Origin of the sequence: Erwinia sp. INIA01 (assembly GCF_025947915.1) — a bacterium.
Classification (GTDB): Bacteria; Pseudomonadota; Gammaproteobacteria; order Enterobacterales; family Enterobacteriaceae; genus Erwinia; species Erwinia coffeiphila.
Genome location: NZ_JAPDNC010000009.1, coordinates 1 through 56010, shown reverse-complemented (window position 1 = coordinate 56010; position 56010 = coordinate 1). Strand labels below are relative to the sequence as shown.

Genomic DNA, 56010 nt, shown 5'->3' with positions numbered 1-56010 from the left:
TCGGTGCTGTCGGCGGAGGCGGTAACCTTACCGTCAATCACATAAACGAAGGTTTCAACGTTTTCTCCGCCAAATCCCTGCTGGTTGCGCCCGCCGTCGTGCAGGGTGACCAGATAATCCACGAAGGTCGCACCGAGCTTTGGCGTGGCCAGAATAGTAACATCGCAGTTTTCAAAACCGGGAATGACGTTTCTTACCAGCCCTTCCGGTGGGATCAGCGCATAGTTTTTACGTTTAATAATGGAGCGCGATGCCAGAAGGTCCTGCGGATAGCCGATCTGATTCGTAAAGTATCCCACAATAATTCTCCTTAAAAATTTAGCGGCCACCACGCCGGTGGCCGGATACAGCGTTATGCCTGTGCCGCAGTCTGACGTTTACTTTTCTGCTTCATCAGCACGTTCACGATGAAGAAGATCAGCGTACCTACCACCAGAATGCCGGCCGAAATATAGAAGCCCATCACCTTGGAACCGGTGTTGTCGGAAATCACCCCGGTCAGGAAGGGGGCAATCACCGAAGAGGACATGCCGAAGAAGTTAAAGACGCCAAAGCTGGTGCCGTAGCCTTTCTTCGGTGCGTTATCGGCAACGAATGAGATCATGATCGGGTCAACGGCCAGCTTGCCCAGCAGTCCGTACAGGATCAGGCTGATCAGCAGCGTGGTGGAATCCGGGGAGATGACCGTACAGACCAGCATCACCGCCGCACACAGCTCAAGGAAGATGATCAGCTGGACTTTTTTGTTGCGGAAGCGATCCGACATACGGCTGAAGAACAGCGCCCCGGGAACGGAAGCAAAGGCCACCAGCGCGGAGGAGAAGCCAATCGCGACACCTTCAAATCCACGTTCCTGTTGCAGGAACGACGGCAGCCAGGTGACGATCATGTAGTAGCCGTAGCAGGTAGCGAAATACATCACATACGCTGAAATCATGCGCATGCTGAACAGTCCGCTGGACTCATTGGTTTCTTCCGGTGCGGCAGCAGCAGTGGTGCTGGTCGGCTGGCTGGCCAGATGACTGCTGTAGGAACCGCCTTTAATCACTACGGCAAAGACGAGGGTCATGATCACCAGCAGGGCGGTGATCATAAAGATCGTCAGCTGCCAGTCCATCCCCACACTTTTCACCAGCAGGCTGGAGGCAATCAGGCCGATAGCCATCCCCAGCGCTGAACCGCTGTTAATAATTGCCGTTGCAAGGCCACGACGCTCCAAAGGAATGTTTTCTGATGACAACGAATAGGCCGAGCCGTAGTAAGAGCCGCAGCCCATACCTGCCAGCAGGCTGCCTGCATAAACCATGGTCAGGCTGGTGGCGTTACCGATCAGCAGTGTAGCGATGATAAACAGGCAGAAGCCCGGTATCAGCACCACTTTTTTGCCAAACTTATCGACCAGAATCCCTGAAGGGATCTGCATACCGGTGTAGGCAAAGAAATAGAAGCTGGCGATCAGCCCCATTTCCGCGTTGGAATGCGCGCCGATGGTGGCCTGAATTTCAGGGAAGATAGGCGTCAGAATGGTGCGATAAATCCAGATCACCGCCCAGCCAAGACAGAGGACAACAACGATTTTCTTCCAGTACAGTGGATCGAACCCACTGTTGGATGCCACTTTGCTATTACTCACAGGCTGCCTCCCTCTTCGGTCCAGGCGAGTTGATAAAGCGTATGGGCCAGCACTTTCACCCCTTCCGCCAGGTCGTCAAGATGGGTTTTTTCCGCCGGGTTGTGGCTGATGCCGTCGATACTTGGCACGAAGATCATCACCGTTGGTACATGCGGAGAGAAAATTTGTGAATCGTGGCCTGCGCCACTGTGGATCAGGCGGTAATTGACTTTGTATTTTTCACACAGATGGCTGACGCACTCAACCAGCTGCTTATTCATTGGAATGGGCTTCTCGTCCATCCAGCGGTCGATCTCAATTTCAATGCCCATTTCAGCAGCGATGCGGCGCATATCTGCTTCAATTTCCAGCGTAAATCGATCCAGCGCCACCGCATCGGTATGGCGGCAGTCCATGGTGAAATGCGTAAAACCGGGAACGACGTTAACCGTATTGGGTTTCGGTTCCACCTTGCCGAAGGTCAGCACCAGCGGATCGCCTTCTGCACGGGCTTTGGCAATAGATTCGGTACAGATGCGGCTGAAGGCATAGACCGTATCGCGGCGATAGCCCATTGGCGTAGTACCGGCGTGATTTGATTCACCTTTCAGGCGGATATCGTAGCGGCGCTGGCCAACGATACTGGTCACCACACCGATGGTTTTTCCTTCGGTTTCCAGCACTTTGCCCTGCTCAATATGGATTTCAACGAAGGCGGCGATATCTTTGCGTACAGGCTGATCTTCGGGGCGGAAATCGAAGCCTGCACTGTGCATCGCATCGACAAAGTTAACGCCTTTGGCATCGGCAATATTTTCCACGTCCTGGCGCCGCGCCTGGCCGAAAATGTTTTTACTGCCCCAGAAGACGTATGGGAAGCGGCTGCCTTCCTCTTCGGCCAGCGCAATCACTTCCAGTGAACGCAGCGGCGGGCCATAGGTGTCTTTCAGGTAGTTTGCAGCAAGGAATGAGGCTTCAATACCAAACTGGCCGTCGAGGTTACCGCCGTTGACTACGGTATCAATATGAGAGCCGGTAAGAATGGTCTGCTCGGGATATTTCGAGCCGGTTAGCCGGGCTGACAGGTTGCCGGTGGCATCGTGCGAGGCAGCAAATCCAGCGGTTTCGAAAATCTGCTTCAGGGCTTTCTGCGCCTCTACCCACTCTTTGGTATACAGCAGGCGCGTCATGCCGCCGGTTGGATCGGCACCGATTTTAGATATTTTGCTAGAAATATCGGTAATGTCTTGTCGGAAATCTTTCATCTTTATCTTCCCGCTTGCAATTCCCTGAGTAAAGTAAAGGGCGTTAAACGTACATTTAATCAGCAGCCCTGCTTTGCCCGGATTATTTATAAGACGTTACGGCGGTGGCGTTAATTTAAACGATGCCAGCGCCGCGCTGTTTTATTGCCAGGATGTTAGCTGGCAAACGGATCTTTATGATCGTACGATTTTTGATAAATATCGTCAGAAATCAGGTACTGATATATTTCATCTACAATGTCGATGCCGTCACGATCGCTTTCAATTTCGCGAAGATGACTACCCTGACCGGGATAAAGCACTTTTTCCACGCCCGGTGCCGGTTTCACTTCATTCAGTTCTTTCATCACCTGGCTGATATTTTTACGGAAGCTGCTTTCATTGGTGAAATAGCTCGGATTTAACACAATATGCAGCTGCCCCAGTTCGCGACCTGCGCTGAGATCGTGATACATCGAACTCACATGTTTGCCGAAAGGCAGGCCCAGCAGAATGCCGGAAAGGATATCGACCATCATCATCAGGCCATAGCCTTTAGGCCCGGCGATCGGCAGCAGACCGCTGACGGCAAATGGATCGGTGGTGTTTTTGCCTTCAGCATCGACGGCCCAGGTATCCGGGATAGGCACGTTGCGTGAACGGGCGTCCAGTACTTTGCCCCACGCCTGCACGGTGGTGGCCATATCAAAGGTGATATTTTCGTCGCCTTCCGCCGGTGCGGAGAAAGCAATCGGGTTGGTGCCGTAGTAAACATCCGCACCGCCGTAGGGAACAACCATCGGATCGGACTGGCAGACGGAGATCCCAATCATACCGGCTTTCGATGCCTGCTGGACAAAGTAGGAAAGTGCGCCGCTGTGGCCGATGCGGCGAACGCCGACCACCGCCACGCCGTTTTCTTTCGCCATGTCGATGGCGCGATCCATGGCCAGCTTCGCGGCTACGTGACCGGCACCGTTGTCGCCGTCAAAAATGGCGCTGCAAGGGCCGGTTTTTTCAAAGGTGAAGTGGGGATGATTGTTGGTGCCTCCCTTGCTGATGCGCTCTGAGTAGTATTCAACCCTTACCGCTCCGTGAGAATGGATGCCGCGTGCATCAGCATGAACCAGAACATCCGCGACGATACCGGCATGTTCCTGGCTTAATCCTGCGGAATGAATTTTATTCCGAATAAGTTGATATAATTCTTGTTTAGAGACTTTCATAAATAGTCCTTTGGTTACTGCGGTTTAATTAATCCACCTCTGCGGCCTAATGTATAAAGCTGGGAGTTAAATAATGTGATCCAGACAGGCATTATTCCATTGGCTCAAATTTTCTTTGAATGCCCAGGGGATTATTAGAATATTTCTAACAAATAAGCCCTTCCTTTCTCAGTGAATTTATTAATCAGGCGGGTATTCGACGATTTTTTCTAACAATGGGTAAAGTGTGATAGCACTCACCTTTATCAACCCTTTTTATTTGTAGTTTTTCGGGCAGCAATAATGGCTCGGAAATATACAGGTTATGAAAATATTTAGCCGCCGTTAATGATTGTGATGTTCACAAGATGTTTAAGGATATTACTATGGTCCATGCTTTTCTTAAAAAAGGGAGTTTTCAGGACTCAGTCAGCCTGATGCTAATTTCCCGCAAGCTCAGCGATTCCCCACGCGTTGATGAAATATCGGTGATGATGGGGACACCTGCGAATAAATCCCTGCTGGAGGCCACCGGTTTCTGGCACCCGGAATTCAATGAGGCAACCCCTAACGACATCTGCGTGGCGATCAAAGCCGAATCCGCCGACGAATCAATCACGGCAGAGATTGCCGATGAGCTGGATGCCGCGCTGAAGGCGATTGCTCAGGGCCAGCAGGGCGGCAAACGCCTGCTCAAGGCCCGCAGCTGGCGTACCGCACGGCAGAAACTGCCGGATGCCAACCTGGTACTGATTTCGATTGCCGGTGAATATGCCGGGCAGCTGGCCGATCAGGCGCTGGACGACGACTGCAACGTGATGATGTTTTCCGACAACGTCAGCGTGGAACAGGAACGCGCACTGAAGACCAAAGCCAGCGAAAAAGGACTGATCGTGATGGGGCCGGACTGCGGCACGGCCAATATCGCCGGTGCACCGCTGGCCTTTGCCAACGTGGCCCCGAAAGGCTGCATCGGGATTATCGGCGCATCGGGCACCGGTATTCAGGAACTGACCTCGCAAATTACCCTCGCAGGGCAGGGTGTTTCTCACGCTATCGGCCTGGGCGGCCGTGACTTAACCGCCGACGTGGGCGGCATCAGCGCCCTCAGCGCGCTGCGTATGCTGGCCGCCGATCCGCAGAGCAAAGTGTTGGCATTCGTTTCCAAACCTCCTGCGGAAGCGGTGCGTACCCGGGTGATTGCCGAAATGAAAACCCTCGGCAAACCGGTGGTGGCACTGTTCCTCGGGGCGAAAGCCGCGCAGAAGCAAGATGGCAATATTACCTTCGCCGCCACGCTGGATGAGGCCGCGCGCCTTGCCGCGATGCTGGGCCACGTGCAGCAGATGGCCGAACAGCAGCCTGCTGTCTGCGGGGGAAAAATCTCCGGTCTGTACGCAGGCGGCACGCTGGCCGCAGAGTGCGCGATGCTGCTGGCGGACCGCCTTGGCGTTGAGGCCGACAGCAGCCATCACCACGGCTCAATGCTGAACGCCGACGGTCATCGCATCATTGATATGGGTGACGACTTCTACACCCAGGGCAAACCGCACCCGATGATTGACCCGTCAACCCGCAATCAGGAAATCGCCCGGCTGAGCCAGCAGACGCAGGTTGGCGTACTGCTGCTGGATGTGGTCATCGGCTACGGCGCGCAGGAGGACCCGGCAACCTCGCTGGCGACCGAAGTAAAACGCCTGCGTGAAAAACGTGGTACGGCCCATCCGCTGGCAGTGATCGCCACCGTCACCGGTACCGAACAGGACCCGCAGCAGCGCTCAGCGCAGATCGCCATCTTAAATGAGGCGGGGATCGCGGTGATGAATTCACTGCCGGAAGCGGTCGCGCTGGCCGGTTATCTGACCGATCCGCAACCTGCCCAGTCAACCGAACCGGTTCCGGCGCTGCTGAACGGTGTGTCGGTCATTAATGCAGGCCTGCGCAGCTTTGCCGAGGATCTGCAAGCCAACGAAATTTCAGTGGTTCACTACCAGTGGGCTCCGGTTGCCGGCGGCAACCAACGTTTAGCTAACATACTGAAAAAATTAAAGTAAGGGATTGATATGTACGATTCTATTGAACAAGCCAACGCCGCGGTTATCGCCCGCATTCGTGAAGCCCGTCCACACTGGATTGACGTCGATTTAGCAAAAAAACTGGTTCCTGAACTGAACCAGGGCAGAAAGCTGCTGCATGCGGGTCCTCCCGTTACCTGGCAGGAAATGAGCGGCCCGGTTCGCGGTGCCTGTATCGGTGCCTGCCTGTTTGAAGAGTGGGCCAGCGATGAACAGCAGGCGCTGGCGCTGCTGGAAAAGGGTGAAATCGAGTTTATCCCTTGCCATAACGTCAGTGCCGTGGGTCCGATGGGCGGCATCACTTCCGCGCATATGCCGATGGTGGTGGTGAAAAACCATACCCACGGTAACTTCGCCTACTGCAACCTGAACGAAGGCATCGGTAAAGTGATGCGTTTCGGTGCCTACGGCCCGGACGTGCAGGAACGCCATCGCTGGATGCGCGACTCGCTGACCCCGATTCTGAAAGACGTGCTGGCGACCTTTGCTGACGGTATCGACCTGACCGCCCTGATGGCGCAGGCCATTACCATGGGTGACGAATTCCACCAGCGTAATATCGCCGCTTCCGCGCTGCTGATGCGCCAGCTGGCACCAAAAATCACTCTGCTGGATCGTGATAAGGCCGAGCTTGGCCGCGCGATGCACTTCCTCAGCATCACCGATCAGTTCTTCCTCAACCTGGCGATGGCCTACTGCAAGGCGGCGATGGACGCCGGTGCGGAGATCAAACAGGGAACGATCGTGACGGTGATGACCCGTAACGGCAAAAACTTCGGCGTTAAAATTAGCGGCATGGGCGATCGCTGGTTCACCGCGCCGGTGAATACCCCGGAAGGGCTGTTCTTCTCCGGCTACAGCCAGGCCGATGCGAACCCGGATATCGGCGACAGTGCGATCACCGAAACCTTCGGTATCGGCGGTGCGGCGATGGTTGCAGCACCTGGCGTAACCCGCTTTGTCGGTGCGGCAGGCGGTATGACGGCGGCCACTGAAATTTCGGAAGAAATGGCGGAAATCTTCCTTGAGCGCAACATGATGCTGCAAATCCCAACCTGGGATTTCCAGGGCGCCTGCCTGGGCCTGGACGCGCGCCGCGTAGTGGAAACCGGCATCACCCCATTGATCAACACCGGTATCGCCCACCGCGAAGCGGGCGTCGGCCAGATTGGTGCGGGTACAGTGCGTGCGCCGCTGGGCTGCTTTGAGAAAGCCATCGAAGCGCTGGCCGAAGAGCTGGGCATCACCGGTTAAGTCGGTACTAGCCGGGTCATCCGGGGGAGGAGAGATGGAAAGTATTGCGCTGGCCGTCAGCCGTCATGCCACAGAGGACTTCGGTCCACTGCGCTGCGTCGGGCATTTTCGCAACGCGATCAATCTTCTTACCCCGGGCCAGCATTTGCTGACGCTGCACCGTGAAGGGCGTGGGCTAAGTCCGATGGGATGGGAAATCGCCGATGAAGACTTTGACGATTTCTCCGACGAACTGGCCGAGTCCCCGGCGTGCGAACTGCTACCAGAGGGGATCGTGCTGGCGGATATCTGCCTCTGCCCGTCGGAACATCGTACCGATCTGTCTCTGTCACGAACCGGGCAGATCGCCGTCGATCCGCTGGAGGCGGTGCTGGCTGCCACAACGGCTGAAACCGGGCTGTTCGGCCGCCTCGATCGCATTGTTAGCCAGCTTTTAAATGCGGAAATTCTGCAGATGCAGCAGCAGTTCCGCGCCTGGCTGCTGGGCGAAATCGTGGACTGGAGCAGCGTGCTGGGAAAAGGCCCGGGTCTGACGCCGGGCAACGATGACACGGTGCTGGGGATGCTGTTTTGTGCCTGGTTCGATCGGCGTATTGATGTTACCCGGCTACCCGCATTTTTTGCCGCCAGCCGCCCGCTGGATGAGCTGACGACGCTTGTCAGCGTCAACTATCTACGGTTTGCCGCGCAGGGGGTTTTCTCCTCGCCGATGCAGCAGTTTGCAGCGGCGCTGTCCGGTGACCGTTCGCTGCCCGCCGCCGTTGGCGAGCTGCTGGAAATCGGGCACTCCTCCGGCGTGGATACGCTACTGGGCATCTGGTCCGGGGCCAGACTGATCAACAGTCTTTATTAAATTTGCAGGAAAAATCGCTGCCGGGCTCGATCCGGCAGGGGTTCCTGTTACCTGAATTCAGAGAAAACAGAGGTTCGAATGGAAACGTTAGTGATTGCTCTGGGGGGCAACGCCCTGTTGCAGCGTGGTGAAGTGCTGTCCGCTGAGAACCAGTACCGCAGTATTTCTCTTATCGCCGATGCGGTTGGCAAGCTGGCGAAAAAATACCGCATCGCTATTGTGCACGGCAACGGTCCACAGGTCGGGCTGCTGGCCTTGCAGAACCTGGCCTACCGCGACGTACCGCCTTACCCGCTGGATATTCTGGTGGCGGAAAGCCAGGGGATGATCGGTTACATGCTGGCGCAGCAGCTGTCGGCGTATCATCCGTCGCAGCCGGTTTCCACGCTGCTGACCCGCGTGCTGGTGGACAGCAACGACCCTGCCTACCAGCAGCCGAGCAAATTTATTGGCCCGGTTTACCAGCCTTCGCAGCAGCAGGAGCTGGAACAGAAATACGGCTGGAATATGAAGCTGGACGGCAGCTATCTGCGCCGCGTGGTTCCTTCGCCGGAGCCAAAGAAAATTATTGATATTGAAGCGATTAATTTACTGATGTCGAAAAATCATATCGTCATCTGCAACGGCGGTGGCGGTGTACCGATGGTCGCTGAGGGCGACAGTCTGGTGGGCAGCGAAGCGGTGATCGATAAAGATCTGGCCTCGGCTCTGCTGGCGGAAGCGCTGGATGCCGATCATCTGGTGATCCTCACCGATGCGGATGCGGTCTACGAACACTGGGGAACGCCTAAGCAGCGCGCGATCCGCTCTGCCACCACGGGCGAACTCGCACCGCTGGCGATCAACGACGGTGCGATGGGGCCAAAAATCATGGCGGTTAGCCGCTTCGTACAGCGCAGTGGCAAAGTCGCACATATCGGCGCACTGAAGGACATTGATGCCGTGCTGGCCGGTACGGCGGGAACACTAGTGACACCGTAAAGTAGTATCAGGAATCACGATGGGCCTTCGTGCCCGTCATACCAGGGAGTATGGCTTTATGCAAACAACAAAAAATGAACGGGTCCCGTACTGGATTAAAACCGTTATTATCTTTTTCCTCGGCTGGGTGGTGATTTACGCCGCACGTTCGGTACTCAGCCCGGTAATGCCGCAGATCGAAACCGAATTCGGCCTGTCTAAAAGTCAGCTGGGTTTGATCAGCAGTCTGTTCTTTCTGGCCTATACCCTGCTACAGGTTCCGGCCGGACTGCTCGGCGACCGCTTAGGCAGAAAGCGCATTCTGGTCAGCGGCTTTATGCTGTTTACGCTGTTTATGGCCGCTATCAGCATTTCACCCACCTTCCTGATTTTTATGCTGTTGTGGATGCTGACCGGTGCATCGCAGGGCGTCTACTACGGCCCGCAGTACGCACTCTCATCAGAAGCTATTCCCAAAAAGTGGATCACCCTTGGTAGCGCGGTAATCGGCAGCGGCATGTCGTTTGGTATCGCGCTGGGTTATTACCTCTCCAGTTTTATGATTGAGCACTACCACACAACGTGGAAGATGCCGTTCCTGGCGATGGCGCTGCCGGTATTGATCGTAGCGCTGTTGATGCTGGTATTTATCCGTGAAAAAGCGCCGTCTACGGATGCTAACCCTGCTGCCGGGACAGAAACCAAAGGCGACTTCAAATTCGGCGATCTGTTTAAAAACCGCAATCTGCTGATGGCCTACATCACCATCTTCTGCTCGATTTACGGCTTCTTTGTCATCATCACCTGGCTGCCGTACTACCTGCAAAAAGAGCGCGGGATGGACATTGTGCACGCGGCGGGCATCGCCTCGATCGTACCGTGGATATCGGTGCTGGGTACGCTGATTTGCAGCTATATTTCCGACAAGCTGGGCCGTCGGAAACCCGTTGTGCTGTGCATGCTGCCGTTCTCGCTGCTGGCGATTTTCGGCATCGTTTACTCCTCAAGCGAAGCGGCGCTGATTGGCGTGCTGGTGCTGTACGGTTTTATCGGCAAAATCAGCCTTAACCCTGTACTGATTGCGCTGGTGGCGGATAACGCACCGCGCGCCGCGCTGAGTACCGCCTTCGGCCTGTACAACTTCTTTGGCATGGCGGCATCAATCTTTGCCCCATATGTGACCGGATTTATCGCCGACAGTACCGGCTCGCTGAACGCGGGCTTCTACTTTGCCGCATTGATCACCGTGGTGGGATTTGTGGCGATGCTGTTTGTGAAGGAAGGTAAGCGGGTTTAGCCCGTTGTGGAGAGGCTCATCGCCGGATGAGCCTCTTAGTGCAGGAGATCTGTCTGGTATGACTCTCAGGCAATAATCAGCGTTATTTCTTAATTAAGATAATGTTTTTCGTAACCGCTCGCATAATCATCCACAGGCCGTGTTCTTTCCCCTCCGTTTTTTATAGTGTTGCCGACAGGTCTTTCTGGCAGATTTAAGACATCGCTGAACCTGGCTGCGGCTTTGTCTGAACGGTCGCAAGGGTTATACTGGTCAAAATGCCAGCAGAAAAAGGAGTAAATTATCGTGACGTTAAAACAAACCGATATCTTGTCACAACATCAGGTACATCAGCAGGCAGAGGATTACGACCGCTGGTTTAGTGAACAGGTGCAGCAGGCACTGAACGACCCGCGTCCGGCACTTCCGCACGATGAGGCAATGGCAAAGCTGGAAGCGATGCTGAAAGAGAAAAGGACGTTGAGGGCGAGGCGTGCAGCGGGTTAAATGGAATGAGACAGCGTTAAGTGATTTAGCTAATATCATTGATTATCTTGAACAATTCAGTTCTACAGCCGGAACCAGGCTGCTTGAAAAAGTCGTCACTATCACCGAAAGTCTGTCCCAGTTCCCTTTAGCCCACCGCTCTGGCAGAGTAAAAGGCACACGGGAGATCATCGTTCATTCGAACTATGTTGTTATTTACCGGGTTAATCATCAGCATGCGGAGATACTGCGTATTCTTCATGCTCGCCAGAAGTATCCGCCTTTAGAAGAAGAGGAACCCCGGACGAACTGAGCAGCGTGAAAAGCGACCCACCATGCAGGCCGCTCCACCGCCAAACTACACTTTTTTCTTCGATTTCCCCGACTGGCGATATTGATCCACGATCACTGCCATCACGATAATCGAGCCTTTAATAATATCCTGGTAGTAAGCATCCACCCGCAGGAAGGTAAAGCCGGACATCATCACCCCGAGGATCAGCGCGCCGATAACCGTTCCCAGAATGCGGCCGCGGCCGCCCGCCAGTGAAACCCCGCCGATCACCGCAGCGGCAATCGCGTCCAGCTCATACATCATCCCCATCCCGGCCTGCGCGGTTTTAATGCGGGCAATCGCCACCATTGCCGCCAGCCCGGCCAGCAGCCCGGCAATCACGTAAATCTTGATCAGATGGCGTTCGATATTAATGCCGGAAGCGCGCGCTGCCGCCGGATTCGCACCGATAGCGTAGGTAAATTTCCCAAAGCGGGTGTAGCGCATCACCAGATGGAATATCAGCGCCACCAGCAGGAAGATGGCTACCGGTGCCCAGCGGCCCAGACCGTTCCCCAGCCAGGCAAACCCCTCGGTAAAGCCCGACACCGGGCTGCCTTCGGTATACCAGTTGGCGATGCCGCGTGCGGCGACCATCATGCCGAGGGTAGCAATAAACGGCGGGATTTTCGTCAGGCCGATCAGCAGGCCGTTGACCAGTCCGGCGAGAGCGCCGATTGCCAGCCCCACCAGCAGCGGCACAAAGAACGGCAGATCGCTTAAGTGGGGATAGAACAGTTTAGGCCACACCGAGGACTGCGCGAAGGTGGCCGCCACCATGGCACTCATCGCCACCACGGAACCGGATGAGAGGTCGATCCCGCCGGTGACGATCACCAGCGTGACGCCAACGGCAATAATGCCAATGACCGCCACCTGCAGGATGATGATTTGCAGGCGCTGCATATTAAACAAAAAGCTCTGTCCGACAATCAGCCAGCCGGCAACTTCAAACAGTGCGGCAATGCCCAGAAACACCAGGAAAATACTGGCTTCGGTCGGCAGGCGTTTTTTACGCCGTGCCGATACTGACGGCACACGATCGGTGGTAGACATCGTCATAATTTCCTCACGTCTTTTAATGAGCGGCCAGGCTCATAATGGTTGTCTGATCCGCCGTTGCGGCATTTACAATTCCGGTGACTTTGCCTTCGTGCATCACCACGATCCGATCGCTCATTCCCAGCACCTCCGGCAGTTCAGAGGAGATCATGATGATCGCCACCCCCTGGCGGGCCAGCTCCACAATCAACCGGTGGATCTCAGCCTTGGCCCCCACATCGATCCCTCGGGTGGGTTCATCCAGGATCAGAATGCGCGGTTTGGTCAGCAGCCAGCGGCAGATCAGTACCTTCTGCTGATTGCCGCCGGAGAGGTTCTCAATGCACTCATGCATATCCGGCGTTTTGACCCGCAGCTTCTGGCAGATTGCGTGGCAGTCGGCTTCCAGCTGCGCTGCATCAACAATGCCATTGCGGCAGTAGCCTTCATGGATGGCGGCGATCTGCATATTTTCCTGAATATCCAGCGGCAGGAAGCAGCCGGTCTCCTTACGATCTTCGGTCAGCATCGCCATGCCGTGGCGAATGGCTTTATATGCGGAGGAGATAACCCGTTCATGGCCGTCGAGCGTGATGGTGCCGCCGGTCGCCGGGGTGACGCCGAACAGCGTTTCCGCCACGTTTGAGCGCCCGGAACCGACCAGTCCGGCAAAACCCAGGATCTCCCCGGCACGCAGCTCGAAGGAGACATCGCGGAAGACGCCGTCCAGCGTCAGGCCGTCGGCCTTCAGCACCACCTCGCCAATTTCCACGCTCTCCTTGGGAAACATCTGGGTGATCTCGCGGCCCACCATCATCTGGATCACCCGGTCACGGCTGATATCGCTGGCGGCATGCGTGCCCACGTATTTCCCGTCGCGAAACACGGTAAATTCATCAGCGATTTCGTACAGCTCGTTCATCTTGTGGGTGATATAGACAATGCCGATACCGCTGGCGCGCAGGTCGCGGATAATCGCAAACAGATGTTCCACTTCGGTTTCGGTAATTGACGAGGTGGATTCATCCATAATCAGCACGTCGGCATTCAGTGATACCGCCTTGGCGATCTCCACCATCTGCCGGCTGGCCATCGACAGGTCGCTAATTTCAGCATCGGGGTCCAGATTGATCTTCAGGCGCTTCAGCAGTGCTTCGGTTTGCTGGTACATCGCCGTATGATCGATGAAGCCAAAACGATTGCGCGGCTCACGACGTATCCAGATATTCTCGGCTACCGTCATCGGATTCATCAGCAGCAGTTCCTGATGGATCATGGCGATCCCTGCCTGCTGTGCCACCAGCGGGCTGGAGAGGGAAACCGTTTCTCCGCGAAGCCGGACCTCGCCGCTGTCAGGCTGGTACAGGCCGGAGATGATTTTCATCAGCGTCGATTTTCCCGCGCCGTTTTCGCCCATCAGCGCGTGGACGCTGCCGGGACGGATACGCAGGCTGACGTTATCCAGCGCGACCACGCCGGGAAACGCCTTGCGGACGTTATCCACTTCCAGCACATATTCGTAATCGCGCGAGGGAGAAGGGCCGCCCCGAGGGGCGGCGGCGGTTAAAGTTGCAGTTATCATGGTCTGCCCGCTTATTTAACAAACTGGTTCATATTGGCTGGCGTCACCAGCTGATAGGGGATCAGTACGCGATTTGGCAGTTTCTCACCCCTGGCCAGTTTTACGGCCGCAATCACCGCTTCCTTACCCTGGGCGACTGCGTCCTGGAACACGGTGACGTCAAAATCGCCCGCTTTCATCGCCGCCAGTGCGTCAACGGTGGCATCGATCCCGGCGACGACCACCGAGTCCATCGGGCGGCCCGATGCTTTCAGCGCCTGTATCGCGCCCAGCGCCATTTCATCGTTGTTAGCCAGTACGGCATCGAAGGTCAGGCTGGTGGAAAGCCAGTTGGTCATCAGGTTATTGCCGCCGGTACGGGTCCATTTACCCACCTGCTTATCGACCACTTTGATCCCCCTGGCACGGCGCTTTACTGAAGACGTCGACTACCGCTGCCGTGCGCTGTACCGCCGACTGCTGGGCCAGATCGCCCATCATAATCAGTACATTGCCTTTGCCGTTCAGCAGGCGGCAGACCTCTTTCGCCTGTAGCGTGCCGCCTTCTTTTTCACTGGAGCCGACGAACGCCTGGCTGGCCGGTAGTGAGTTGATATTGGCCGGCTCGCGGTTGACGTAAACCAGCGGAATATTGGCCGCCGCAGCATCGTCACTGATGGACTGTACGGCGTCGCTGTCTACCGGGTTCACGATGATCGCCGTCGGGCTGGAAGCGGTGAAGTTCTGGATCTGATTCAGCTGGGTGCCTATCTCATTTTTTCCATCTTCGATCTGGGTCTGAACGCCTTCGGTTTTTGCCTGCTGAATAATGGCGGTACGCAGGATGGTCAGCCAGTTATCGTCAAAGGCGGACATCGCCACGCCAATACGCGGCGTGGCGGCAGTAACGGCACCGGAGAGGGGCAACATGCAGAGCAGGGTGATAATATTTTTTTTAAGGGTACGCATGATGTTCTCTTTCTTTTCATGAGGGAGGAAAAGGGCCGCCTGAACGGCCCGGTATCATCTGTCCGCTGACTTAACCGATATCCGGCAGACGGTAGTCCGACGGCGCATCGGCAAGGCAACGTTCCAGTAACGCGACGGATTTACGCATCCCTTCATCGCGTGCCAGCACTACGTCTTCGTGCTCGATACTCAGCACGTCGTCGTAGCCTACCTGGCGCAGGTGGTAGCAGAACTGCTTCCACCACTGTTCGTCCTGTCCATATCCCAGCGTGACGTAGTTCCACGCCCGCTCGCGGCTGCTGACCGGATGCAGGGTTTCCAGCCGGCTGCTGAGTGCGGTCTGGCGGGCGTTAACAAAGGTGTCTTTGGCGTGTACGTGGTAGATCGCCTCACCCAGCTCATGAATGCAGGCCAGCGGATCGGCCCCCATCCACAGCAGATGGCTGGGATCGAAGTTAACACCCACCGTTTCACCGACCGCTTCGCGCAGCCGCCAGAATGACGGCACGTTGTAAACCAGCTGCCCGCCGTGAAACTCGATGCACAGGCGGCTGACGCCGTGTTCGCGGGCGTTTTTTACCCGCTGCTTCCACCACGGGATCGCCACTTCATTCCACTGATATTCCAGAATCTGCGAGCAGAACGGCGGCCAGGCCACGGTGATCCAGTTCGGCCAGCTGTCACCCGGTCCGCCCGGCAGGCCGGACATCATCACCACGCGATCGATATTCAGCAGACCGGCCAGCTCCAGCGTTGCATCGGCACAGGCCTGATGGTCGGCACCGCTCTGGCCGGGATGCAGCGGGTTGCCGCTGGCGTTCAGCGCGGAGATAGCCAGGCCATGATCGGCGACTTTCGCCAGGAAATTCCGCCGCGCGTCGCCGCTGGCCAGCAGCCCCTTCAGGTCGATATGCGGTGCCGAAGACCAGTTGCCGCAGCCGAATTCAACATGGCTGAGGCCCAGTTCGGCGGCGGCGCGCAGCATCTCGTCCTGGCTGAGATGGCCGAGGCTGTCGGTAACCATGCCGATTTTCATACGCGGTTCCCCGGCTGCACGGCTTTACCGGTGCGCAGAGATTCCAGCGCCGCATCCGCCAGCAGCAGTGCCTGCAAACCGTCTTCGCCGGATGGATGAATAGCAGTGCCGTTTTTCAGGTGTTCGATCAGCCCACCCAGCTCCAGACGATAGGCATCGCCGTAGCGCTGCAGGAAGAAGTGCATCGGTTTCTGCGCCACCACGCCTTCCGCGACCGATTTAATCAGGCTGCTTTCCGGATGGTTTGCCACCGCCAGCATCCCTTTGCTGCCGTGGACTTCAATACGCTGGTCGTAGCCGTAGCTGGCGCGGCGGCTGTTGGTGATCACCGCGATTTTGCCGCTGGCGCAGGTCAGCGTAATCACCGCCGTATCCACATCGCCCGCCGCTTTAATCTCCGGATCGACCAGCGATGAGGCGCTGGCGAAGACCGATACCGGCTCTTCCTGCAGCAGCCAGCGGGCCATATCCAGGTCGTGAATGGTCATATCGCGGAACAGGCCGCCGGAGGTTTTCACATAGTCGGCGGAAGGGGCGGCAGGATCGCGCGAGCTGATGGTGACCAGTTCGGTATTGCCGATCTCGCCGTTAACCAGGCTTTGCTGTAGCCCAGCCATGCTTGGGTCGAAGCGACGGTTAAAGCCAATCATCAGCGGAACATCCGCTTCGCGCACCGTGGCGAGGCAGCGTTCCACCCGCTCCAGGCTGAGATCCACCGGTTTTTCGCAGAAGATCGCTTTGCCAGCGCGGGCGGCGGCTTCAATCAGATCGGCATGGGTATCGGTCGCACTGCAGATGGCGACAATATCAACATTATCGTCATTCAAAACCTGATCCAGCGTGCTGACCTGTGCGCCATATTTTGCCGCCAGCGCTTGCGCCGCCGGGGCATAGACATCCATCACGCGAACCAGACGGCAGTCCGGGTGGGCGGCAATATTACCCGCGTGAATTTGCCCGATGCGGCCTGCACCCAGTAATGCAACATTAAACATGGTTTTCCCCTTGGTTAAATTCCGCGATAGCAACCGGACGGCGCTCGCGCGATGAGAGTTGAATGGCTTCCAGAACCTGCGCGACGGCCAGACCATCGCTAAAGGCACCTTTCTGCCACGGTTTGCCTTCGGCCACCGCCTGCATAAATTCGGCCATCATAAAACCGAACCCTTCGGCGTAGCCGACCGCAACGCCGTCGTGCGGCACCGGGATCAGATCGCTGAGGAACGGGAACGACGGCTGGTTAGCCAGGGTGATAAAAGCACCGCCTTCGCGTTCAGCGCGGGCAATATGCAGTTCGCCGGGGCGTTCGGAATTAAACAGAATGGTGCCCCGGCTGCCGGTCAGCGTGAACGACAGGGTATTACCCATGCCGACGGTGACGCGGCTGGCGGAGAACAGCCCCTGGCAGCCGTTGCGAAAGCGCATCACGCAGGAGCTGATGTCGTCGGTATCGACTTTTTCACTGCGATCGCTGAGCGCCACGTGGTTGTGGCCCGCGTTAGCGGCCAGCGGCAGATAACGGTGGGTAATCAGCGTATCGGTGGCGGCACCGACTATTTCGCTGATATCGCCGCAGAAGAAGTGGGCAATATCGATCGCATGCGCACCGATATCATGCAGCGCACCGCCGCCCGCTTTGCTTTCGGTATAGCGCCAGCTGTGCGGCAGCAGCGGATCGGCCGCGTAGCCGCACTGGTACTGGATAAGCAGATGGCTCAGGGTACCGATTTCACCGTTCTCCACCAGCTGTTTGATCATCGCCACGGCGGGAATGCGGCGGTAGTTAAAGACGCTGCCGCTGACGCCTTTGCTCGCTTTTGCCAGCGCGGTCATCTCTGCCGCCTGCGCTGCGGTCAGCGCCAGCGGTTTTTCGCACAGCACGTGCTTACCGGCGCGCAGCGCGGCGGTGGCCACCTCGGCGTGCATAAAGTTCGGTAGCGTGACGCTGACAATGTCGATTTCCGGGTCAGCAATGACCGCCTGCCAGTCGCTGGCTACGTGGGCGAAGCCCCAGACCTTAGCCAGCTCGCGCGCTGCATCTTCCCGCGCATCGCAGACGGTGTGCAGAACAAACTGATGCTGGTCGCTGGCGAGCCGGGCCTGATGGACGCGGTAGCCAGAGGCGTGCGCGGCACCGATCATCCCGGCACCGATAATGGCGATATTGAACGTTTTCATTTCGCCACCTCGACCCACTGTCCGCTCTCTGCGGAAGCAAACAGAGCGTCCATCACCTGCATCTGGGCGATAGCATCTTCCACACCGAATTCAGGCGTCAGTTCGCCGCGAAGGGTGCGTGAGAAGTTCGTGACTTCACACTGATACTGCTCCACCACCGGCAGCACCTGCGGCTGCGGCGCGGCATCGTCCAGGCCGGTGTGGGAGTCGACCCACAGCGTGGCAGGGGAGCCGCTGCCGGGTACATAAGGGGCTGAGAGGTCGAGCAGGGATTTCTCACACACCACCTGCACGCGCTGTGAAGCGGCCATCTTCAGGCTGACGGTTAGCGTGGCCTGCTGCCCTTGGCCGAAATCGAGGATAGCGTGGGTTGTTTCATCGGTGCCGTTATGGGCGGATCGCACCATCGAGCAGAAAACCCGCTCCGGCTGGCGCTCGAACAGATAGCGTGCGGTCATCACCGTATAGCAGCCGAGATCGTAGAGTGCGCCACCGCCTTTTTTGACGTCAAAGCGAAAATCACCCGGGTTATCCAGCATGAAGGAGAGCAGGATCTGCGCCGCCTGAATTCGGCCGTGATCGCCGCTGCGGATCTGCTGGCGCAGGATGTCAAACTGCGGATGGTGGCGGACCATAAAGGCTTCTGCTACCAGCAGATTGGCTGGAATATCGCGCAGGCGCTTTGCTTCGCTGGCGGTCAGCGCCACCGGCTTTTCACAGAGTACGTGTTTACCGTGCGCGGCAGCGGCCAGCACCATATCGATATGCTGATCGTTCGGCAGCGGAACGTAGATAGCCTCAATATCGGGATCGTTAAGCAGCGCTTCATAACTGCCGTACGCCTGCGGAATACCAAACAGGTCGGCTTTGGCCTGCGCTTTTTCCAGCGAGCGCGAAGCGATGGCTTTTACCTCACAGTATTCGCTGGCCAGCATCGCCGGAATAATTTTGGCGCAGGCGATATTCGCCGTGCTGACTATTCCCCAGCGCACCGGATTTGAAACATTTGTAACGTTATGATTTGACATCATTTACCTCTTTTAGCGATGACCTGAAAATATTTTTCACAGGATGCGAAAGTAAAAATTTTGTTTCGCAATTGATCGCCTGGCAGGGGGGTGAAGTCAATTTAACGTCGGATAAATCTCGTCAAAAAATGATTTTCATCACACAATTATTTGATGTAATTTACATCATTTTTAATAATTATGAGGTAATTCAATTTGATGGAATATTTGGTGTTTTTAACGTAACTGGTTATGATTATTAACATTTTAAAGGCCGGTATAATTGCATCAGGAATCCTATGTCAGAGAAACCTTTTCGTCGTGGCCCAACGGTTGTTGAAATTGCGAAGGCGGCAGGTCTGAGCACCTCGACCGTCGATCGGGTGCTGAATGCCCGCAGCGGCGTGCGGGCGGTCACCGGCAAAAAAGTGCAGGCGGCCATCAACCGCCTTGGGGGGAACTGGCAGGAAAACGCCACGTTACCGCTGCGGCGTATCGCCTTTATCTGCGAGGCAGGTTCAAGCTTTATCAATCTGATTGAGAAAGAGGCCAAAAAATACAGTGCCGCTCACCCTGAACTGCACTTCACCTTCGACAGCGTGCCCAACGTGCAGGTGAATGCCGATCGCTTCAGCGCGCTGATCCTGCGGCGCGCCGATGAATGTGAAGGAATTATTCTGGTTTCGCGGGATGAGGTAAAAACCAACCGCGCGGTGCGTGAGGCGGTGGAAAACGGCGTGCCGGTGATCTGCCTGACCACCGATCTACCCAACTCGCGGCGCAGCGCCTACGTCGGGCTGGATCAGATCGGTACGGGTGCTACCGCTGCCTGGCTGATGGGACGTATGCTGCCGCGCGTGCCGGGGAATATTCTGCTGTTGTGCAGTTCAGCCTATCGCGCCCAGGAAGAGCGCGAGGTGGGCTTCCGCCGGGTATTACGCGCCGATTACGCTCATCTGAATATTCTGGAACGGGTGAATATCAACGATGAAGCCGAAGGCGCGTGGCTGAGCGTAAAAAAATACCTGAAGGAGAATGCACCGATGGCGGGTATTTATAATATGGCGGGAGGGAATCGTGGTATTGCCCGGGCGCTGCGCGAAGCCGGGCTGACGGATAAGGTGCTGTTTCTTGGCCACGAGCTGAGCGAATTCACCCGCAGCCTGCTGGAAACCGGGGAAATGGACGCGGTGCTGGGCCACGATGTGCAGAGTGAAATTAACCACTGCCTGACGATTTTTGAACAGATCCGCGCGGGTAAACCGGCGGTCAGCATCAAAACCCCGCTGATTATCTACAACAAAAACTCATTTTTTGATGCGGGATACTGATGCGCAGCCTGTATGTGCAGGTTTAATTTTGCGCGTTACTCGTTATCCGCCGGGGAGGGGAGATCGAAGCGGGAATATTTGGTGAACATCAGCAGCGGCATATAGCTTGAGCGGACGGGTTGGCCTTTCACCAGCCGCTGAGCGAGAGTAAAACACGCTTCGATTTCACGTTCGCTGTCATGGCCAAAAATAACGTTAACCTCGTCCTGTTCAAGCATTCGCTGGCTGTGCTCGGTCAGCTCATGAGCAATAAAAATAACCTTTCCTGCCAGTTTTTCTTCGGCCAGCGCCCTGGCAATGCCGCGGTTACCACCGGCGACGTTGTAAACGGCGGCGATATCGCGATTATCCTGAAGATATTTTTTTATCAGCTTGTAAGTCTCCGCTGATTCATCGTTGGAGCTGATTTTTTCCTGAATCTCCAGGTGGGGGAATTCATTGCGCATCACCCGGCGAAAGCCCATTTCCCGCTCTTCCTGATTGCGATAGGTGGCGCTAACCACAAACAGCACTTTGGCCGCTTTTACCGGCAGCATTTTTCCCATCAGCAGCGCGGCATTAGCCCCGGCGCTCACCTCATCAACCCCAACGTAGGCGGCAGAATGGGGCAGATCGGTTGACAGACAGATCACCGGTACACCGCTGGCACCGGCGCTGCGCACCTCACTATTCACCTGCACATCCTCGCGGGAAACCAGTACCACCGCATCGGATTCGCTAACGCGCTTTTTTAACAGCTGGCTGAATGCCTGAGCATCGCGCTGATAGTTGGGCACGCTGTCAAAGGTGGTGGTGATAGCGGGATAGCCTGTCTTAACGCTCTCTAGCGCACTCTTCACCAGTTCGATGTAGCTGGTACCGGCTTCCATAACAAAGGCGATTTTCATCTGCTGCCCGCTGTTCTGCTGTGCGGAGAATTGCCTGAGTGCTTCCTCGACCCGCTGGCGGGTATTTTCACGTACGCCGGGGCGCTGATTCAAAACCCGATCCACCGTGGCGGTACTTAACCCCGAAATTCGGGCAATATCCTGAATGGTCGGATTTTTCTTCGAAAAGCGGTCAGTCATTTGTCAGTACCGGAATAGAGTCAGGAGCAGGCAGCCACCGCTAAGTAACAGGCCGGACGCAGCCCGTGATGCCGCGTCCGTACCGGATAATCAGTAAAGCAGGGAGTAAAGCTGGCGGCGGTACTTGCTGGCCAGCGCATCGCCGGTACCCAGCGCGGCAAGAATTTCCTGCAGGATTTTACGCGCCTGGCCATCCGCAGCGCCAAGATCTTTCTTAAGATGAACGAACAGTAGCTCCAGCGCCTCTTCGTTGCGGCCAACCTGATGGAGCTGGATCGCCAGCTGGGTTGCCAGTGACGCGTCTTCAGGGTTCTCCGCGATCTGCTGCTGCAGCAGTTGGATCTCTGGGGTGTCCGCTGCCTGTTTCAGCAGATCGATTTGCGCAATCAACCCCTGATAGCGGCTATCCTGATCCTGCAACGGCACCGCTTTCAGCACCGCTTCCGCTTCATCGCTGCGGTTCAGTTCGATCAGCACTTCAGCCAGCAGGAAGCCGATGTCACTTCTCTGATTGCTCAGCTGCCAGGCATCTTTCAGCAGCGGCAGGGCCTCCAGCGCTTTGCCTTCGTCCATCAGCTGCATCGCCTGCTGCGCCTTCAGCTCTTCTTCCTTCGGCAGTACTTTTTCCAGCAGGGCGCGGATCGCCTCTTCCGGCTGCGGCCCCTGGAAGCCGTCGACCGGCTGACCGTTCTGGAACAGATACACGGTCGGGATTGAGCGCAGACCAAACTGCTGCGCGACGGCAGGTTCTGCATCACAGTCCAGCGTTGCCAGAATAAACTGACCGGCATACTCCTGCGCCAGGCGCTCCAGCAGCGGCGTCAGTTGCAGGCAGTGCTGGCTGCGCCCGGACCAGAAATAAAACAGTACGGGAACCTGCATTGACTGTTCCAGCGTCTGGTGCAGGTTGGTTTCATTAATTTCAACAATCGCAGCGTGTGGTGCCATGAATTCGTCTCTTTTCACGTGAGTTTCATACTGTATTGGGGCAGACCGGCGGGCTTCAAGGCCCGTGGACTAATTCTGCCGTAAAAACCAGTCCAGCGCTCGTCCCGGCAGCAGCCTGCGCAGCAGCGTCATGGTCCAGGTGACCAGCGTCACCGGATAACGCAGGCGCGGATGCTTGCTTTCCAGCGCGTGGTGCAGCTTCGGCAAAATCGCCTCCGGCGGCAGGGTGAACCGCGCGGCGATGCCCGGGTTTTTCACCGGCTTATCCTGCTGCGCCTGGCTGACATTATCGGTAAACCGCGTACTGATTGGCCCCGGTTCGATCAGGCTGACGCGCACGCCGCTGGTGTGAAGCTCCATACGCAGCGCATCGGACCAGGCCTCCAGCGCATATTTACTGGCGGCATAGGCACCGCGGCCCGGCGTAGAGATCAGCCCCAGTACCGAGCTGGTGTTAATAATGCGCCCGGCACCGCTGGCGATCAGCGCCGGCAGCAGCAGAATAGTCAACTGGTGGGTACCGAACAGGTTGGTGGAAAACTGCCGCTCCAGCTGGGCACGGGTAACCGATTGCAGCGGTCCATACTGACCAAAACCGCCGTTGTTAAACAGTCCGAACAGGCGACCCTCGCACAGCGTGAGGATCTCTGCCGCACCGCGCTCCACGCTTTCTGCATCATCCAGATCGAGCAACACGCCGCTGAAGCCCAGCTCATTCATCCGCTCCACGTCCTGCGGCTTGCGGCAGGCGGCAATCACATGATAGCCCCGGCGCAGCAAATCGCTGGCCGCCACCAGGCCAATTCCGCTGGAACTGCCGGTTATTACGATAGATTTTTGCATAACTTTACCTGTTACAGCGTTCGTGGCCAGGTTACTCATGGTTAACTAAAGGAGCCAGCTGTTTCGCCATCACATCGGCAATAAACGACTGTGCGGCAGGGGCCGGATGAATACCGTCATCCTGCATCCACTCCGGTTTCAGATACACCTGCTCCATAAAGAACGGCACCAGCGGAATGCTATTGCGCTCCGCCAGCTGCGGATAAATGGCGGCAAACGATTCGGTATAGCGGCGGCCATAGTTGGCGGGCAGGCGAACCTGCATCAGCAGCGGCTGCGCCCCGGCGGCTTTAACCTGTTTAATGGCGCTGTCCAGATCCTGCTCCAGCTGTTTGGGCGGGAAGCCGCGCAGACCGTCGTTGCCGCCCAGTTCAATCAGCACCCAGCGGGGCTGATGCTTTTTCAGCAGAGCGGGCAGACGTGCAACCCCCTGGGCTGCGGTGTCGCCGCTTATGCTACCGTTAATAATAGCGGGTGATTTTTGCCACTTATCATTGAGTAACGCCGGCCATGCGGCACTGGCGGACATGCGGTAACCGGCGCTGAGGCTGTCGCCCAGCACCAGCAGCGTATCCGCCGCCGTCGCGCGCATCGTCATCAAAGCCAACAGCAACAGGAAAGGGTAATGCCAGCGGAAAACATTCTTGAAGTTCATCGTCTTAGTAAGTCCGTCGGTCAGGGTGAGCATCAGCTTTCCATCCTTACCGGAGTTGAGCTGGTTGTCAAACCGGCTGAAACTATCGCCCTGATCGGCGAGTCGGGTTCAGGGAAATCGACGCTGCTCGGCATTCTTGCCGGTCTGGACGACGGCAGCGAAGGGGAGGTGATGATGCTGGGGCAGCCGCTGCATAAAATGGATGAAGAACAGCGGGCGGAACTGCGGGCGAAAAATGTGGGCTTTGTTTTTCAGTCTTTCATGCTGGTGCCAACGCTGAACGCGGTGGAGAACGTGCAGCTTCCGGCGCTGTTACGCGGTGAAAACGACCGCCAGAGCCGCGAACAGGCGGCGCAGCTGCTCGGTCAGCTTGGGCTTGGCCAGCGTCTCAGCCATCTTCCCGCTCAGCTTTCCGGCGGGGAGCAGCAGCGCGTAGCGCTGGCTCGCGCTTTTAACGGCCGCCCGGCGCTGCTGTTTGCCGATGAACCGACCGGTAACCTCGACCGTAAAACAGGCGATCGCATCGCCGATCTGCTGTTTTCCATGAACCGCGAGCTGGGCACCACGCTGATTCTGGTTACCCACGATGAACAACTGGCGGCGCGTTGCGATCGTCGCCTGCGGCTGCGCGACGGCAAGCTGTGGGAGGAGTCATGATCTGGCGCTGGTTCTGGCGCGAGTGGAAATCCCCCTCGCTGCTGATTGTCTGGCTGGCGCTGACGCTGGCGGTGGCCTGCGTGCTGGCGCTGGGATCGCTCAGCGATCGCATGGAGAAAGGCTTAACTCAGCAAAGCCGTGATTTCATGGCGGGCGACCGCACGCTGCGCAGCTCGCGTGAGGTGCCTGCCGAATGGCTTGAGCAGGCGCGCAGCGACGGGCTACAGGTGGGGCGCCAGCTGACCTTTATGACCATGACCTTCGCCGGTGATACCCCGCAGCTGGCGTCGGTGAAAGCGGTGGATGACGCCTATCCGATGTTCGGCCAGCTGGCGACCGAGCCGGCCGGGTTAAAACCGGCGGCGGGAACCGTGCTGGCCGCGCCCCGACTGCTGGCGCTGCTCGAGCGTAAAAGCGGCGAAAATCTGGATGTGGGCGATACGACTTTACGTATTGCCGGGGAGGTCATTCAGGAACCGGATGCCGGATTTAATCCGTTTCAAACGGCCCCGCGGCTGCTGATGAATCTGGCTGACGTGGAAAAAACCGGTGCCGTACAGCCGGGCAGCCGCCTCACCTGGAATTATAAGTTTGCCGGCAATCCACAACAGCTTGCGCGCTTTGATGACTGGATAGCCTCGCGGCTGACGCCGGACCAGCGCTGGATCAGCGTGGAAAACTCGGACGATGCGCTGGGTAAATCCATGCAGCGCGCCCAGCAGTTCCTGCTGCTGTCGGCGCTGCTGACGCTGATGCTGGCGATTGCCGCCGTGGCGGTGGCGATGAACCACTACTGCCGCAGCCGCTACGATCTGGTGGCGGTACTGAAAACCCTGGGCGCTAACCGCAAGGCGTTACGCAAGCTGATTGTCGGGCAGTGGCTGGCGGTACTGCTGCTGGCGGCGATCTGCGGTGGCGTTATCGGTATGGGGTTTGAGGCGCTGCTGCTGCGTATGCTGCGCCCGGTGCTGCCCGGTGAACTCCCGGCCGCCAGTGCATGGCCGTGGTTGTGGGCGGTAGGCTCGCTGTTTGTGATTTCCCTGCTGGTTGGCCTGCGGCCCTATCGTCTGCTGCTGGCAACCCAGCCGCTGCGCGTACTGCGACGCGACGCGGTGGCGAATATCTGGCCGCTGAAAATTTATCTGCCGCTGATGGTGCTGGTGGTGGTGGGGCTGCTGGCGCTGCTGGTCGGCGGCAGTAAACTGCTGTGGGCGCTGGTGGCGGGCATTGTGTTGCTGTCGCTGCTGCTGGGCGCGGTGGGCTGGGGAGGACTGCTGCTGCTTAAGCGCCTGACCCTGCGCAATCTGGCATTTCGCCTGGCGGTTAACCGCCTGCTGCGACAGCCGTGGACCACTCTGAGCCAGCTGGCGGCATTCTCGCTGTCGTTTATGCTGCTGGCGCTGCTGCTGGTGATGCGCGGCGATCTGCTGGACCGCTGGCAGCAACAGCTGCCGCCGGGTAGCCCGAACTACTTCCTGCTGAATCTTACCGAGCAGCAGGTGCCGCAGGTGAAAACCTTCCTTGAACAGCATCAGGTGAAGCCGGAAACCTTCTACCCGGTGGCTCGCGTGCGCCTGACCGGCATCAATCAGCAGCCGGTCGATCCGAAGATGGATGAATCACTCAACCGCGAGCTGAATCTGACGTGGCAGCGCGACCTGCCGGATCATAACCCGCTCACCGCAGGTACATGGCCTCCAAAAGCGGGTGAAACGTCGATGGAGGAGGAACTGGCGGGAAGGCTGGGCGTGAAGCTGGGCGACACGCTGACCTTTACCGGCGATACCCAGGACTTTACGGCGAAAATCACCAGTCTGCGCAAAGTGGACTGGGAAAGCCTGAAGCCGAACTTCTTCTTTATCTTCCCGCCGGGCGCGCTGGATGCGCAGCCGCAGACCTGGCTGACCAGCTTCCGCCTGGATAATAACAATGCGCTGCTGGTGCAACTAAACCGCGAGTTTCCGACTCTGAGCCTGCTGGATATCGGCAGTATTCTGCGGCAGATCGGGCAGGTACTGGCGCAGGTGAGCCAGGCGCTGGAAATTATGGTGGTGCTGGTGACCGCCTGTGGCGTGCTGCTGCTGCTGGCGCAGATCCAGGTGGGCATGCGCCAGCGGCGTCAGGAGCTGGTGGTGTATCGCACGCTGGGTACGGGTAAAAAGCTGCTGCGCGGTACGCTGTGGTGCGAGTTTGCACTGCTGGGCGTAGTGTCCGGCGCGGCGGCGGCAATCGGTGCGGAGGTGGCGCTGTGGGGATTACAGCGGAAAGTCTTCGACTTCCCGTGGCAGCCGGATTTCGTGCTGTGGCTGGTGCTGCCGCTGACCGGTGCACTGCTGCTCTCCCTGTGCGGTGGCTGGCTGGGCGTGCGGTTGCTGAAGGGCAGGGCGCTGTTCCGGGGATATGAGGCGGGGTGAGATCGTTAGGCTAGTATCTGCGAGGCGTGGTGTTCGAGCTTGGCATCTGCCAGGCATGGTGTTCGCGCCGACCGGTGGGTGCCCTGGCCTGGTGGGTCCTCGCGCCGCTGCGCGGTCCCTTCACTTCGCTCGTCAGCCTGTCGGACCAGCGTAGACGGGGCGTCCTGCCCCGGCTACGCTTTTCGGCCGCGTCCATGCGGCCGAATCCTGGCTTCCTCTCTTCGTTCAGCGCTGCGGATGCTGCGGCCAGGGCACCCACCGTTCGGCTCCCGGAACGCGGTGTCGTTGGAATGAAAAGGCAGGGGGATCTTGCTTATTGTGGGTGGGGCTTGGATGTTACAGGCTGTAATGGTTAACGTCAGTTGTAGCGAGCAGCAACGTCATGATGAACGGGCAATCGGTGTCGGTCAGGTTCGCGGACCGTTGAGCGTAGGGACGCGCGAATCGAGGCCACACGGACGTGTTCACGCCGAGTCCGCGAAACTGACCGACACCGATATGCCCGACGACGATCTTCCCGCGACAAAAACCCGACACCGATTAGCCGGATTCAGGGGTAACAGCCATAAAAAAACGGACCTCAAAAGGTCCGTTTTTTCCAACCAGTAAAGCTCAGCAAAAAGCGATCAGCCCAGCTTCTCAACCGCCCAGGCAATCCCGCTGGCGTACTCTTCCGACAGCATCGGCACCAGCGCATTCAGCGCGTCGCTCAATGCTGCGGTGCTAACGTCAGAAAGATTCAGGTGCCCGACCTTACGGCCCGGACGCACTTCTTTATCGTACCAGTGCAGATGCACCAGCGGCTGCTGCAGCCAGTCAAGATTCACGTCAGTACCGATCAGATTCACCATCACCGCCGGGCTGCTCACCACCGGCTTCGGCAGAGGCAGATCGAGGATCGCCCGCAGATGCAGCTCGAACTGGCTAATCGATGCGCCATTCTGCGTCCAGTGGCCGCTGTTGTGCACGCGCGGGGCCAGCTCGTTAATCAGCAGACCTTCCGGCACCACGAAGCACTCCATCGCCATCACGCCGACGTAGTTCAGCTCGTTCATGATGGCTGACAGCATCTGCTCGGCCTGCTGCTGATGGGCAGCATTCACCACCGGCAGCATGACGCTGGTACGCAGAATACCGTCCTGATGCAGGTTATGAGTCAGCGGGTAGAATACCGTGCGGCCATCGTGCCCGCGCGCGCCTACCAGCGACACTTCGCCGGAGAAGTTAATGCCGCGCTCAACGATGCACTCGCCGTAGCACTCTTCCGGTAATGAATTGGTTTCATTCGCGCGCAGGCGCCACTGTCCGCGTCCGTCGTAGCCACCGGTACGGCGTTTGACGATTGCCAGTTCACCGAGGGTGGTAAACACCTGCGGCCACTGGTCGGCGGAGGAAAGCAGCTGCCACGGCGCGGTGGCCAGACCCAGCCGGTCAAGCAGCTGTTTTTGTGTCAGACGGTCGGCAAGCTGGGGGAAAATATCGCGGTTAACGAAGGCGTTATGACCTGCCAGTTCGCGAGTCAGCGCGGTTTCCGGCCAGCGTTCAATTTCAGCGGTAATTACGCTGGCTGCAATCGGCAGCGCTTCCGGTTCCGCATCCAGACCGACCGGATAAACGGCGATCCCCAGCGGTTCCCCCGCCTGGCGCAGCATGCGGCCAAGCTGTCCGTTACCTAATACGCAAACCGGTTTCATGCCTCACCCCGTGGGTCCGGGTTGTTCAGCACTTCATCGGTCTGGGACTGACGCCATGCCGCCAGACGTGTTGCCAGCTCGGCATCGTGCAGGGCAACGATTTGCGCCGCCAGCAAGGCTGCATTGGCCGCACCGGCTTTACCAATCGCCAGCGTGCCAACCGGAATGCCGCGTGGCATCTGCACGATGGAATAAAGGCTGTCGACGCCGCTCAGTGCCGCGCTCTGTACCGGCACGCCCAGCACCGGAACCAGCGTTTTGGCTGCCAGCATACCCGGCAGGTGAGCCGCGCCGCCTGCGCCTGCAATAATCACCTGATAGCCGTTATCCGCAGCCTGTTCGGCAAAGCTAAACAGCTTGTCCGGGGTACGGTGGGCAGAAACCACTTCACAGTGGAAGGGAACGTCCAGGCTGGTGAGGATTTCCGCTGCAAACTGCATGGTTGCCCAGTCACTTTTGGAACCCATAACAATAGCAATGCGGGCCGGTGCGGCGTTAGATGACATGCGGGGCTGACTCCTGTGATTGTAAAACGTCACCGTAGTAACCCTGGGGCTACCCGATGGGAAGGGCTGAGAGAATAGCATGAGTCAGCGGCAAGGAAAACGGTTGCGTAGCGGATTATCACGCCATCTCAGGGCAAAATTTTGATTCAGAACGGGAAGGAAATCAGCGCCGTCTCTTCTGCACTGACTCGGATCATCGATCCCTGCTCGTGCCAGGCACCCAGAACAATTCTTTCGGCCGGGTGACCGTCAACCATCAGCTGATGTACCGCCGGGCGATGGGTGTGGCCGTGGATCAGGATTGGCGCATGATGGCGATGCATTACTGCCACAACGGCCTGCTGATTCACGTCCATAATCGCCATGTCTTTGCTGCTGTTCGCCTCTTTACTTCCGGCGCGCATTTTCACCGCAATACGCTGGCGAATAAACAGCGGCAGGGCGAGGAACAGTTTTTGCAGCCAGGGCTGATGCACTTTGGCACGGAAACGCAGATAGCCGACATCGTCGGTACAGAGCGTATCGCCGTGCATAATCAGCACGCGCTTACCGTAAAGATCCAGCAGTTGCTCTTCCGGCAGCAGAGTCATGCCTGCCGCGCGGGCAAAGCGTTTGCCGACCAGGAAATCGCGGTTGCCGTGAATAAAGAAGCAGGGGATGTTGAGCTGGCTCAGAGCCTGAGCGACTTCGGCGTGTAGTGGATTCGGATCGTCGTCGCCGATCCAGGCCTCAAACAGATCGCCAAGAATATAGAGGGCGTCAGCATGCTGCGCTTCCCGGCGTAAAAAATGAAGAAAACCGGCAGTAATTGCCGGTTCCTCAACACACAGATGAATATCTGCGATAAACAGCGTGTGCGACATTATTACTCGCTGACGGTAACTTTCTGGATAATCACGTCGTCTTTTGGCACGTCCTGGTGCATACCGCTGCGGCCGGTAGAAACGGCTTTGATTTTCTCAACCACGTCCATACCTTCAACCACTTCAGCGAACACGCAGTAACCCCAGCCCTGCAGGCTTTCGTCACGGAAGTTCAGGAAGTCGTTGTCGGCAACGTTGATAAAGAACTGTGCGGTAGCAGAGTGAGGAGCCTGAGTACGCGCCATCGCCAGGGTGCCTTTGGTGTTCTTCAGACCGTTGTTCGCTTCGTTGCGGATCTCGTCTTTGGTGTTTTTCTGCTTCATGCCAGGTTCGAAACCGCCGCCCTGAATCATGAAACCGTTAATTACGCGGTGAAAAATGGTGTTGTCGTAGAAGCCTTCACGGCAGTACTCCAGGAAGTTTTTTACGGTTGCCGGCGCTTTGTCATCAAAGGTTTTGATTACGATATCGCCGTGGTTAGTCTGGAAAGTGACCATATTTTCATCCTGTCAGGGTTAGAGTATTAAGAATGCGCGCCGGTGGAATGGACAAATGTCCGCTCCGTGCGGCAGACGGGTCTTATATCACAAAATGTGATGGCGAGTCAGCCCTGCTGCATAACAACATCCGCGCTATAGCGATACCTGGCGTAGCGCTGGCATGAAAAATGCGTCAGAATACGGGATTATCATTTTTATCATTAACCCCGCACACGCCTAAAACGGAATGTCTCAATGCTAAAGATTTTCAACACCCTGAGTCGTCAAAAAGAGGAATTTAAACCTATCCATGCCGGTCAAGTTGGCATGTACGTGTGCGGCATTACCGTTTATGACCTCTGTCACATTGGACACGGCAGGACCTTTGTGGCGTTTGACGTAGTGGCTCGCTATCTGCGTTACCTCGGCTATTCACTGAAGTACGTGCGTAACATCACCGATATTGATGACAAAATCATCAAGCGTGCCAACGAGAATGGCGAAACGATCGGTGAATTGACCGACCGCATGATTGCCGAAATGCACACCGATTTTGCCGCGCTGAACATTCTGCCGCCGGACCAGGAGCCGCGTGCGACCCGCCATATTGATGAAATCATCGAACTGGTGAGCACGCTGATCGCCCGTGAGCACGCCTATGTCGCCAGCAACGGCGACGTGATGTTCTCCGTAGACAGCGACCCGACCTACGGTTCGCTGTCGCGTCAGGATCTGGAACAGCTGCAGGCCGGTGCGCGCGTGGAAGTGGCTGATGTAAAACGCAACCCGATGGACTTCGTGCTGTGGAAAATGTCCAAGTCCGATGAGCCGGGCTGGGCATCGCCGTGGGGCAACGGTCGTCCGGGCTGGCACATTGAGTGCTCGGCGATGAACTGCAAACAGCTTGGCCACCACTTTGACATTCACGGCGGTGGTTCCGATCTGATGTTCCCACACCATGAAAACGAAATTGCTCAGTCCACCTGCGCCCACGATGGCCCGTATGTGAACTACTGGATGCACTCCGGCATGGTGATGGTTGACCGCGAGAAGATGTCAAAATCGCTGAACAACTTCTTTACCGTGCGCGACGTGCTGGCGCACTACGACGCGGAAACCGTGCGCTACTTCCTGATGTCCGGCCACTATCGCAGCCAGCTGAACTACGGCGAAGATAACCTGAACCAGGCGCGCGCTGCGCTGGAACGCCTCTACACCTCGCTGCGTAATACCGATGCGTCGGCAGCGCCTGCCGGTGGCGAAGCGTTTGAAGCCCGCTTCCGCGAGGCGATGGATGACGACTTCAACACGCCGGAAGCCTACTCGGCGCTGTTCGACCTGGCGCGTGAGGTTAACCGCCTGAAGTCAGAAGATAAAACCGCTGCCGATGCGCTGGCTGCCCGTCTGCGTCAGCTGGCAGGTGTGCTTGGCCTGCTGGAGCAGGACCCGGAACTGTTCCTGCAAAGCGGGGCGCAGAGCAACGATGATGAAGTGGCGGAGATCGAAGCGCTGATTAAAATGCGCAACGATGCGCGTAAAGAGAAGAACTGGGCGCAGGCCGATGTGGCCCGCGATAAGCTGAATGAGCTGGGCATTATTCTTGAAGATGGCCCTGCCGGTACCAGCTGGCGTCGTAAGTAACTCCTCACTCCGGGCCGGCAATCGCTGGCCCGTTTTACATCCGGGACGCGTTGATATGATCCGTCAGTTTGCCCTCACTAACTACCGCTCCATCCGCCATCTTGAGTTTGAACTCGGCCAGCTGAATGTCATCAGTGGCCCCAACGGCTGCGGCAAATCCAATCTGTATAAAGCGGTGCGTTTGCTGCACGAAGCGGCGTGCGAACGCCTGTCGCTGGGGCTGGCGCAGGACGGTGGCATTCAGAAGGCGATGTGGGCGGGTGGAAAGCGGCCGGGTGAACGCAACAGCGAACTCAAACGCATGGTGCTGGCGGTTGAGATGAACGACTTCGACTACCAGTTGGAAATCGGTTTCCCCGAGCCGCTGATCAGCCTGTTTAACCTCGACCCGCTGGTGAAAAAAGAACAGCTGTGGCTGAGCGGCCAGCGACGCCGCCGATCGGCGCAGCTGCTGGAGCGCAACAACCAGACTGCGTTTTTGCAAAATATCGAGGGTGAAAGAGTGGCTTATCCGGCCTCGCTGCACGCGGAAGAGTCGGTGTTTGCTCAGCTGGCGGAACCGCATCTTTACCCGGAGGTGTCGCAGGTGCGCGAGAGCCTGCGCGGCTGGCGTTTCTACCATGAATTTGCCGTGTGGCCGGGCAGCGCGCTGCGTGCGCCGCAGGTGGGCATTCGCTCACCGGTGCTGGCCCACGACGGCAGCAATCTGGCCGCCGCCTTTGAAACCATTCGCGAGCGCGGCCACAGCGAGCTGCTGTTCTCAATTCTTGAGCGGGCGTTTCCCGACAGCCGTTTTGAAGTGGACGCGCAGGGCGGGCGCTTTCAGCTGTTGATGCATCGCCAGGGTATTCTGCGGCCGCTGGAGCCCGCCGAGCTGTCCGACGGTACGCTGCGCTTTCTCTGCCTGGTGGTGGCGCTGCTCAGCCCGCGTCCGCCCGCATTTATGGCGCTTAACGAGCCGGAAAACAGCCTGCATCCCGATCTGCTGCCCGCGCTCGCTGAGCTGATTGCCGAAGCCAGCCGCTACAGCCAGCTGTGGGTGACCAGCCATTCGCCGCTGCTGGCACAGCTGATTGCTGAACATGCGGAGGTGCGGCATTACCAGCTGGGTCAGGTCGATGGCGCAACGGTGATAAGCGATGCCGCCGTCTGAGCGGCATCGTTCTGGTTACCTGGCTTTAGCCGCCCGGCTGGCGCTGTAGATTGCCAGCAGCGGTGCCAGCGCCAGCACGCCAAACAGCACCCGCGAAGCGCTGATTGCCCCCTCAGTGCCCCCCGGCACGTTCAGCCCGCCCATATTCGCCAGCATGCCGGAGAGCGCAGCGCCCAGTGCGGTAGCGAATAGCTGTACGGTAGAAATCGAAGTGGCGGCGGCGTCCTGATCTTCTGCAGGCGTTACCTCCAGCACCCGGGTCAGCAGATGTGGCCAGCCGATACCAATCCCGAAGCCCACCAGCAGCAGCGCCAGCGAGATCGCCACCAGCAGCGTGATGCCCTCGGCGATCTGTACCGGAATCGCCAGCGCCAGCATTACCATCCCGGCCAGCACCAGCACCGGGCCAATAACAATCGCCAGCGTAATACGTTTGCCCTGCCAGCCGGAGCTCCAGACTTCGGCCAGCGTCCAGCCTGCCGCCATCAGCGCCGCCAGATAGCCCGACATCAGCGGAGACTGGCCGTGCAGGTGCTGCAGGAAGTAGGGCACGAAGGTTTCACTGGTCATGCCGACCACCAGCAGGCCTATGGTCAGATACAGCATCAGCAGCGGTGAATGAAGGCGCAGCGCATTGCGCGGCAGCAGGCCAGCGTCGCCTTTCCGTTCACGACGTACCAGTATCGCCACCAGAATCACCGCCACGCCAACCCCGAGTAGGTTATAGCTCAGATCCGCTTCGGTACTGCCGAGGCTGATGGCCAGCACCGCCGCCGTCAGCAGCAGCAGCTGGATACCCGGCAGCGGCGCGGCAGGCCCGCGATCCTGAGCGTCGGCGGGTAGCGCACGCCAGATAAGCCAGGCGTACAGCAGCGACACCGGGACCAGGAAGCCAAATGCCATGCGCCAGGCGTTGATATCGGCAAAGATACCGCCGATCGCCGGACCAACCAGCGTGGCAACGCCCCACATGCCCGACACCAGCGCAAAGGCACGCGGCCACAGCGACTTCTCAAACACTTCGTAGATCATCGCGTAGCCCAGCGCGAACAGGAAACCGCCGCCCAGCCCCTGCACGGTACGGCCCAGCAGCATCACCAGCATCGACGGTGCCAGGGCGCACAGCAGGCTGCCGGCCAGAAACAGCGTGATGGCAATCATATAGGCACCGCGCGCACCGGTGCGGTTCAGCGTGCGGCTGGTCAGTGCCGAACCGAGTATCGAGGCAACCACGAACAGCGTGGTATTCCATGCATACAGATTCAGCCCGCCGATCTCCTGAACGACCGACGGCAGCACGGTGGTGGCGATATAGATATTGATGGCGTGCAGCGCAACGCCGCCGGAAAGTGCAGCCGAGCGTGCGGCATTCTGACCGGAGAGCAGATCTCCCCAGTTCCCTTCATGCGATGACATAGTGACTCCGTGAGGCATAATGGTTATTCGCTCAGACGTTGTCGGCCGCACAGCTCTGAGGTAAATTAATAAAACAAGAAAACACTTGGAATATTAGTGGGGGTATAAAAATCTTGTCAACGGAACCTTCACATGAAGAGCACTTATCGACATCACAGCGGCTGCTTCATCTGCTGAAAACCCGTGGCCCACAGCAGGCTGCTGAAGCGGGAAAGGTGCTGGGAATGACCGCAGAAGCCGCGCGCCAGCAGTTCAACAAGCTGGCGGCGGAAGGGCTGGTTGCCGCCTTCTCTAAATCGCGTGGCGTGGGCCGCCCTTCACAGTTCTGGCAGCTGACGCCGGAAGGGCAGAAGCAGTTTCCGGATACTCACCCCGAACTGACCGTTCAGCTGCTGGAGATCGTCAGAGAAACGTTTGGCGAGCAGGGAATCGATCGGCTGATTGAAAAGCGCGAGAAGAAAACCCGCGAGTTTTATCGGCACGAACTGGCTGCGCTTGGCGGTTTAACCGAACGCGTTGCGCGGCTGGCGGAGATCCGTTCCGCCGAAGGCTACATGGCGGAGTATGAGGTGCTGGATGATGGCAGCCTGCTGCTGATTGAGAACCACTGTCCTATCTGCGCGGCGGCAACGGTCTGTCAGGGATTTTGCCGGGCGGAACAGGCCATCTTTAGCGAAGTGCTGCACGCCGACGTGGTGCGCGTTGAGCATATTCTCAGCCAGGCCAGGCGCTGTGCCTATCGGGTACAGCCCTGGCGCGAGTAGTGGTTGGGGGCAACCGGCCCGCGTAGTGCAGGCCGGCTAAAGAGAATTATTTCGCCCCGGTAAAATCAATCACCATACGGCCAACGATAGTGCCGCTTTCCATTTCGTGGAAGATGGTGTTGATATCTTCCAGCGGACGGCGGGTGACTTTCGGCAGCACTTTACCTTCGGCAGCAAACTGGAAGGCTTCGGCCAGATCTTCGCGCGTACCAACCAGCGATCCCACCACCTGAATACCGTCCAGCACCAGGCGCGGAATGTTCAGGCTCATTGACTCCGGCGGCAGGCCAACAGCCACGATGCGCCCACCGGCGCGCATGGCATCAACCGCTGAGTTAAAGGCCGCTTTGGCAACGGCGGTCACTACTGCTGCGTGAGCACCGCCAACACGTTCCTGAATCAGTTTTGCCGCGTCTTCGTTGCGTGAGTTGATCACCATATCCGCGCCCATATCTTTGGCGAACTGCAGCTGTGAATCGTTGACGTCAACCGCAATCACCTTCGCGTTAAAGACGTTTTTAGCGTACTGCAACGCCAGGTTGCCCAGACCGCCAAGGCCGTAGATCACCAGCCATTTGCCAGGGGCGATGCCGGAGACTTTCACCGCTTTATAGGTGGTAACCCCGGCGCAGGTCACGCTGCTTGCTGCCGCAGAATCCAGACCGTCCGGCACTTTCACCGCGTAGTCCGCCACCACGATGCACTCTTCCGCCATGCCGCCGTCGGCGGTGTAGCCCGCGTTAACCACGTCACGGCACAGGGTTTCATTACCGCTGTTGCAGTATTCACAGTGGCCGCAGCCCTTGAAGAACCAGGCCACGCTGGCGCGATCGCCCGGCTTCAGGGAGGTGACGCCCGGGCCGATTTCCTTGACGACGCCTACGCCTTCGTGGCCAAGAATCACCCCGGTTTTATCACCGAAATCACCATTTTTAACATGCAGGTCGGTATGGCACACGCCACAGCAATCCATTTTTAACAGGGCTTCGCCGTGCTTGAGTGGGCGGAGGGTTTTTTCAACAACGTTCACTTTGTGATCGTGAGTGACTACAGCAGCTTTCATGCTCTACCTCTTCCGTTTAACAGGGGATAAGGGAGGGTAACGCCTGCTGTCGGTAATTTATTGATATGAATCAACGATCAACGGAGTAATCATTTGTGGGTAGGAGAATGGAGAAATCTTGAGCGGGTTGCCGTAATACAGAGCATCGGCTGTTTACATCGGCATAAAAAAGCCGCTATCCCGAAGAATGGCGGCTTAAGCTGACAAACAGACGTGTTCTCGGCTGTTTGATGCGTTTGTTGAGCGTCAGGCGGTAACGGTAACCTGATTACCATCGAATTCGACGGTTTGACCTGCCACGATTTTGCAGCGCTTGCGGGTTTCCACCGCGCCGTTGACGGTCACGTAACCGTCGGCAATCAGGGATTTAGCCATTGCGCCGCTTTCAACCCAGCCTTCCAGCTTCAACAGGTCGCAGAGATCCACATGTGGATGATCGCCAAGGGAAAAAGTTGCCATTATTCTGCTGCTCCATCATCGCTGCCTTCACAGGCCTGAAGGGTATTCTGAATCAGGGTTGCTACGGTCATTGGACCCACGCCGCCCGGCACCGGAGTGATATAGGAAGCGCGCTCGGAGGCGGTTTCAAACTCCACGTCGCCCACCACTTTGCCGCTTTCCAGGCGGTTGATGCCCACATCGATTACAATCGCGCCAGGCTTAATCCACTCGCCGGGAATAAAGCCGGGCTTGCCAACGGCAACCACCAGCAGGTCGGCGTGCTCGACGTGATGACGCAGATTTTTGGTGAAGCGGTGAGTCACCGTGGTGGTGCAGCCGGCCAGCAGCAGCTCCATGCTCATCGGGCGACCAACGATGTTTGAGGCTCCGACCACCACGGCATTCAGGCCGAAGGTGTCAATATTGTAGCGCTCCAGCAGCGTGACGATGCCGCGTGGCGTGCACGGACGCAGCTTCGGCGCGCGCTGGCACAGGCGGCCAACGTTATAAGGGTGGAAGCCGTCCACATCTTTTGCCGGAGAGATATGTTCCAGCACCTTCACGTTGTCAATGCCGGCCGGCAGCGGCAGCTGCACCAGAATACCGTCAATCGCCGGATCGTTGTTCAGTTCGGTAATCAGATCCAGCAGCTCTGCTTCGCTGGTCGTTGCGGGCAGATCGTAAGAGCGGGAGAGGAAACCGACCTCTTCACAGGCACGACGTTTGCTGCCGACATAGATTTGCGACGCCGGGTTCTCACCCACCAGAACTACGGCCAGGCCAGGTGCACGTTTACCGGCTGCCAGACGCTGCTGTACTTTTTCCGCAACCTCTTGCCGCACCTGCTGCGCAATCGTTTTACCGTCAATAATTTTTGCTACCATCAGAGAGGTGATCCATCTGTGTTGAGTTAAATCGGGGATTGGCCCTATTTTGTCAGAAGCGGGCGCTGCTGTCAGGCGGAGATTGGCAGGATATCGTTCATTACTTCGTCATCGGGTGGCGAAAGGCGGTAAAATCGTTGACTAAGCGGAGGTTGACCGTATAATCCGACCCACTCACCGTGCGCCCTTAGCTCAGCTGGATAGAGCACCGGCCTTCTAAGCCGTAGGTCACAGGTTCGAATCCTGTAGGGCGTGCCATTTTCACCTCTCCTGAAGTATCTCAAAGTCTACAAAACCCCAGTAAATCAGCCTTTCAAGCGAAATCTCGTTATCGTGACGTGTACTAACATCTATTGAAGTCTACAACCCTGTGGGGGTACATTTGGGGGTATAGTCCCGTTCAATGAAATGAGATACCCCCAAAATGAAGCTTAACGCCCGTCAGGTCGAGTCTGCCAAAGGAAAGGATAAGCCCTATAAGCTGGCTGACGGCGGCGGCCTGTATTTGCTGGTGAACCCTAACGGCGCAAAATACTGGCGGCTGAAGTACCGCGTAGCCGGTAAAGAGAAGTTGCTGGCGGTGGGGGTATATCCTGATGTGCCACTGGCCGACGCCCGGCGGCGTCGTGATGACGCAAAAAAAGTATTGGCAGCTGGTGGCGATCCGGGGCAGGAGAAGCAGGCCGAGAAACAAGCCAAAGTATTAGCCGTTCAGAACAGCTTCGAGGCGATCGCTATCGAGTGGCATGACCACAAAAAAGGCAACTGGTCAGAAGGCTATGCCTCCGACATCCTGGAATACCTCTCCAAAGACATTTTCCCCTTCATCGGTAAGCGCGCGATCAACGACATTAAACCGGCTGAGATGCTGGCCGTGCTGCGTAAGATGGAACAGCGTGGCGTGCTGGACAAGCTGAAGAAGACTAGGCAGGCCTGCAGGCAAATATTCACCCATGCGGTGATCACCGGCCGGGCAGAGAATAACCCCGTTACCGATCTCGCTGGCGCATTGAAAGCGCCGAAGCAGAAACACTTCCCTCACCTGAGCCTCGACCAGCTACCCGGCTTCCTTAATGCGCTGAGCGACTACAGCGGCAGTATGGTGACACGTTCTGCCACCAGCCTGCTGATGCTCACCGGCCTGCGGACAATCGAGCTGCGCGCCTCTGAGTGGGCTGATATCGATCTGGATAAGGACTTATGGCAGATACCTGCAGAACGTATGAAGATGCGCCGGCCGCACGTTGTGCCGCTATCCAACCAGGTGAAAGCGCTGCTGGAGGAAATCCACCAGCTCACTGGCCGCGGTAAGTATGTTTTCCCTGGCCGTAACGACGCCGGTAAGCCAATGAGTGAGGCCAGCATCAACCAGGTGATCAAACGTATTGGCTATGACGGCAAAGCCACAGGGCACGGTTTCCGGCACACCATGAGCACCATCCTGCACGAGCAGGGGTACAACACTGCCTGGATTGAAACACAGCTGGCCCACGTCGATAAAAACTCGATCCGCGGCACTTACAACCACGCCCAGTACCTGGACGGCCGCCGGGAGATGCTCCAGTGGTATGCCGACTATATGGAAGCGTTGGCGAACGGCGAAAACGTAGTTCATGGCACATTCGGAAAACGCGCTTAACTGGATGAATAGACAGTGGTAGTGGTTGATAGTAGACTTCAGTAGACGAACAAAGAATAGGCTATGTCTAGGCTGATCCCCGAAAACCCGCACACCTCTGTGGGCTGACATAGCCGCTAAATGAGAGGGCGCGAGGTGGCGATAATATGGCTGAAGAAAAATTTCAACCTTTAGATAGCGTGATACCCCTTTATCCCGTGGAAGCATTGAAAGATATAGCAAATTCAGCGAGATGGAGACTTAAAATAAAAAAAAGAACCAATGAACAAATAACTTATGTTCAAAATTTAATTTTCGAGTTAATTGAAATTTATTTCCACGAAGAGGAGGTAAAGGAGATACAAAGGCTTGAAGATGAAACCAGATCTAGTTTGATGCTTTCTTATAATGATGAAGATTTAGACCTGTATCCATTTGCTATAGAGCAGGAGCGTCATGGCTATAAAATGGTGTTCATTGGAGACAAACGCGAGTTAAACGTACCTAACTTCGAAAACATGGATGAGGTAGATGCGCTGTCTGAAGTTATCGAATGGATGAAAGATAATGAAACTGATGAAGGATTTATTGACGCGGATCCGTGCGAATACTTCTACGCGATGGCTCTTTCGATGACTGCCGACGCTGTGACATTCATTCGATCTATGGAAAGCCATCAGGATAAACTCGGAGTTTTCAAAACCAGCATGGCAATGCTACATCCCATAACTCGCGCTGCGATGAAGGCTATGAAATCGCTAAGTTATGGAGAACAAAATGAAGCAGAATATCGCTTAGAGAGGACTATCTCCTTATTGAAAGAGGAAGTTAATCAGCTTAAAAAAAACCTTGAGATTCAGTTGTTGGCTAATTCTAAAGATGAAGTTGTAAAAAAAGAAAATCTGAAAAAAGCGACTGATTCAAGACACAAAAGTAATCGCGAGGCAAAGGAAATAGTTTGTGCAGATTGGATTGTGAAGCGAGATGATTTCAAAAGTTCGGTAGTGGCTGCTGACTATTACAAGGTGTGGTTAGAAGAAAAAGGTTTTTACTATAGTCTGCTCACAGTAAGACACTGGATACTGTTGTGCGCAAAAAAACATGGCGTTAAATGGTAGGTGCTGTAGCGAAGGATGTATGCTCTACGGCGCAGACCATACGCTCTGTAGTGTATGGTTATAGAAAACATAGAGTTTTTTGTCTGAAATAGCTCCTGTTATTACAAGGTCTACGGGAGAACACTATGACTCAGACACTTATCAGGCTTCCAGAAGTTCAGCGCCGAACTGGTTACAGCAAGGCGTGGATCTACCGGCTCATGAGCCAGAAACGCTTCCCATCTGCAGTGAAAATAGGCACGCGCGCTATCGCATTTATCGAAAGTGAAGTTGATGAATGGGTAAATCAGCGCATCGCTGAGTCGCGCGGGGAGGCTGCATAATGCAAAAGAAAACCCGCACAGAGGCGGGCATTATCGAACAGGTCAGCGCCTTCGATAATACCCCCACCAGCACCAACAAACCAGCCCCGAAAAAGCACCGCGCACGCTGCTACATGATGCGCACCGGCGTGAATGGCTTCACGGAAAACGAGATTCTGCGGTACTGCCGACTGTCCAGCGCCCGCAATTATGCGACAGAGTTAGAACGTCAGCTCGATATTCGCCTGGAGCGTATCGACGAGCCGAACGGCGACGGGATCGGCAGCCACTTCCGGTACCGCATTACTTGCCGTGCTGACGTAATGCGCGTGATCCAGCTCGTTAACCGTAATGCCTCAGCTGGTGGCTATATCGGCCTGTCGCAGCTGGAAGTTAACGACATCCTGACCTTATATCCGGACGCATTCACCCCCGCTTAATCGGAGCCTGAAAAATGAAAACTGAAAATATGCCCATCACCGGGCAGGGCCTCACTCACTCTGAAAACAGCCTGGCCGATATTAACGGCAATGACTTTGCCGCTATTGTCCCGGTTACTTCTGGTCAGATTGGCGGGCGCGAAACCAGTATTGTGAGCGCTAAGGCACTGCATAAAGCGCTGGGCGTCGGGAAAGACTTCTCTTCCTGGATCACCGACCGCATCACTGATTATGGCTTTGGTATCGGGAGCGATTACGTCGTCCATAAATTGATTTCCCCAAAATTGGGGAAAAGCCCGGATAGCAAGGCTTCCAGCCCGGTTGCCGCAGGACGACCCGGCAAAGATTACCTGCTGACAATCAGCACGGCTAAAGAAATCGCAATGCTCGAGCGCAACGATCAGGGCCGTGCCGTGCGCCGGTACTTCATCCAGTGCGAGGAGGCGTTACAGCTCAGTGCGCCAGCGATAGCAGCCAAATACCGCCGCCAGCTCAAAGCGCGTATTAGTGCCGCCAACATGTTCACGCCGATGTGCGCCGCACTGGAGGCTGCCCGCGCTGAACAGGGTAAGCAGACATTGCCCCGCCACTACTCCAACGAGAGCAACATGATCGCCCGCATCGTCCTGGCTGGCCTGACGGCGAAGCAGTGGGCGCAGGTGAACGGGGTAGCCGGTGAACCGCGTGACGGCATGAATGCCGAACAGCTGGAGCACCTCACCTACCTGGAAAGCACCAACATCACGCTGATCGATATGGGCCTGCCGTATGAGCAGCGTAAGCCGGAACTGGTGCGCCTGTCACAGCGCTGGCTGGCTAAGCGACTGGGGGTTAGCCATGACTAAATCCACCGGCAGTAAAGCGACGTTCACCGCTAATAGCAGCGATATTTCGGTAATTAAGTTCGAGGGTAAGACCGTTCGCATCGTGAATGTTTATTGTGAGCCGTGGTTTGTGGCTGCTGATGTTTGTCTTTCGCTGGAAATCGGCAACCCCACCAGCGCTGTTTCCTCGCTCGATAGTGACGAGGTAATGACCCTCACTTTAACTGAGGGCCATTCTGGTCGGCGTGGCGGTGCGCGGAGCTGGAACGTGGTGGCTGAGTCTGGTTTCTACAAACTGATAGCACGCAGCAGGAAGGCCAGCACGCCCGGCACATTTGCCCACCGGTTCACTAACTGGGTATTCCGCGATGTGATCCCGTCTATCCGCAAAACAGGCGCGTATGGCGTGCCCTTCGCGTTCCTGAATGACCATAGCAAACGCAAAGCGTTATACACGACAAAGGCTAGTAAACGAGGGGTAGCGCTTCAGTCCTGTAAATCTGAGAAGGCAAGCCTGCTGGCGGAAGAAGCTAAACTGTGGCGCAAGTACCAGCCCCAGTTGCCGGAGGTTCGCGGATGATCGCCGTCCAGATGAAGGGCTTCCCGCTGGCTGGCCTGTTAACCTTTGTTAACCTTCAGACCTTAGCAAAACTTAGCCATAACCTCACAAAACCAGACATGCGGAACTTGTCAAAACTTGACATTGTTATCGGCAAAATTACGACAAATTGCGACGTTGAGAACCTGTCAAAACCTGACATCTGCCCTGCGGCGCGTTTAACAGCTTGGCTGTCAAAAGCTGTCACTACCCCCCGCAATCAGAGTGCGATATGCACGGAAATAGCAACAAATATAGATATATCAGGGCAATTTTCTATCAGTTGTAACGATAGAGGCAGGAGTTTTGAGACCAGTATGCGCTCTGGGATAGTGCAGGGCGATGAAGCGGGCGGCGCGCCTGGCGCAGCCCTCGTTGCTCAGCAGGTGGATCAGTCTTCAGCAGCGTCTGACTTTGGTGCGCGTCGTTGTAGTTCTGTACGGGCAACACTAACCAGCTGCTGGATATCCTCGCCGGCTTTCGCGCCGATCTCCTCAATGCGGGCCAGCGCGTCGAGGGACGATAGCAGCAGTGTATCCTCACGGCCTTCAAGCTGGCGGCGGGTTATTTCGCTACGCATTGCGGTAACGATGAAGCCTGCCGTTGACTCCCCGCTCTGCTTTACACACTCCATGTCGCTTAAGACATCGTGTGGCACCCGGACATTTTTTATCTGTGACTTGTTGTTGACGCTACCTGTAGCCATTGAGCCTCCTGTAATGATCGCTGGTGTCTTACATTACATTAAGGAGTGTGCATTTAAAAGCATTGACAAGGATGCACACCTATCATTAAATAGAATGCACACCTTATCCACAGGTGAAACACAGGTAAGGCACAAAACAGCGAAGCCCGGCAGTGCGCTAACACCGTCCGGGCCTCTCACCACCACCGTTAACGCAAGTAACGAGGTAGCTATGTCCGATCATACCACACCCATTTCCGGGCGGGATTCACTCACCCCGAAAAAATACCAGTACCGCTTTCTGGCGCTCTCACGCGCTGACGCCGCTGCTCGGCCGTGCCGCGTATCCATCGAGGCAGCCACGGAGCAGGAGGCGCGTCGCGCGCTGGCCCCGTTGTTCATCCTGTCACTGGCCGTCCGCTTGCCTGCAATGGAGGCTAGCAAATGACACGTCCCGTAACGCAACGCGAAATGAACGCCGTTGATGCTCTGGAGAAAATCAAAGCCATCCTTAATGCCGCGCTGTTTCTGACATCCAGCCGACATGAGAAAGACGCCCAGACAGAGCTGATTGGCATTGCAGAAGATGTTGCCACCCGCGTGCTGGAGGATCGTCAATGACCATTTACAACGACCTGAGATGCGCTGGCTTCCAAGATGAAGATCCGCACCGGCTGTATGAAATAACGAATACTGCCAATAACGCAGCTACCAACATTCTAATCGGCGTATCTGCTATTGGCTCCCTGATGTTCTGGTCTGCGGAAAACGAAGATTACAGCCCTGAACAGGCTAAAGAGGACATGTACAGCATCGGCGCAATGCTGATGCCGCTGGCCGAAGTGGTGCGCGCGCTCAGTGATAACGCTGAAAACGCCCGCTTTGCTGCCAGTGAGATGCCTAAAGGAGATCAGCATGGCTCATAAAATCACCCTGCAGCAGGCAGCCCTTCGCGCTGACCATGCCAACGTCACGTTGTTCATGCTGCGCAAAGCAATCATCGACATGGATTATCCCGATATTGAAACAGCCCTTACGATGGCCAGCAAGCTGATGGAATCAGTAACGGCCTGGCTGCTTGAGGAACAACATCAGCGGGAGAACGCACAATGAAAACTCACACTGACATCGACCAGCACAAAGCCGACCGTGAGCGTGTAGCCCGAGTGCTAAGCCGTCCGGAAATGATTTTACCCAACACTCCGGAGAACGTTTCGCGCGATCGCCTGATGCGTATCCGGGCTGGTGTCCAGCATCTGCTAAATGAGGTGGTGCCTGCTCTCGAAAATCCGTCAGAGCAGCAGGAGGTCTATCTCTGGGTTGAGGGTATCTGGAGCATTCTTCGAATTGAGCAGTTTTGCGCCATCCAGGAAGCGATTAAGCGGGGTAAAGGACTGTGAAGAATATCCTGAATTTCCCACGTAATACCTCAACCCTGAGCCGTATCACTGCCGAGGCCGTGCCGAATGGTGTGCTGATGGGCAATCGTGTGATCGGTTATGCTGCGGTGGTTCGCCAGCTCGACAAGGGGCAGTTTGATGCTCCTGTCTCTGACGGGTTTGGCATCATAGCCGAGCTGTCCCTCGCTGAGGAAATGGGCTGGTTCATTCCTACCGTTGAACAGCGCGTGATTGTCTGGCGCTGGATTGTGGCCGGTGTGTTCATCGTTGAGCAGATGAAGGAACACGGACTGTCAGATGTTCCACAGGGCGACGGCAGGACGGTTAAAGCTGCTATGTATGTTGGCCCACAAGGTGCTATCAGCATCTACCCTGCGGCGGAACGGTTCGCTCTGGCTAATCACGCTGAGCAGGTGATTTTTGAAGAGTTCACCCACGACGAGCCACTGCTGAAGGTGGTGGTTATGTATCAGTCGATGGTTGAGCCGTCACCTCATGGCGGGCTAACGCTGTCTGCTGCCGGGCGTGAAGGGCTTTACATCCTGCATGACGGGTTTATTGAACTGCTGCAAACCGAAGGTATGCCAGCAACGCCAACGGCGCACTGAGGGGAGCATATGCGAAACATCGACTTAATCAGGGAAGTAGCAAACACCGCCGCCGGGCGCTGGCCTTACGTGCTCGGGCTGGTGGGCATCACCGTACCAAAATCACCGCGCCAGCACGCCAGCTGCCCCGCCTGCGGCGGCAGTGACCGGTTCCGCTTCGACGACGGGGGCCGCGGCTCCCACTTCTGCAACCAATGCGGTGCCGGTGATGGCCTCGACCTGGTGGCGAAGGTGAATCGCTGCGATACCACCAGCGCAGCACAGATCGTCGCTGATGCGCTGGGTATTGATTACCGGGCAGCAGATACAGACCCGGCAGCCAGCGTCCGCCGGCGTGCGCAGATTGACGCAGAGCGCCAGCAGCGCGAGCAGGATCGGCAACTGCAGGACGCGGCCAGCGAAGCAGAACGCCGTGAAACGTTTGAGCGTGAGTATCAGACATTACTGAAACGTGCACGACCAGGCGTAAGTGAGTACCTCACTGCCAAAGGGCTGCCGGGGGCTTACCACCAGTGCCTGCCTGATGGCCGGATGCTGATTAGCCTGACTGATGAAACAGGTGCGGTCACCGGTGCGCAGACCATTACCCGCAGCGGCGTCAAGATGGTGCTGACCGGCTCGGTTAAATGCGGCTCATATAACGCCGTGAACGCACCTGAGCAGCCGCAGGACGTGATTATTGCAGAAGGCATGGCTACGGCGTTGACGCTCAACCTGATGCGTCCTGACGCGCTGACGGTTGCGGCCATTGATGCTGATAACCAGGTTCCGGTCGCAGAAGTGATGCGCCGCCTCCACCCAACCGCGCGGATCACGATTGCCGCAGATAACGACTGGCATTATCCGGGGGCGCTGGACGAACACGGCAAACCGAAGGTCAACACCGGCCGCCTGCGTGCCGAGATGGCCGCACGTATCGCTGGTGGGTGGGTATCACTGCCGCCGGTAGAGTACAAGGCCGACTGGGACGACTACCGCCAGCAGAACGGGCTGGAAGCGGCCACAGCGGCGTTTAATGAAAATCAGTACCAGCCACAGGATGAAACGATGAAAGCCCAGCTCAAAGCCACTGAGGGTGGCAAACCCACCGCTGACAAAGAGGAGCTGCTCAAAGCGCGGGTTGAGAGCCGCCGGGATGGCGTTTTCTGGATCACCGCTAAGGTAGATAAAGACAGCGGTGAAATCATCACTAACGAGGCCTGGCTGTGCTCCCCTCTGGAGGTGATCGGTATTGGTCGTGACGACAAAGACCAGTTCCTGATCCTGCGCTGGAAGCCTGCAGGCGCAACGACAACGACCGTACAGGCGCTGCCGCTGGCCGACATAGGGGAGCGTGAGGGCTGGCGCGTGCTTAAAGCCGGCGGCGTCAACATAACCACCAAACCCGCGATGCGCGCCACCCTGGCAGACTGGCTACAGCGCAGCGGCCCGCGTGAGATATGGCGCGTGGCGCAGGCCACAGGCTGGCAGTGTGGCGCGTACATCATGCCCGACGGCGAGATCATTGGCTCCTCGGATATGCCGGTGCTTTTTAACGGTCGCAGCTCGGCGGCGGCGGGCTACACCTGCAGGGGCACGGCTGACAGCTGGCGCACCAGCGTTGCCCGGCTGGTGGGCGGCAACTACTCGATGATGACCGGGATCGGTGCGGCGCTGGCGGCCCCGCTTATCGGGCTGACGGGCGCTGACGGGTTCGGCATCCATTTTTACGAGCAGTCGAGCGCCGGTAAGACCACCACGGCCAACGTTGCCAGCAGCCTGTACGGCAATCCCGACCAGCTGCGCCTGACCTGGTACGGCACCGCGCTGGGGCTGGCAAACGAGGCTGCCGCGCACAATGACGCGCTGATGCCGCTGGATGAAGTGGGCCAGGGGGCTGACGCCCGCAGCGTGGCGCAGTCGGCTTATGCCCTGTTTAACGGCGTGGGCAAACTGCAGGGGGCGAAGGAAGGCGGTAACCGCGACCTGAAACGCTGGCGCACCGTGGCTATCAGTACCGGCGAAATGGATCTGGAGACGTTCATATCCACCACCGGCCAGAAGGTGAAGGCCGGGCAACTGGTGCGCCTGCTTAATATCCCACTAAGTAAAGCCGTCAGGTTCCACGAACACCAGAACGGCAAACAGCACGCCGACGCGCTGAAGGATGCGTATCAGGGCCATCACGGAGCCGCCGGGCGCGCCTGGGTGAAATGGCTGGCAGACCACCAGCAACAGGCCGTTGAGGCCGTCAGGGACGCAGAGAGCCGCTGGCGTTCACTGATTCCGGCAGATTATGGTGAGCAGGTACACCGAGTGGCAGCCAGGTTCGCCATTATCGAGGCGGCCCTGATGCTGGGCCGGGTAATCACCGGCTGGGACGAGCAGACGTGTCGCGATGCCGTACAGCACAGCTTTAACGCATGGGTGCGGGAGTTTGGTACCGGGAACAAGGAGCATCAGCAGATTATCGAGCAGTGCGAGGCGTTTCTGAATGCCCACGGCCTCAGTCGCTATGCGCCGTTTCCGTATGACCCGGCAGGGATGCCCATCCGTGACCAGGCTGGTTACCGTGCGAAAGGCGCTCACGATGCTGACCCGATGATTTTCTATACCTCCCCGTCAACGTTTGAGCAGGAGATAGCGAAGGGCTTCAACGCCAAACAGTTCGCTGAGGCGCTGAAACAGGCCGGGATGCTGATGCCGCCCACCAGCGACCGGGGCTACCAGCGGAAGTCACCGCGCATTGAAGGGCGGCAAATCCGGGTATATGTGCTGAATTTCCTCCCTGAAGACAGCCAGCCAGAGTAAGGGATTTTTTATACATACGTAGTTTAGGTGTTGGTTCAGTTGGTTCAGTTGGTTCAGTGATAAAGGTTTATTGATTTATAAGGTTTTTTTCTTCTTCTCTGAACCAACACTGAACCAACAAAGGGCTGTTTTGAACCAACAACGAGTTATCGATCCTTTCCTGGATGGCCTCCCTGCTCAGTAAAACTCCTCATTCACTGCGTGACATGGCCTGCTAAATGCGGGCTTTTTCTTATCAATCATTGATCGAATGCGGATTATTCTGATATAGATTTGTAGACGGCTATAGAACGCAATAGGCGATGAAATCATAAATACGTCTGGGATAATCGCAGGAGCGATTCATGAAAAAGGTCATCTTAGTGACAATCTTGTCACTTTTTGCATTCAAAGCAACCGCAGCCAATACCCCTTGCTCTGGTAAGAAGGGCGGAATCTCGCACTGTGCCGGCGAAAAGTTCGTCTGCAATGATGGTTCAATCAGCAAGTCGAAGAAGATTTGCCGCTAGGATAAAAAATGAAGATCGGATATTTATTCCCAGCCGCATGTGGCATAGCAGGTGTGGTGCTTCTGGTATGGTTTGTCGTCAGCGTTGCGTGGATGCCAGGTAATTAGTCCGGGAGAGGCGTTAGGTTGAGGTTAGGCCGTAAAGGTGCTGTTTCATGCAGAACGCGTTGACGCCGGATCCCTCATGAACAAGAATGAAAGTATGTAATCGGCCTTTTTACTACTGATGAGGCAATGACCCAAATGGGCAAAGACAACTGCCTGACCTTAAAACTTGATGGAACTAGCCCTGACGAACTGCCCATGCATCGTCTCGGAAAGTATTTGTCTGCATTATCTGGTCTGTATGGATCGGAAGAAGCCGTTCACTTCAAGGATGTGAGCGAAGGGTCAGCATGTTTGAACACTTGGGTTGACAATCAAGCTGTATACAATGCGGTCATTGAACGCTCAATTTTGCAGGCTTCCAATTCAGGTAGCGCTTACCTGAAATTGGTAGCACTCCTTGCTCAGGATGGCTTTGAAGCAAGAATTATTAACCATAATAAAGTCACTATTTTAGAATTTCCTTCTTCTGTTGAAGAGCAACCTTTGGTTATAAGAAAGAAAGGGAAGGTTCAAGGAAAACTCTATAATGTTGGCGGTAAAGATGAGTCGGCACCAGTCAAACTGGAGGGAGCTAACGGTGAAACTTACCACTGCGAAGCCACCCCAGCTTTAGCTGCCGAGCTTGGTGCTCTACTTTTCAAGCAAGTAAGAGTTTCCGGCGAGAGTGAGTGGATTAAAAAAGATGAGAAATGGAAGCTAAAGAAATTAGTAATTGAATCTTATGAGGTCCTTGAGAAATCCAATGTGAGGGCTGCTTTCAAAGCACTTCATAACGCCCCTGGTAATCAATGGAAAGATGAAGATGATGCGCAAGCCATCTTAAAGGCTTTGAGGACGCTAAATTGCGAATAATTTTCGATACTAACATCCTGGTGCAGGCAATGACTGGCATGAAGGAAGGGTGTAAGCTCTCCGATCCTGAAAATGGGTTAGAGATACCCGATCCAGGGCGAAGGATTCAAGCATTGCTCGATATGATTGAATCCAGCGGCGGCTCAATAATAATACCAACTCCAGTCTTAGCAGAATATCTGGTTGGAATTGATAAGAGTGAACACCAAAACTATATTAGACTTATTCAAAGGAAATCTTGTTTTGAGATAGCCAGCTTTGATGAAATAGCTGCAATTGAATGCGCTCAGATGCCATCCATAAAAGAATTAAAAGCCATGATGAAATCTGATACCGCTAACAAAGTAAAGTTTGATAGGCAAATTATCTCAATAGCAAAATCTTTAAATGTTGATGAAATATGGACGCATGACATTGGTGTATTCAAGCGCTGCAAAGAAATGGGGATGATAGTTAAATCTCTTGCAGATATAGAGCCAACCCCTATCCAGGTTTTGATTGATATGGACCATGACCATCAGACTGAACTTCACTAATACTAGCGATCCGGCCACCGCGCCGGGTTTTTTCTTGTCTCCATAAAAACTTACCCCCAGTAAGTATCATGCATAACGTCATGACCATAAGAACGCACGCACAAAAGTCGCCTCTGTAAAATGCCTATATCTTATTTATAGGCATCAACGACGTGTCATGCCTATGTATGGCATGAATGACATGTTATGCCTATAAGCGTTCAATCAGTCGTTCGGCATCCTCTTCATCCAGAAGGAAAAACAGGGCAGATGGGTCTTTCAGGCGTTTTCAGCGATTATATTTTCAAAAATGACGCAGAGGGTGTTTACTGGATACGCTTGATGTTAAGTACTCCGTACTAAAACAGGAAATGAAGAGGGAACAATGAGTATTCGTTTTAAAGCATTACTCGCAGTCATTTTGTCATCGGCATGCACCGGCGCTATGGCATCAACCGATATAGCTTCAGATACAACACCTCAGATGGCCTATGAGGACATCTCTCGTTCCCTGCCTGAACTGGAACCTATTACTTTTCAGTCGAATGCAGAAAAACACAAGCTATTGGTTTTTATAGATAATAAATGTGTCTATTGCAGTTATGTCGTTAAAAACATCAAAAAATATACTGATGCAGGACTTACAATGTCATTTGTTACGGTTGCGCCCTCATCCATCAAGGACTCAGTTATTGAAGACATGGGGCGAGTCTGGTGTGCATCAGATCGCCAGAAAAGTCTTCAGAACGCGATGGCAGGTTTTTTGCCCGGCAACGATAGCTCAGAGAAATGTAAAAGCTTGGTGATTAAACAATCAGCACTGGCTGATCGGCTTGGCGTTGAGGTGACACCTGCGATAGTTGTACTGGATAAGTCCGCCCATATATTTCTTGGCAGTGTTCCCCCTGAAAAAATTCTCTCTGAACTAAAGTGAGCGGATGATAGCCAATAAAGTTTACTGGCCGCTATTCCTTCATGATGGCTTAAGCATCCCGTGAAATTCAACCCAACTTAGGATTGATGATAATTCTAAGTTGGGTTGCACAATACAACTCACTATTTCTGCATCCTGCGACTTGCCCATCATAAAACTTCAGCTTTGAGAAAATTGCGATATTCCGAATCTGAAGCCAGATGGTGCGCTATGCACATGCACATGCACGAAATCGCCCAGTCCGCACGGGCTCACCACTATCAAATCAGCCCATTCGTTCGCATTTCAATCAATTATCTTTCTCAAAACGATCTTATTTTCGTTTCATAAATTGCCATGCAAACGTTAAATTTTCAGAATGACGGTACAGATGTGAACATACGGTCGGTTGGTGGCAGACTCGCAGACAGGCGTCACATCCGATGTTAAGCCAATGGCAATGGCGCGACTCGCAGTGTCCGTGACATGTCACACAGTGCAGAACGGCGGGGGGGGTAATTATTAGCAGGGTTGCGCGTTGCCTTGTTTCACCCCTCTGCTACCATGCAAGAAAACGTTACTTTGGGGATAGGGATATGAATAAGAGAATAACAGCGGTATTAGCGATAATGACCACATTGATTAGTGGATCGGCAATTAGCGCCTTAACGGACCGTATATCGGGCACACGTGAGGCTATTTGCTATAACCATCCTGATAAGCAGATATGTGTTGACGGTATAATGGCTATGATGCGCGGAGCTAGGGCCGCAGCAGAGATTAACGCTTCTTGCGAGAAGAATCCTGCAGCTAATGCTAAAGTTGCGGAGGTTTGTAAAGAGGCTAAAGACGCACTGGATTGGATCGGTTCAAACTAAAAAAAGTATTGTCATTCAAACCAAGCTACCTACCAATTTCTGCCCTGCGAAAGCGGGGCTTTTTTAAATCCATTTCATTTCATTTTATGCAACAAATCCTTGAATCATTGCATTTTTTGAAATAAATTTAAGCTGTATAAATAAACAGTGAGAGCATGCAATGGCCTATAATCCGAACTTCAAACCCGTCCTACTGACCGCCGCGCAGATGGAAGCGATTAAACGCATCCAGCAGCAGCAGCGTGATAGCTCGATGCTGAATGCTGCGCCAACAATCAGCGCGATAGCTCGTGGGCTGATTGATAAAGCGCTTAAGCACATGGAGGTGTAGCAATGGAGCAATTACAGCGCCTTGCCGATGAAATAGCAGAAACCTACATTACGCAGCTCATCAGAGAAACCGGCAGTTCGTTCATTGAGTACAACAATGTGCGTGGTGAAGTCGTAAAAACTTTCCTTGCTTCAGGCCTTTTAGATAACGCAGTTAACGCTGCAAAGTCCTTGCTGGGAGCTGCCAGTTATGAAAATGAGGCATACAAGATGCTGGTGGGCCTTATTAGCTTTAACGGCCCCAACCGGACTATTACAGAGCAGGGGATCAAAGTTATCAGCCTGATGAATCGTAAAGCCCTTTCCAAAAAAAAACCAACCCTTCAATAAGGCGGAAAAATGTCCGGTTCATATAATGCAGGATCTATATTCTATGATGTGGATATGGACACCCACAAACTTATTGAGGCCCGGCGCCGCGTAGACGCAGCCCTGAATGGTATCGGCGGTAGCATGGGTAGGCTTGAGGCCAATATTAATCGTACTGAACGCGCCGTTGACTCAGCCAGCCGCACAATGTCCAGCCTAAGTTCCGTGGCTAAAGGTTTATTGGCAGCGCTCTCTATCCAGCAGGTGGGTGCGTACGCTGACGCCTGGACCGTTCTGAATAATAAGGTCGCTAACTCCGTTAAGCAGGGAGAACAGCAGGCTGAGGTTATGCAGCGTATCTTCGATATTTCGCAGGCTACACAGTCCAGCCTGAACGGTACCGCAACCCTATATGCGCGTCTGGAACGAGGCACTCGACTGTATAACACCAGCGCGGAAGACCTAACAAAGCTCACGACGATCATCAACCAAGGGTTCGCAGTTTCTGGCGCAACGGCGCAGGAAGCAGAAAACGCCATCGTCCAACTGTCACAAGGTCTTGCTGCTGGCGCGCTACGTGGTGAAGAATTCAACTCTGTGTCAGAGCAGGGTAGCCGCCTTACAATCGCACTGGCTGATTCCCTCGGTGTTACGCTGGGGCAACTGCGCGCTATGGCCGCTGAAGGGAAGCTCACTACTGAGGTTATCGTAAATGGGCTGTTGTCGCAGGGAGATGCGATCGGTAAAGAATTTGCTAAAACCACTGTTACCATTTCTCAGGGACTGCTGGTGGCCGGTAACAACGTGAATAAGTTCTTCGGTGAAAACTCCACGGTGAAGTCTTTCGCTGCTGGCTTTCGCGATTCAATAATCACCATTTCAGAAAATATGGAAATGCTTAGTGGTGCGTTAATTGCCGCCGCAGCGGTGATGGGCGGCCGATTTACTGGTGCGATGGTAATGGCAACCGCTTCACAGGTATCGAGGGTCAGAACTACTATCCAAAGTATTGCTGCTACCAGACAGGCAGCGCAGCAGGAGGCAGCAGCCGCAGCAGTGACATTGAGAAAAGCTGACGCGGATAAAGCCGCTGCTCTTTCTGCTCTTAATCTGGCAACGGCTGAATACAACATTGCCAGAGGATCGGCGGCAGAGGCGATTGCTCTTGAAAACGTCATCAGACTTCGTGGGATTTATGTAGCAACTGCTGCTGAGGCAGCGTTAGCTAACAATGCGCTGGCCGCGTCACAGGCAAAAGTTGCGGCTACGGGCATTAACCTTTCAAATACTATGAAGGTCATCAATACCGTCACCGCCCCGCTGGGTGGCCCTATTGGTGTTTTGGCGATCGTTGCTGCTGGTTGGTATCTGTATGCGCAAAGGCAAGCTGAGGCTAGAAAGGAGTCGATCGCATTCGCGGACACTCTTCCTAACGTCATCCAAAAACTAAAAGAGATGAATCTCGCCCAGGCACAAGGTGTCCGCGCCGATACTATTACGTCTTTAAAAAATCAGAAAGAAGAGATTACTGAACTTGAGTCTCACATTTCCGATTTAAACGAAAAGTACAAAGCGCGAATTGCTCTCGCAAAGCCGATGGGGCTGACTGATGAAAAAAATAACGGACATCTGCGAATTGCCAATGACCTTACCCTTGAACTGGCTAAAGCAAACCGAGACCTCGCTGGAAAAAATGCAACTTTAAACCAAACAAACGATGCCCTTAAGTTGATAAATATTCAGGTCAATAAAGGTATCGTCGATCAGATGAAGGCCGCGCGCGACAACGCTCTGGCAGTAGCTGAGGCGGAAAAACAGGCCTCTTTCCTGGGCGGAACACAGTCTTTTCTGTCCGAAAAACTGGGGCAGTCTACCCAAGCGCTGAAGGCATTCAATTCTGAAAGCCTGAAGATTAACTGGGGTGGCACAGAGGGTGAGAAGCTCATCAAGCAGGCTGAGCGCCGGCTTGCTCTCTCAAAACTTGAAGGTGAAGCAAAAGCCCGGCTGCAGGCTAAATATGACGCTGAGGATGCAAAGGTTACAGATCCTCTGGCTATCAAAAAGCTGCAAGATAATTACGCTGCTACCGAAAAGAATACCCAAGCCCGCAAAGACCAGACAAAAGAAGACAACGCCGCAACATCTGCAGCAAATAAGCTGGCGAACCAGCATGAGGCCGTCGCACAGAAGCTGGCCAGCCTGCAGCAGCAAGCAGCACTGACCGCTGATTCAACGCAGGAGCTTACCCGTGCACAGGCCATCCAGCGTGCCGGGGAGTCACTGGGCAGTGCCGCAACACCGGGGCAGGTCAAGCAGGCACAGGATTACGCCGCCGCCATCTGGGATACAGCCGCTGCCATCAAGGCGCGCAACGCTGTTCCGGAGCTGAAAGAAAACGCCGACTACACTGCGCAGAAATCGCAGCTGGAGGTGCTGAAGAACGCGACGGATGCCAACGGTAAGCTGCTGCTCAGCCAAGATCAGTACAACCAGGCATCTGAACAGTTGGAGCAGGACCATCAGGACAAGCTGGCACAGATACGTGCCGGGAAGGTTGTCACGCCACAGCAGCAATCAGCGGGGATGGTGGACCCGGTACAGGCACTGGCTAACGAACAGGCGCGTAAGCTGGCCTTAATCCAGGCGTTCGAGAAGAATAAAACCCTGACGCAGGATCAGGCGCTGGCGTTGCGCAATGCCGCTGAAACGCAGTACGAACAGCAGCGGATTGCGGCACAGTGGGAGATATGGCGCAACCAGAGCGCCGGTAATGAGGCGTTGGCTGCTTCATTCGACGCTCTGGCCGGTAATGCCTCCAACGCGCTGACGGGCATGATTACCGGCAGCATGAGCGCCAGTGAAGCGATGCGGTCACTTGGCTCCACCGTGCTAAACAGCCTGGTAAACACGTTCGTGCAAATGGGTGTGGAGTGGGTCAAGTCGGCGGTTATGGGCTCAGCTGCGCAGCAGGCCGGAGTTGCGGCATCGACCGCTACGCAGATCGGCGGTATCGCTGCCACTACCGCAGCCAGCACGACGGCGGCCGGCGCCACTATGGCTGCATGGCTCCCCGCTGCTCTGGTTGCCTCTGTGGGGTCCTTCGGCGCCGCGGCAATTGTCGGAGGCGCCGCCCTGGCCAGTGCTTTTGCGTTGTCTAAAGTCATGGGACGTAAAAACGGCGGTCAGGTCAGTGCTGGTGGCCTGTATGAGTTCGGCGAGGGTAATCTTGATCTTACCCAGCAATAGTGGACACGAGACTAAGTGAGTAAACTCTTAACCAGAGGTGACTCATATGACAAAACCA

The 56010-nt window shown here is 55.9% G+C and carries 59 protein-coding genes, 1 tRNA gene and 1 pseudogene (1 of these 61 only partly in view); 36 read left to right on the top strand and 25 right to left on the bottom strand.

Annotated elements, in window-relative coordinates; genetic code table 11:
• From allE to allD, 4 genes are all read right to left on the bottom strand, one after another.
• On the bottom strand, window positions 1–299 hold the beginning of the coding sequence (gene allE, locus OMR58_RS16445; protein ID WP_105590858.1) for a (S)-ureidoglycine aminohydrolase. 487 nt of this gene lie to the left of the window's left edge; 299 of the gene's 786 nt are visible here — the first part of the coding sequence; the start codon lies at window positions 297–299; the stop codon falls past the left edge of the window.
• A gap of 53 nt (window positions 300–352) precedes the next feature.
• Window positions 353–1633, bottom strand: a complete 1281-nt coding sequence (locus tag OMR58_RS16440) for an MFS transporter (RefSeq protein WP_264546437.1) — start codon at window positions 1631–1633, stop codon at window positions 353–355.
• Window positions 1630–2877, bottom strand: coding sequence for an allantoate deiminase (gene allC / locus OMR58_RS16435; RefSeq protein WP_264546436.1), 1248 nt, complete (start codon window positions 2875–2877; stop codon window positions 1630–1632). Before allC ends, OMR58_RS16440 begins: the two co-directional genes overlap by 4 nt.
• Before the next feature lie 155 nt (window positions 2878–3032).
• A complete protein-coding gene (allD, locus tag OMR58_RS16430; RefSeq protein ID WP_200545414.1) occupies window positions 3033–4082 on the bottom strand; it encodes an ureidoglycolate dehydrogenase in 1050 nt (349 codons plus the stop codon).
• Window positions 4083–4447: 365 nt separating this feature from the next.
• On the opposite strand from allD, the gene OMR58_RS16425 reads away from it, so the two are divergent.
• The 7 genes from OMR58_RS16425 to OMR58_RS16395 all read left to right on the top strand — a co-directional run bounded on the left by OMR58_RS16425 (window position 4448) and on the right by OMR58_RS16395 (window position 11278).
• Window positions 4448–6115: an acyl-CoA synthetase FdrA gene (locus OMR58_RS16425; RefSeq protein WP_264546435.1), complete on the top strand. Its 1668-nt coding sequence runs from the start codon at window positions 4448–4450 to the stop codon at window positions 6113–6115.
• Window positions 6116–6124: 9 nt separating this feature from the next.
• Window positions 6125–7390 carry a YlbE family protein gene (locus tag OMR58_RS16420; RefSeq protein ID WP_105590862.1) on the top strand — a complete coding sequence of 422 codons (1266 nt, stop codon included), beginning with the start codon at window positions 6125–6127 and terminating at the stop codon, window positions 7388–7390.
• A gap of 34 nt (window positions 7391–7424) precedes the next feature.
• Window positions 7425–8243, top strand: coding sequence for a DUF2877 domain-containing protein (locus tag OMR58_RS16415; protein ID WP_264546434.1), 819 nt, complete (start codon window positions 7425–7427; stop codon window positions 8241–8243).
• A gap of 78 nt (window positions 8244–8321) precedes the next feature.
• Entirely contained in the window at window positions 8322–9224 is a 903-nt protein-coding gene (locus OMR58_RS16410) for a carbamate kinase (protein ID WP_105590864.1), read from the top strand.
• 58 nt (window positions 9225–9282) lie between these two features.
• Window positions 9283–10500 carry an MFS transporter gene (locus OMR58_RS16405; protein ID WP_264546433.1) on the top strand — a complete coding sequence of 406 codons (1218 nt, stop codon included), beginning with the start codon at window positions 9283–9285 and terminating at the stop codon, window positions 10498–10500.
• Window positions 10501–10785: 285 nt separating this feature from the next.
• On the top strand, window positions 10786–10986 hold the full coding sequence (relB, locus tag OMR58_RS16400) for a type II toxin-antitoxin system RelB family antitoxin (RefSeq protein ID WP_105590865.1): 201 nt from the start codon (window positions 10786–10788) through the stop codon (window positions 10984–10986).
• A complete protein-coding gene (locus OMR58_RS16395) occupies window positions 10973–11278 on the top strand; it encodes a type II toxin-antitoxin system RelE/ParE family toxin (protein WP_264546432.1) in 306 nt (101 codons plus the stop codon). Before relB ends, OMR58_RS16395 begins: the two co-directional genes overlap by 14 nt.
• A 45-nt stretch (window positions 11279–11323) precedes the next feature.
• Here the strand turns inward: OMR58_RS16395 and OMR58_RS16390 are convergent, their stop codons facing one another.
• The 8 genes from OMR58_RS16390 to OMR58_RS16355 form a co-directional block, all read right to left on the bottom strand.
• Window positions 11324–12355 (bottom strand): ABC transporter permease, encoded by a 1032-nt coding sequence (locus tag OMR58_RS16390; RefSeq protein ID WP_200559982.1) that lies wholly within the window; start codon window positions 12353–12355, stop codon window positions 11324–11326.
• Window positions 12356–12377: 22 nt separating this feature from the next.
• The gene (locus OMR58_RS16385; protein WP_200545421.1) at window positions 12378–13922 is read right to left on the bottom strand and encodes a sugar ABC transporter ATP-binding protein; all 1545 of its coding nucleotides are present in this window, start codon (window positions 13920–13922) and stop codon (window positions 12378–12380) included.
• Window positions 13923–13933: 11 nt separating this feature from the next.
• Window positions 13934–14311, bottom strand: coding sequence for a substrate-binding domain-containing protein (locus tag OMR58_RS16380; RefSeq protein WP_264546431.1), 378 nt, complete (start codon window positions 14309–14311; stop codon window positions 13934–13936).
• A complete protein-coding gene (locus OMR58_RS16375) occupies window positions 14301–14870 on the bottom strand; it encodes a substrate-binding domain-containing protein (protein WP_264546430.1) in 570 nt (189 codons plus the stop codon). The genes OMR58_RS16380 and OMR58_RS16375 overlap by 11 nt, the downstream gene beginning before the upstream one ends.
• Before the next feature lie 70 nt (window positions 14871–14940).
• Window positions 14941–15906: a sugar phosphate isomerase/epimerase family protein gene (locus tag OMR58_RS16370; RefSeq protein WP_264546429.1), complete on the bottom strand. Its 966-nt coding sequence runs from the start codon at window positions 15904–15906 to the stop codon at window positions 14941–14943.
• The gene (gene iolG / locus OMR58_RS16365) at window positions 15903–16901 is read right to left on the bottom strand and encodes an inositol 2-dehydrogenase (protein WP_105590870.1); all 999 of its coding nucleotides are present in this window, start codon (window positions 16899–16901) and stop codon (window positions 15903–15905) included. Before iolG ends, OMR58_RS16370 begins: the two co-directional genes overlap by 4 nt.
• Entirely contained in the window at window positions 16894–18084 is a 1191-nt protein-coding gene (locus OMR58_RS16360; RefSeq protein ID WP_264546428.1) for a Gfo/Idh/MocA family protein, read from the bottom strand. Before OMR58_RS16360 ends, iolG begins: the two co-directional genes overlap by 8 nt.
• Window positions 18081–19115 (bottom strand): Gfo/Idh/MocA family protein, encoded by a 1035-nt coding sequence (locus tag OMR58_RS16355; RefSeq protein ID WP_264546427.1) that lies wholly within the window; start codon window positions 19113–19115, stop codon window positions 18081–18083. The genes OMR58_RS16360 and OMR58_RS16355 overlap by 4 nt, the downstream gene beginning before the upstream one ends.
• Before the next feature lie 275 nt (window positions 19116–19390).
• Here OMR58_RS16355 and OMR58_RS16350 point away from each other — a divergent pair, with 275 nt between their 5' ends.
• Window positions 19391–20422: a LacI family DNA-binding transcriptional regulator gene (locus OMR58_RS16350; protein WP_264546426.1), complete on the top strand. Its 1032-nt coding sequence runs from the start codon at window positions 19391–19393 to the stop codon at window positions 20420–20422.
• Between the two features lie 35 nt (window positions 20423–20457).
• On the opposite strand, the gene OMR58_RS16345 is transcribed toward OMR58_RS16350, so the two are convergent.
• The 4 genes from OMR58_RS16345 to tesA all read right to left on the bottom strand — a co-directional run bounded on the left by OMR58_RS16345 (window position 20458) and on the right by tesA (window position 23935).
• Window positions 20458–21489 (bottom strand): LacI family DNA-binding transcriptional regulator, encoded by a 1032-nt coding sequence (locus tag OMR58_RS16345; protein WP_264546425.1) that lies wholly within the window; start codon window positions 21487–21489, stop codon window positions 20458–20460.
• A 90-nt stretch (window positions 21490–21579) separates the two neighbouring features.
• A complete protein-coding gene (locus tag OMR58_RS16340; RefSeq protein ID WP_264546424.1) occupies window positions 21580–22437 on the bottom strand; it encodes a co-chaperone YbbN in 858 nt (285 codons plus the stop codon).
• A 69-nt stretch (window positions 22438–22506) separates the two neighbouring features.
• Window positions 22507–23280 (bottom strand): SDR family oxidoreductase, encoded by a 774-nt coding sequence (locus tag OMR58_RS16335; RefSeq protein WP_200559975.1) that lies wholly within the window; start codon window positions 23278–23280, stop codon window positions 22507–22509.
• 31 nt (window positions 23281–23311) lie between these two features.
• Window positions 23312–23935 (bottom strand): multifunctional acyl-CoA thioesterase I/protease I/lysophospholipase L1, encoded by a 624-nt coding sequence (tesA, locus tag OMR58_RS16330; RefSeq protein ID WP_146114103.1) that lies wholly within the window; start codon window positions 23933–23935, stop codon window positions 23312–23314.
• On the opposite strand from tesA, the gene ybbA reads away from it, so the two are divergent.
• Entirely contained in the window at window positions 23906–24592 is a 687-nt protein-coding gene (gene ybbA, locus OMR58_RS16325; RefSeq protein WP_264546423.1) for a putative ABC transporter ATP-binding protein YbbA, read from the top strand. The genes tesA and ybbA overlap by 30 nt on opposite strands.
• Window positions 24589–27006, top strand: a complete 2418-nt coding sequence (gene ybbP, locus OMR58_RS16320; RefSeq protein ID WP_264546422.1) for a putative ABC transporter permease subunit YbbP — start codon at window positions 24589–24591, stop codon at window positions 27004–27006. Before ybbA ends, ybbP begins: the two co-directional genes overlap by 4 nt.
• Before the next feature lie 626 nt (window positions 27007–27632).
• On the opposite strand, the gene purK is transcribed toward ybbP, so the two are convergent.
• From purK to ppiB, 4 genes are all read right to left on the bottom strand, one after another.
• Window positions 27633–28700 (bottom strand): 5-(carboxyamino)imidazole ribonucleotide synthase, encoded by a 1068-nt coding sequence (gene purK / locus OMR58_RS16315; RefSeq protein WP_200559970.1) that lies wholly within the window; start codon window positions 28698–28700, stop codon window positions 27633–27635.
• Window positions 28697–29206 (bottom strand): 5-(carboxyamino)imidazole ribonucleotide mutase, encoded by a 510-nt coding sequence (purE, locus tag OMR58_RS16310; RefSeq protein ID WP_200545436.1) that lies wholly within the window; start codon window positions 29204–29206, stop codon window positions 28697–28699. Before purE ends, purK begins: the two co-directional genes overlap by 4 nt.
• 146 nt (window positions 29207–29352) lie before the next feature.
• Window positions 29353–30069 carry a UDP-2,3-diacylglucosamine diphosphatase gene (lpxH, locus tag OMR58_RS16305; protein ID WP_264546421.1) on the bottom strand — a complete coding sequence of 239 codons (717 nt, stop codon included), beginning with the start codon at window positions 30067–30069 and terminating at the stop codon, window positions 29353–29355.
• Window positions 30070–30071: 2 nt separating this feature from the next.
• Window positions 30072–30566 carry a peptidylprolyl isomerase B gene (gene ppiB / locus OMR58_RS16300; RefSeq protein WP_105590887.1) on the bottom strand — a complete coding sequence of 165 codons (495 nt, stop codon included), beginning with the start codon at window positions 30564–30566 and terminating at the stop codon, window positions 30072–30074.
• A 237-nt stretch (window positions 30567–30803) separates the two neighbouring features.
• On the opposite strand from ppiB, the gene cysS reads away from it, so the two are divergent.
• Together cysS and OMR58_RS16290 are read left to right on the top strand one after the other, a co-directional pair.
• Window positions 30804–32189, top strand: coding sequence for a cysteine--tRNA ligase (cysS, locus tag OMR58_RS16295; RefSeq protein ID WP_264546420.1), 1386 nt, complete (start codon window positions 30804–30806; stop codon window positions 32187–32189).
• 55 nt (window positions 32190–32244) lie between these two features.
• Complete coding sequence (locus tag OMR58_RS16290) at window positions 32245–33342, top strand: AAA family ATPase (protein WP_264546419.1); 1098 nt, start codon at window positions 32245–32247, stop codon at window positions 33340–33342.
• Between the two features lie 15 nt (window positions 33343–33357).
• Here OMR58_RS16290 and OMR58_RS16285 read toward each other — a convergent pair whose 3' ends face one another.
• Window positions 33358–34758 (bottom strand): MFS transporter, encoded by a 1401-nt coding sequence (locus OMR58_RS16285; RefSeq protein ID WP_200559965.1) that lies wholly within the window; start codon window positions 34756–34758, stop codon window positions 33358–33360.
• Window positions 34759–34871: 113 nt separating this feature from the next.
• Here OMR58_RS16285 and OMR58_RS16280 point away from each other — a divergent pair, with 113 nt between their 5' ends.
• Complete coding sequence (locus OMR58_RS16280; protein WP_234480042.1) at window positions 34872–35522, top strand: helix-turn-helix transcriptional regulator; 651 nt, start codon at window positions 34872–34874, stop codon at window positions 35520–35522.
• 46 nt (window positions 35523–35568) lie between these two features.
• Here OMR58_RS16280 and adhP read toward each other — a convergent pair whose 3' ends face one another.
• The 3 genes from adhP to folD form a co-directional block, all read right to left on the bottom strand.
• A complete protein-coding gene (gene adhP / locus OMR58_RS16275; protein WP_105590892.1) occupies window positions 35569–36585 on the bottom strand; it encodes an alcohol dehydrogenase AdhP in 1017 nt (338 codons plus the stop codon).
• A 246-nt stretch (window positions 36586–36831) separates the two neighbouring features.
• Window positions 36832–37044, bottom strand: coding sequence for a ribosome-associated protein YbcJ (gene ybcJ, locus OMR58_RS16270; protein WP_105590893.1), 213 nt, complete (start codon window positions 37042–37044; stop codon window positions 36832–36834).
• Window positions 37044–37910 (bottom strand): bifunctional methylenetetrahydrofolate dehydrogenase/methenyltetrahydrofolate cyclohydrolase FolD, encoded by an 867-nt coding sequence (gene folD / locus OMR58_RS16265; protein ID WP_105590894.1) that lies wholly within the window; start codon window positions 37908–37910, stop codon window positions 37044–37046. The genes ybcJ and folD overlap by 1 nt, the downstream gene beginning before the upstream one ends.
• Before the next feature lie 181 nt (window positions 37911–38091).
• Between folD and OMR58_RS16260 the strand changes: the two genes are divergently transcribed.
• From OMR58_RS16260 to OMR58_RS16230, 7 genes are all read left to right on the top strand, one after another.
• Window positions 38092–38168: transfer RNA gene (locus tag OMR58_RS16260), tRNA-Arg, on the top strand.
• 166 nt (window positions 38169–38334) lie between these two features.
• Window positions 38335–39549 carry a tyrosine-type recombinase/integrase gene (locus tag OMR58_RS16255; RefSeq protein ID WP_264546418.1) on the top strand — a complete coding sequence of 405 codons (1215 nt, stop codon included), beginning with the start codon at window positions 38335–38337 and terminating at the stop codon, window positions 39547–39549.
• Window positions 39550–39695: 146 nt separating this feature from the next.
• A complete protein-coding gene (locus OMR58_RS16250; RefSeq protein WP_264546417.1) occupies window positions 39696–40646 on the top strand; it encodes a hypothetical protein in 951 nt (316 codons plus the stop codon).
• 125 nt (window positions 40647–40771) lie between these two features.
• On the top strand, window positions 40772–40969 hold the full coding sequence (locus OMR58_RS16245; RefSeq protein ID WP_205065475.1) for a helix-turn-helix transcriptional regulator: 198 nt from the start codon (window positions 40772–40774) through the stop codon (window positions 40967–40969).
• Complete coding sequence (locus OMR58_RS16240; protein ID WP_205065474.1) at window positions 40969–41388, top strand: hypothetical protein; 420 nt, start codon at window positions 40969–40971, stop codon at window positions 41386–41388. Before OMR58_RS16245 ends, OMR58_RS16240 begins: the two co-directional genes overlap by 1 nt.
• Window positions 41389–41417: 29 nt before the next feature.
• Window positions 41418–42233, top strand: a complete 816-nt coding sequence (locus OMR58_RS16235; protein ID WP_264546518.1) for an antA/AntB antirepressor family protein — start codon at window positions 41418–41420, stop codon at window positions 42231–42233.
• Complete coding sequence (locus OMR58_RS16230; protein ID WP_264546416.1) at window positions 42226–42792, top strand: BRO-N domain-containing protein; 567 nt, start codon at window positions 42226–42228, stop codon at window positions 42790–42792. The genes OMR58_RS16235 and OMR58_RS16230 overlap by 8 nt, the downstream gene beginning before the upstream one ends.
• A gap of 409 nt (window positions 42793–43201) precedes the next feature.
• Here OMR58_RS16230 and OMR58_RS16225 read toward each other — a convergent pair whose 3' ends face one another.
• Window positions 43202–43516, bottom strand: a complete 315-nt coding sequence (locus OMR58_RS16225; RefSeq protein ID WP_205065471.1) for a YlcI/YnfO family protein — start codon at window positions 43514–43516, stop codon at window positions 43202–43204.
• A 211-nt stretch (window positions 43517–43727) separates the two neighbouring features.
• On the opposite strand from OMR58_RS16225, the gene OMR58_RS16220 reads away from it, so the two are divergent.
• The 16 genes and pseudogenes from OMR58_RS16220 to OMR58_RS16145 form a co-directional block, all read left to right on the top strand.
• Window positions 43728–43943 carry a host cell division inhibitor Icd-like protein gene (locus tag OMR58_RS16220; RefSeq protein WP_205065470.1) on the top strand — a complete coding sequence of 72 codons (216 nt, stop codon included), beginning with the start codon at window positions 43728–43730 and terminating at the stop codon, window positions 43941–43943.
• Complete coding sequence (locus OMR58_RS16215; protein ID WP_205065469.1) at window positions 43940–44116, top strand: hypothetical protein; 177 nt, start codon at window positions 43940–43942, stop codon at window positions 44114–44116. The genes OMR58_RS16220 and OMR58_RS16215 overlap by 4 nt, the downstream gene beginning before the upstream one ends.
• Window positions 44113–44421 (top strand): ubiquinol-cytochrome C reductase, encoded by a 309-nt coding sequence (locus OMR58_RS16210; RefSeq protein WP_205065468.1) that lies wholly within the window; start codon window positions 44113–44115, stop codon window positions 44419–44421. The genes OMR58_RS16215 and OMR58_RS16210 overlap by 4 nt, the downstream gene beginning before the upstream one ends.
• Complete coding sequence (locus OMR58_RS16205; protein WP_264546415.1) at window positions 44411–44608, top strand: hypothetical protein; 198 nt, start codon at window positions 44411–44413, stop codon at window positions 44606–44608. The genes OMR58_RS16210 and OMR58_RS16205 overlap by 11 nt, the downstream gene beginning before the upstream one ends.
• The gene (locus OMR58_RS16200; protein WP_264546414.1) at window positions 44605–44895 is read left to right on the top strand and encodes a hypothetical protein; all 291 of its coding nucleotides are present in this window, start codon (window positions 44605–44607) and stop codon (window positions 44893–44895) included. Before OMR58_RS16205 ends, OMR58_RS16200 begins: the two co-directional genes overlap by 4 nt.
• Complete coding sequence (locus tag OMR58_RS16195; protein WP_264546413.1) at window positions 44892–45503, top strand: hypothetical protein; 612 nt, start codon at window positions 44892–44894, stop codon at window positions 45501–45503. Before OMR58_RS16200 ends, OMR58_RS16195 begins: the two co-directional genes overlap by 4 nt.
• A gap of 9 nt (window positions 45504–45512) precedes the next feature.
• On the top strand, window positions 45513–48293 hold the full coding sequence (locus OMR58_RS16190) for a TOPRIM and DUF927 domain-containing protein (protein ID WP_264546412.1): 2781 nt from the start codon (window positions 45513–45515) through the stop codon (window positions 48291–48293).
• A gap of 344 nt (window positions 48294–48637) precedes the next feature.
• A complete protein-coding gene (locus OMR58_RS16185; RefSeq protein WP_205065463.1) occupies window positions 48638–48802 on the top strand; it encodes a YdcA family protein in 165 nt (54 codons plus the stop codon).
• Between the two features lie 8 nt (window positions 48803–48810).
• Entirely contained in the window at window positions 48811–48909 is a 99-nt protein-coding gene (locus OMR58_RS16180; protein WP_264546411.1) for a YoaK family small membrane protein, read from the top strand.
• 126 nt (window positions 48910–49035) lie between these two features.
• Window positions 49036–49761 (top strand): hypothetical protein, encoded by a 726-nt coding sequence (locus tag OMR58_RS16175; RefSeq protein WP_264546410.1) that lies wholly within the window; start codon window positions 49036–49038, stop codon window positions 49759–49761.
• A gap of 29 nt (window positions 49762–49790) precedes the next feature.
• Window positions 49791–50297: a VapC toxin family PIN domain ribonuclease gene (locus OMR58_RS16170; protein WP_239552994.1), complete on the top strand. Its 507-nt coding sequence runs from the start codon at window positions 49791–49793 to the stop codon at window positions 50295–50297.
• A gap of 364 nt (window positions 50298–50661) precedes the next feature.
• Window positions 50662–51210 (top strand): thioredoxin fold domain-containing protein, encoded by a 549-nt coding sequence (locus tag OMR58_RS16165; protein ID WP_205065460.1) that lies wholly within the window; start codon window positions 50662–50664, stop codon window positions 51208–51210.
• A 575-nt stretch (window positions 51211–51785) separates the two neighbouring features.
• Window positions 51786–52067 carry a hypothetical protein gene (locus tag OMR58_RS16160; RefSeq protein WP_264546409.1) on the top strand — a complete coding sequence of 94 codons (282 nt, stop codon included), beginning with the start codon at window positions 51786–51788 and terminating at the stop codon, window positions 52065–52067.
• Window positions 52068–52227: 160 nt separating this feature from the next.
• Window positions 52228–52398: a hypothetical protein gene (locus OMR58_RS16155; protein ID WP_205065644.1), complete on the top strand. Its 171-nt coding sequence runs from the start codon at window positions 52228–52230 to the stop codon at window positions 52396–52398.
• A gap of 2 nt (window positions 52399–52400) precedes the next feature.
• Window positions 52401–52727, top strand: a complete 327-nt coding sequence (locus OMR58_RS16150) for a hypothetical protein (protein ID WP_264546408.1) — start codon at window positions 52401–52403, stop codon at window positions 52725–52727.
• Between the two features lie 9 nt (window positions 52728–52736).
• Window positions 52737–55925 (top strand): annotated as a pseudogene (locus OMR58_RS16145) (tape measure protein); the annotation flags it as partial.
• Window positions 55926–56010 lie beyond the last annotated feature (85 nt).

Excerpts from the sequence above, each read along its gene's own strand:
- OMR58_RS16335 (WP_200559975.1), bottom strand. The coding sequence starts at position 23,280 with ATGCAAAAATCTATCGTAATAACCGGCAGTTCCAGCGGAATTGGCCTG.
- purE (WP_200545436.1), bottom strand. The coding sequence starts at position 29,206 with ATGTCATCTAACGCCGCACCGGCCCGCATTGCTATTGTTATGGGTTCC.
- OMR58_RS16225 (WP_205065471.1), bottom strand. The coding sequence starts at position 43,516 with ATGGCTACAGGTAGCGTCAACAACAAGTCACAGATAAAAAATGTCCGG.
- OMR58_RS16160 (WP_264546409.1), top strand. The coding sequence starts at position 51,786 with ATGAATAAGAGAATAACAGCGGTATTAGCGATAATGACCACATTGATT.
- OMR58_RS16255 (WP_264546418.1), top strand. The coding sequence starts at position 38,335 with ATGAAGCTTAACGCCCGTCAGGTCGAGTCTGCCAAAGGAAAGGATAAG.
- OMR58_RS16390 (WP_200559982.1), bottom strand. The coding sequence starts at position 12,355 with ATGTCTACCACCGATCGTGTGCCGTCAGTATCGGCACGGCGTAAAAAA.
- OMR58_RS16155 (WP_205065644.1), top strand. The coding sequence starts at position 52,228 with ATGGCCTATAATCCGAACTTCAAACCCGTCCTACTGACCGCCGCGCAG.
- cysS (WP_264546420.1), top strand. The coding sequence starts at position 30,804 with ATGCTAAAGATTTTCAACACCCTGAGTCGTCAAAAAGAGGAATTTAAA.
- OMR58_RS16415 (WP_264546434.1), top strand. The coding sequence starts at position 7,425 with ATGGAAAGTATTGCGCTGGCCGTCAGCCGTCATGCCACAGAGGACTTC.
- OMR58_RS16185 (WP_205065463.1), top strand. The coding sequence starts at position 48,638 with ATGAAAAAGGTCATCTTAGTGACAATCTTGTCACTTTTTGCATTCAAA.
- OMR58_RS16205 (WP_264546415.1), top strand. The coding sequence starts at position 44,411 with ATGGCTCATAAAATCACCCTGCAGCAGGCAGCCCTTCGCGCTGACCAT.
- OMR58_RS16345 (WP_264546425.1), bottom strand. The coding sequence starts at position 21,489 with ATGACTGACCGCTTTTCGAAGAAAAATCCGACCATTCAGGATATTGCC.
- OMR58_RS16405 (WP_264546433.1), top strand. The coding sequence starts at position 9,283 with ATGCAAACAACAAAAAATGAACGGGTCCCGTACTGGATTAAAACCGTT.
- OMR58_RS16235 (WP_264546518.1), top strand. The coding sequence starts at position 41,418 with ATGCCCATCACCGGGCAGGGCCTCACTCACTCTGAAAACAGCCTGGCC.
- OMR58_RS16420 (WP_105590862.1), top strand. The coding sequence starts at position 6,125 with ATGTACGATTCTATTGAACAAGCCAACGCCGCGGTTATCGCCCGCATT.
- OMR58_RS16290 (WP_264546419.1), top strand. The coding sequence starts at position 32,245 with ATGATCCGTCAGTTTGCCCTCACTAACTACCGCTCCATCCGCCATCTT.
- OMR58_RS16285 (WP_200559965.1), bottom strand. The coding sequence starts at position 34,758 with ATGTCATCGCATGAAGGGAACTGGGGAGATCTGCTCTCCGGTCAGAAT.
- OMR58_RS16425 (WP_264546435.1), top strand. The coding sequence starts at position 4,448 with ATGGTCCATGCTTTTCTTAAAAAAGGGAGTTTTCAGGACTCAGTCAGC.
- OMR58_RS16240 (WP_205065474.1), top strand. The coding sequence starts at position 40,969 with ATGCAAAAGAAAACCCGCACAGAGGCGGGCATTATCGAACAGGTCAGC.
- OMR58_RS16165 (WP_205065460.1), top strand. The coding sequence starts at position 50,662 with ATGAGTATTCGTTTTAAAGCATTACTCGCAGTCATTTTGTCATCGGCA.
- OMR58_RS16190 (WP_264546412.1), top strand. The coding sequence starts at position 45,513 with ATGCGAAACATCGACTTAATCAGGGAAGTAGCAAACACCGCCGCCGGG.
- OMR58_RS16150 (WP_264546408.1), top strand. The coding sequence starts at position 52,401 with ATGGAGCAATTACAGCGCCTTGCCGATGAAATAGCAGAAACCTACATT.
- OMR58_RS16200 (WP_264546414.1), top strand. The coding sequence starts at position 44,605 with ATGAAAACTCACACTGACATCGACCAGCACAAAGCCGACCGTGAGCGT.
- OMR58_RS16350 (WP_264546426.1), top strand. The coding sequence starts at position 19,391 with ATGTCAGAGAAACCTTTTCGTCGTGGCCCAACGGTTGTTGAAATTGCG.
- OMR58_RS16355 (WP_264546427.1), bottom strand. The coding sequence starts at position 19,115 with ATGATGTCAAATCATAACGTTACAAATGTTTCAAATCCGGTGCGCTGG.
- OMR58_RS16360 (WP_264546428.1), bottom strand. The coding sequence starts at position 18,084 with ATGAAAACGTTCAATATCGCCATTATCGGTGCCGGGATGATCGGTGCC.
- folD (WP_105590894.1), bottom strand. The coding sequence starts at position 37,910 with ATGGTAGCAAAAATTATTGACGGTAAAACGATTGCGCAGCAGGTGCGG.
- OMR58_RS16210 (WP_205065468.1), top strand. The coding sequence starts at position 44,113 with ATGACCATTTACAACGACCTGAGATGCGCTGGCTTCCAAGATGAAGAT.
- OMR58_RS16175 (WP_264546410.1), top strand. The coding sequence starts at position 49,036 with ATGACCCAAATGGGCAAAGACAACTGCCTGACCTTAAAACTTGATGGA.
- OMR58_RS16180 (WP_264546411.1), top strand. The coding sequence starts at position 48,811 with ATGAAGATCGGATATTTATTCCCAGCCGCATGTGGCATAGCAGGTGTG.
- OMR58_RS16230 (WP_264546416.1), top strand. The coding sequence starts at position 42,226 with ATGACTAAATCCACCGGCAGTAAAGCGACGTTCACCGCTAATAGCAGC.
- OMR58_RS16170 (WP_239552994.1), top strand. The coding sequence starts at position 49,791 with ATGACTGGCATGAAGGAAGGGTGTAAGCTCTCCGATCCTGAAAATGGG.
- allC (WP_264546436.1), bottom strand. The coding sequence starts at position 2,877 with ATGAAAGATTTCCGACAAGACATTACCGATATTTCTAGCAAAATATCT.
- OMR58_RS16385 (WP_200545421.1), bottom strand. The coding sequence starts at position 13,922 with ATGATAACTGCAACTTTAACCGCCGCCGCCCCTCGGGGCGGCCCTTCT.
- ppiB (WP_105590887.1), bottom strand. The coding sequence starts at position 30,566 with ATGGTCACTTTCCAGACTAACCACGGCGATATCGTAATCAAAACCTTT.
- OMR58_RS16375 (WP_264546430.1), bottom strand. The coding sequence starts at position 14,870 with ATGCGTACCCTTAAAAAAAATATTATCACCCTGCTCTGCATGTTGCCC.
- ybbA (WP_264546423.1), top strand. The coding sequence starts at position 23,906 with ATGCCAGCGGAAAACATTCTTGAAGTTCATCGTCTTAGTAAGTCCGTC.
- OMR58_RS16245 (WP_205065475.1), top strand. The coding sequence starts at position 40,772 with ATGACTCAGACACTTATCAGGCTTCCAGAAGTTCAGCGCCGAACTGGT.
- OMR58_RS16340 (WP_264546424.1), bottom strand. The coding sequence starts at position 22,437 with ATGGCACCACACGCTGCGATTGTTGAAATTAATGAAACCAACCTGCAC.
- OMR58_RS16250 (WP_264546417.1), top strand. The coding sequence starts at position 39,696 with ATGGCTGAAGAAAAATTTCAACCTTTAGATAGCGTGATACCCCTTTAT.
- OMR58_RS16410 (WP_105590864.1), top strand. The coding sequence starts at position 8,322 with ATGGAAACGTTAGTGATTGCTCTGGGGGGCAACGCCCTGTTGCAGCGT.
- tesA (WP_146114103.1), bottom strand. The coding sequence starts at position 23,935 with ATGAACTTCAAGAATGTTTTCCGCTGGCATTACCCTTTCCTGTTGCTG.
- ybcJ (WP_105590893.1), bottom strand. The coding sequence starts at position 37,044 with ATGGCAACTTTTTCCCTTGGCGATCATCCACATGTGGATCTCTGCGAC.
- purK (WP_200559970.1), bottom strand. The coding sequence starts at position 28,700 with ATGAAACCGGTTTGCGTATTAGGTAACGGACAGCTTGGCCGCATGCTG.
- allD (WP_200545414.1), bottom strand. The coding sequence starts at position 4,082 with ATGAAAGTCTCTAAACAAGAATTATATCAACTTATTCGGAATAAAATT.
- OMR58_RS16220 (WP_205065470.1), top strand. The coding sequence starts at position 43,728 with ATGTCCGATCATACCACACCCATTTCCGGGCGGGATTCACTCACCCCG.
- OMR58_RS16370 (WP_264546429.1), bottom strand. The coding sequence starts at position 15,906 with ATGAAAATCGGCATGGTTACCGACAGCCTCGGCCATCTCAGCCAGGAC.
- ybbP (WP_264546422.1), top strand. The coding sequence starts at position 24,589 with ATGATCTGGCGCTGGTTCTGGCGCGAGTGGAAATCCCCCTCGCTGCTG.
- iolG (WP_105590870.1), bottom strand. The coding sequence starts at position 16,901 with ATGTTTAATGTTGCATTACTGGGTGCAGGCCGCATCGGGCAAATTCAC.
- lpxH (WP_264546421.1), bottom strand. The coding sequence starts at position 30,069 with ATGTCGCACACGCTGTTTATCGCAGATATTCATCTGTGTGTTGAGGAA.
- OMR58_RS16215 (WP_205065469.1), top strand. The coding sequence starts at position 43,940 with ATGACACGTCCCGTAACGCAACGCGAAATGAACGCCGTTGATGCTCTG.
- adhP (WP_105590892.1), bottom strand. The coding sequence starts at position 36,585 with ATGAAAGCTGCTGTAGTCACTCACGATCACAAAGTGAACGTTGTTGAA.